We start from the raw sequence: 57,066 nt of genomic DNA, 5'->3' as shown, positions 1-57,066 counted from the left end.
GCCTGGGGTTGGAAGGGGCGGGCGTGGTTGAGGCGGTCGGCGAAGGGGTGACCCTGGTCAAGCCCGGCGATCGTGTCGCTTATGCGGGCGGTCCGCTGGGGGCCTATAGCACAGTGCGCAACCTGCCTGCGGACAGGCTGTGCCTCTTGCCCGAGGCATTAAGCTTCGAGCAGGGGGCTTCGATGATGCTGAAGGGGATGACGGTGCAATACCTCATCCGTCGCACGTATCCTGTCAAACCGGGTGACACCGTGCTGTTCCACGCAGCTTCCGGCGGAGTCGGGCTGATTGCCTGCCAATGGCTGGAAACGCTGGGCGTGACGGTGATCGGTACGGCCGGCTCTGATGAAAAGTGCGAACTGGCGAAGCAGCACGGCGCAACGCATTGCATCAACTACCGTACGGAGAATTTCGTCGAGCGGGTGCGCGAGATCACTGGTGGCAAGGGCGTTCCGGTGGTGTTCGATTCGGTGGGCAAGGATACTTTCCTGGAGTCGCTCGATTGCCTCTCGCCCCGGGGCATGATGGTGAGCTACGGCAATGCTTCCGGCCCGATCCCGCCGTTCGACATCGGCCTGCTGTCGCAGAAAGGCTCGTTGTTCCTGACCCGGCCAAGTCTGTTCCACTACGTTGCCACGCGGCAGGACCTGGAGGCGACGTCGCGGGAGTTGTTCGACATGGTCGTGGGCGGCAAGGTCAAGATCAAGGTCGAGCAGCGCTATGCCCTCGCGGATGCGGTACAAGCCCACCGCGACATGGAAGCACGCAAGACGACGGGGGCTAGCGTCCTCATCCCGTGAGAGACCTCGACGAACTCTTCAGCGGGCTGGCCAGTTCGAAATTTCGCCAGAGCTTTCGCCTCAAAGGCCGCGAACTCGCCTATTTGCGCGAGAAGGGGCTGCCGACGGTGCTTGAGCACGCGCATGACTTCATCGCCCAGCGTCTTGCGCCTGCCGTGATTCCCAACGACGGCAAGCAAACGCCGTATCGCGGCCATCCCGTATTTGTCGCCCAGCACGCTACGGCTTGTTGCTGCCGTGGCTGCCTGGAAAAATGGCATCGCATTCCCGCAGGCCGGCCGCTCGAGCCGGAGGAAGCGGAATACATCCAGCAAGTCTTGAAACGCTGGCTGATGCAAGCGTTGAAAAATCATTAACCGCTTATATATCAAGATTAGGCGCCCTGAATATCCTGATTTCTAGTCAGGGTGGTCTGGATTTGATAAAGTGCCAACCCTCGTAGAGATGTGGGCGCAGTATTTGCGGGTTTTGGACGCGCCTTGTCCTGCGAAAACATCGCAAGGCTGTTCCGACAGTCATGTTCGAAGAACAGCACGTCCTCTCATCGCGTCGTACCCCAGCGGTCCTGATGTTCTTCGCATGCCTATTCACCCTTGCCAAACGTGTTTTTGAACAAGGACTTTCTGCATGTTGAGCAACTTGAGCCTGCGTTTCAAACTTCTGCTTCTCTCCGGCCTTGGATTGGCGCTGCTGATGGTGACTGCCGCGACCGGTATCTGGGGTATCCAGAACGGCGTCGAAGGCGTCCAGGAAATCGGCCGTAATCGCTTGCCTGCCGTGCTGGCGTTGCAAAAACTCCAGGGATTGCAGGTCGCGCTGAAATCGAGCACGTTCGAGGTCGGTTTGTGGGAGAACGATCCCGAGGCGCAAGACATGTTCGTCGGGATTTCCAACGACAAGAAGCGCCTTTGGAAGAGCGTGGACGATACCTGGAAGGTCTACGAAAGCATCGCCAAGTCCAAGGAAGAAGTCGAGCTATGGAAAAAATTCTCGACGGAATGGGCGGTATGGCGCAAGACGGATGACGAGATCATCAAGCTCATCGATCAATTGGCGGCAAACCACGATCCTGCTGTGCAGAAGGATCTGTTCCAGAAATATTTCGTGCTGGGCGGCCAGCAGCGTAAATCCTATTTGCAGGCCGAAAAACTGCTGAATGAGGTCGTCGAGTTCAACGCCAAGGATGTGGAATCCGTGACGCAAGGCGCGGAGTCCGCGACATTGTCGGCCAAGAAGTTGATGATGACGGCGACGCTGGTTTCCATTGTGCTGACGCTGGTGCTGACGATTACCATGATTACCCGCATTCTTCGCCAAATGGGCGGAGAACCGGCCGACGCTGTCGCCATCACCAAGCGCATCGCCAATGGCGACCTGACCGTGCCGGTGCACATGGCTTACGGCGACGATAGCAGCCTGCTCGGGTCGCTGGCTTATATGCAAAAGCATTTGCAGGGGCTGATCCGCCAGGTACTGCAAAGCGCCGATGAATTGACGCGCAGCGCCCACGATTTGACTAACGACGTCTTCAGCGTGACGCGCAACGGCCAGGAAGAACTGGCCGCGGCCAACGAAACCGCCAGCGAAGTCCAAAGTATCGCCAGCCGCGTAAGCCAAATGGGCAGCTCCGCCGAAACGGCACGCCAGCTCTCGGAACGCGCCGGTAATCTCTCCAGTACGGGACAGACCGTCATCAGTTCGGCTGCGGGTGAGATGGAGATCATTTCAGATACGGTCAACAAGTCGTCTGACCTGATTCAGCAGCTCGGCAACTATTCCAGCCAGATTACCAGCATCGTCGGCGTAATCCAGGATATCGCCGATCAAACTAATCTTTTGGCCTTGAACGCAGCGATCGAGGCCGCACGTGCAGGCGAACAGGGGCGCGGCTTTGCGGTTGTGGCCGACGAAGTACGCAAGCTGGCAGAGCGCACCAGCCAATCCACCCAGGAAATCACCCGCATGATCGGGGATATCCAGAATGGCGTGGCCGATGCGGTTGAAAGCATGCATGGCGTCAGCACGCGTGTGGGGGACGGCGTGAAGCTGGTTCGGGAATCGGCCGTCACCATGGAAGATATCCATGCCGGGGCGCAAGACGCCAGCGGTGCCGTGAACGACATCACCCATGCCTTGCAGGAAGGCAGCAGCAGCCTGCAGGCAATCGAAGAACGGATGCGCAACATCGTGGCCATGGTCAACCACAACGGCCAAGCCGTGGAGGGTATGGCCGGCTCGGCGCGTCGTATCGACGATATGGCCTCCAAGCTGGTGGATTCGGTACGTATTTTTAAAATCTAGGGCGTGTGGACTCGCCTAATTAATTAATTAATGTGGGAAACGAAGTGAACAAAAAACGAAAGCATTGCATCGAGGCACGCAGCCTGCTGTGCGCCGCATCGTTATTGGTGGCGGCAGGGGCGCAGGCGGATACCGTCGTGGTGGTGGGCACCAAGAGCCCGGCGAGCAATATGAGCAAGGAACAGGTGGCCGATGTTTTCATGGGGCGCGCCACCAATTTCACGCCGCTGGATCTGCCCGAATCCAGCCCGGTCCGCGACGAGTTTTATTCAAAGGTCACCGGTAAATCAGCCGCGCAGGCCAAATCCTATTGGGCCAAGTTGTCTTTCACCGGCAAGGGCACGCCTCCCAAGGAAGTGCCGAACAGCGCCGAGGTCAAGAAGGAAGTCGCCGAGAATCCCTCTCTGATGGGCTATATCGAGAAATCCGCGGTAGATGGCTCCGTGAAGGTGCTATTCACCGCACCTTAAGCCAAGTCAGCGCAAGATGAAGACGAGCGATATGAAAGAGTTTATTGGAGAAATCATGAATTTAAGAAAAACGATGCAGGCGCTGGCGATGGCGGGATGGATGGCGTTCGCCGCCAGCAGCCACGCTGCTGCCACGATGGAATTGGGTGGCGTTCAACTGACCGGTTCGGGCTTCCTGACGCTGGGCGTGGGCTCCATGCTGGGCGGTACGCACCATAACGTCAACGACTACAACTGCCCGTGCTTCGCTGCTGACTATGCCCAGGCCGGCGTATACGACAACAGCGATTTCCAGTGGAAGCCCGATACCAAGCTGGGCGTTCAAGGTACTGCCCTGTTCCCCAACAAGCGTTTCTCCATCACGGCCCAGGCCGTGTCGCGCGGCGCTCGCGACGGCAACGTGAATCTCGAGTGGCTCTACGCCAGCTATAAACTCAACGACCAGTGGACGCTGCAAGGCGGCCGCAAGCGTCTCCCGATGTTCTACTACTCCGATACCCAGGATATCGGTGTCGCGCTGCCCTGGACGCACCTGCCGCCGCAGCTCTACGGTTGGGAAGCCGTCAACTACAACGGCGTCAACCTGTCATACCAAGGGCAATGGGGCGATTGGGCTGCCTCGGCCGACCTGTTGACCGGTTTCGAGAACAAGCACAACACCGGCTACTGGAAGATCTATAACGGTCGCAAGAATCGCACCGATATCATCTGGGACGATATCCTCGGGGCCGACCTGACGCTCTCCAAGGATTGGCTGGAAACGCGCTTCGTCTATATCCAATCGCGTAATAAGAGCAAGATCGTGACCGGGGTTTGGGACCAGGCGACACAAAGTTACGATTCTTCTGCCGAGACCGGTTTCAGTGAGTCTGCCAAGCAGAAAATTTACGGCGTGACGGTCAATATCGATTATGACCATTGGTTAATGCGTAACGAGGCCATCATGATCGAGCACCCCAGCCTGCAGTATCGTGATACTGCTTATATCGCTGGTGTTGGTTACCGTTATGGGAAATGGACGCCGATGGTCACATGGTCGCGTTACCACAGCATCGCAACCAATGGTGCATCGCCTACGACCCAGGAAGGTCACCGCGATATTGCCTTGACCTTACGTTACGATTTGTCGACATCCAGCGATATCAAGGTGCAAATGGATTTCCAGCGTGAACTGGGCGGCGCTGATTTTCATCCCAACTACAATCTTGACGGGACAGGTAACGCATCACCCTATGGTAATGCAAGGCTGCTGACGGTTACCTACGATATGGTGTTCTAAATTCTGCTGTAGCGCCTGGGCTGTGACGGCAAGAGGAATGCCATCATGGCCCAAGCAATCTGTTGAAACGCTCGGCATCATGTTTGCTATAGCGCCCCCAGAAGTTCAATTCCCATCCTTTAACAGTTAGTTACCTCTTGAATGCAATCGGCGTTGCTATGATCAAGTTTCAACGATCGCAGCAATGAATTGCTTCAGGAGGCGTCATGACCCATCCGCTAGAAGTGGCTCAACGGTATCTCCAAGCCTGGAATACACGTGATGCTGCAGCGATTACTGCATTGTTCGCCAAGGAGGGTTTCTATCGCGACCCCAACGGCGATTTCCCAGTCGCTACCCTCGCGGCCTATGCCCTGCAGTTGTGGCAAAGCTTCCCAGATCTGACCTTTGAAGCGCAGGGAGAGTCCATGGTAGGCGAGGCATCTATCGCCATTCCGTGGTTGATGAAAGGGACGAATACCGGGACTTTTAACCAATTGCCGCCCACTCATCGCAGCATTGCCCTGCAGGGGATCGATGTGATCCACATCGAGAACGGCAAGATCAAATCCGTGCAGGGCTATTTCGACCGCCAAGCCATTCCAGCCCAATTAGGCTTGCAGGTGCTGGTACAGCCGCATCAACTCGGGCCTTTCTCGTTCGGCTATTCCACTTTTGCGACGACGAAGAAACGAACGCGACCGGGTGCGTTCAGTATTACGACTATCTGGAATCGTCCGGACGAACTCGATGAAATCAAGCAGATGGCGCGTGAGACCGGAAACGATTTGCTTGCCATGGAAGGTTTTATCGGTCTTGCCATCGCGCGGAATGGCGACCGGGGCATGACCATCACTGCGTGGGAAACGCCGGAAGATGCCGCTCGCATTTATCATAGCCCGGCTCACGGCCGGGCCATGAAGCGGTTTCAGGAAGGTTTGTCGTACGCGGCTTTTACCAGTACCTGGGTACCGTTGCGTATTCAGGAGATGCGGGTACGGTGCGGGCAATGTCAGGCATTGAGCCGATACGAACATACCGCTGGCATGTGTGCCTGCGGTGCAACACTCCCGGAACCGCCGCCTTACTTTTGAAGACGGACGGGTTGCCGACGGCCGCGCCGCAGGAAGCGCTCCTGCCAGAGTACGTGTAATTCTTTTTCTAGCGGAATGTCCTGATTTGCTGCTGGCGGAAAGACGCGCAAGGGGTCTTTTCGCCGCTCAAGAAGTGGCGCGTGTTGCATGAGAGTTCTCCTATACCGATGCTGCATGTATTGGAGAATGTTTCACTGTAGAGCGTCTGTGGCGCAGCACACAGATTGATGCGGTAGAGGTTCGGGAAGGTATCCATCACCTGTTCATCTCATAAGTGCGCTTTTACCCAGCGCATCATGTCTTGCGTCCCCATCGCCCCGGCTTGCCGGGCAATTTCGCGGCCATCCTTGAACAAGGCCAGGGTAGGAATGCTGCGAATGGCATATTGCGCCCCCAGTCGTTGCTCGGCCTCGGTATCCACTTTAACCAGCCGTACCTGCGGCTCCAGTAGACGCGCCGCTTCCTCGAATGCAGGCGCCATCATGCGACACGGCCCGCACCAAGGCGCCCAGAAGTCGACCAGTACGGGAATATCGTTGCGTTCGATGTGCTTGGAGAAAGTGCTCGTCGTCAGCGATATCGGGTGCCCCGTGAAGATCGGCTGATGGCATTGGCCGCAGTTGGGATGCTGGTCGAGACGCTCGGGCGGCATGCGGTTGATGGCGTGACAGTGAGGGCAGACGAGGTGCGAAGAAGTGCTCATGCCAGGATTCCTGTAAGTCAATGTGATGCCTAGATGAGGCTGGGGAGGGTTGTTTCAAGTCGAAAAAATAAACGCCCGACGCGCGGGCGTTTCAGGAGGACTCCGGGCATGGCATTCCCGAAGGGTGGGGCAAAGGTTATTTGGCGCTGGTTACTGTTTCTTCAACACCAGGCTGTTCTTGACCGATTTAACGCCTTCGACGCCGGAGGCGATTTTTTCGGCCTGCTTGATCTGCTCTTCGGTATCGACGAAACCGCTCAGCTGCACCACGCCGCCGAAGGTTTTCACGCCGACCTTCATGCCTTTCATGCCTTCATCCTTGATAAGGGCGGCCTTGACCTTGGAGGTGATCCACGAGTCGCTCATGACGCGCTTGGTTTCTTTCTTCTCGTGGGCTGTGCGGTAGTTTGTGTATTCCTCTTCCGAGAGCTTGCCGTCGTGGTTGGTGTCGGCGGCCTTGAAGTGTTTGGAAAACAGCTCTTCCTTGCTTGCCTCATCGCGGGTCAAGGTGCCGTCGCTGTCGGTATCCAGGGATTTAAACGCTTTGCTGTAGCCGGTAGCGTCTACGTCGTTGGCAGTGCCGAAGGCGTGCGCCTCGATACTGGCGACGCCGATGGCCAATGCTGCGAGCATCAATACGGGGGATGCGATTTTGCTGTTGTTCATGCTTAACCTCCTATTGAGAAATATGACGAAAGGTATGGAACGAGGAAACCTCGAAAAGGCGGCCTTGTCGGCCGGTTGACATATGTTTAGATGGGCGAGGTGCGCAAAAGTTTTAACGCGTGTCCAATCTGCGCGGTTTCCAGCCCATTTCCGGACGATTGGGCAGGTCCTCCAGCAAGCGATGCAACTGCCGATCCATCTCCGCCAAAATCTGCGGGAACATGAGCCAGGATTGGTAGTGATACAGCAGCAGCGTACAGGCGACCGGCTCGTTGAGGCCGCTGCGATGGACGTCGAAATCCTGCCATCGAATCAGCGGCATATCGGATTCCGGCATGAAGTATGCCGTCCATTGCTGGCCTTCCAGTTGCAGCGTGACTTGCAGCTTGCCCATCGAGAGATGTATTGGCTCGCCCAGGCGCATCAGGGAGAGGCGCACATGGTTGTAGAACGCCGGATCAAGCGAATACGGCATGGTCTTGATAGCAGGACGCGATGCGGAACCCATTTATTTATTCTGCCGCCGGTTGGTTGAACACGCGGCTGGCGAGGATATCCTCCGCCTCGATGGTAATGAGGTCGGCGCGCGTGAGCGATTTACCGCTGCTGGCGAAAAGCCGACTGGCTTGGCGTAATCTCGCCCGGTCGAGCGCATTGCGGATGGAGCGTGCATTGGAAAAGTTGGGCATCTGCATGCGTTTTACGATGTATTCGGCAAACACGTTTTCGGCCTCCTGGCTGAAGCGGTAATTGAGGTTGGCTAGCATGAGCTTGGCAATCAACAGCAACTCGTCCGCGGTGTAATCGGGGAAGTCGATGTGGTGCGCGATGCGGGAGGACATACCCGGGTTGCTCTGGAAGAACTTGTCCATGCGGTCTTTGTAGCCCGCCAGGATCACCACCAGGTCGTCGCGCTGGTTTTCCATCACCTGCAGCAAAATCTCGATCGATTCCGCCCCGTAGTCGCGCTCGTTCTCGGGCTTGTAGAGGTAATACGCCTCGTCGATGAACAGCACGCCGCCCATGGCTTTCTTAAGTACTTCGCGCGTCTTGGGCGCGGTATGGCCGATGTATTGGCCGACCAGGTCGTCGCGCGTCACCGCCACGATGTGACCCTGCCGCACGTAGCCCAACCGATGCAGGATCTCGGCCATGCGCATGGCGACTGTGGTCTTGCCGGTGCCGGGATTGCCCGTAAAGCTCATGTGCAGGGACGGCGATTGCGCGCTCAACTGCACCTGTTCGCGCAGCTTGTCGACCAGCAGCAGCGCGGCAATCTCGCGGATGCGGCTCTTGACGGGCTTCAGCCCGATCAACTCGCGGTCGAGCTGGTCCAGCACGTCCTGGATATGCGAATCCTCGTAGACTTTTTTCAGGTCTACCGGCGTGTCGTCGGGCATTGCGCTGCCGGGCATCTGATTCTGTTGTTCTTCCATGACGGTATTCATGACTAGCGCATGAGAATAAAAACGCCATGCCCGGCATTGAAGGGGGTAGAGGCGCCGGGCACGGCACTAAAGACTGTTAACCATCAACCGTAGCGGCTGCCCTCCGGTTTTTCGGTGGCATACGAACGGAGGGTGTAATGGATGCTGCGCCCGTTGTGCTCCTGGCGCATGAGGCCGAATCCGGGCTCGTCCTTGGGCCGATTCACGATAAAGGACATGCGCGGCGTTTCCCATCCACGCGAGCTGTCGAACGCCGTGACGCGGATATAGTGGTTGGGATACGTTTTGCGGCAATCATTGACCTCCATCATGATCCCCGCTGGATCCTTGAGGTCGAACATCGGCATGCCCCACATTTCCCAATAGGTGTTGCGCGGATGCGGGTCGTCCGTGTATTCGACATTAACTGCCCAGTTGTTCTGGAGCGCATATTTGATCTGGCTGGTGATCTGCTCGTCGGTGAGATCGGGCAGGAAGGAAAACTGGCCTTGGGTGATTTTCATGCTTAATCTCCTTAAAAGTTGCGTCAAAATTGCTGCGAAAAGCGTCTGCTACGTTGCTGCGGTACTCGAAATCCTCATGTACTACAGTACATTCCGGTTTCTGCGTTCCTTGCGCCTTGCATCCATCTTTTCTCGCGAATTTTGGATAACTCCTAAATCGAAGCCGTCGCCGTGGGCACGAAGTCTGCCGTGTCGGTCGACGAATAGTTGAATGTGATGTCTTTCCATGTGTCCAGTGCCGCTTGCAACGGTTTGCACCACTTGGCCGCGTTTTCCAGGATCTGCGGGCCTTCGTTCCAGATATCCTTGCCTTCGTTGCGCGCCAGGATCATGGCTTCGAGCGCGACCCGGTTGGCCGTGGCGCCGGCCTGGATGCCCATCGGATGCCCAATAGTCCCGCCGCCGAATTGCAGTACCACGTCTTCACCCAGGTAGTGCAGCAACTGGTGCATCTGACCGGCATGGATGCCGCCCGAGGCGACCGGCATGACGCGGTTGAGCGAGGCCCAATCCTGCTCGAAGAACAGGCCGTTTTCGAGGCTGACGGGGGTATGTGCTTCACGCAGGGTGTCGTAGAAGCCCTTGATCATGAGCGGATCGCCTTCCAGCTTGCCCACGACGGTGCCGGCATGGATGTGGTCTACGCCTGCCATGCGCATCCATTTGCAGATCACGCGGAAGTTCATGCCGTGGTTCTTCTGGCGCGAATAGGTGGAGTTTCCGGCGCGATGCAGGTGCAGGATCATGTCGTTCTTGCGCGCCCACTTGGCCATGGACTGGATGGCGGTGTAGCCGATCACCAGGTCGATCATGACGATGACTGAGCCCAGCGATTTTGCAAACTCTGCCCGCTCGTACATTTCTTCCATGGTGCCTGCGGTGACGTTGAGGTAATGGCCCTTCACCTCGCCAGTAGCCGCCGAAGCCTTGTTGACGGCTTCCATGCAATAGAGAAAACGGTCGCGCCAATGCATGAAAGGCTGGGAATTGATGTTCTCGTCGTCCTTGACGAAATCCAGCCCGCCCTTGAGCGCTTCGTACACCACACGGCCGTAGTTGCGGCCGGAAAGGCCCAGTTTCGGCTTGGTCGTCGCACCCAGCAGCGGTCGGCCGAATTTATCGAGGCGCTCGCGCTCCACCACAATGCCGGTGGCCGGGCCTTGGAAGGTTTTCAGATACGCGACGGGGATGCGCATGTCTTCGAGGCGCAATGCCTTTACCGCCTTGAAGCCGAACACGTTGCCGATAATGGAGGCCGTGAGGTTGGCGATAGAGCCAGGCTCGAACAAATCGAGGTCGTAGGCGATATAGGCAAAATACTGCTGGTCGGTCTTGGTGCCGGGGCCGGTGTTGGGCACTGGGTCGACACGGTAGGCTTTGGCGCGATAGAGTTCGCAAGCGGTGAGGCGGTCGGTCCAGACGACGGTCCAGGTGGCGGTGGAGGATTCGCCTGCGACAGCCGCCGCGGCTTCGATGGCCTCCACGCCTTCCTGCGGGGTGATGCGGAACAGCGCGATGAGATCGGTTTCCTTCGGGCTGTAGTCCGGCTCCCAGTAGCCCATCTTGGCATAGGGGATGACGCCCGATTTATAGCGTTCTTTTCCTTCCTTAATCGTTCCAATGTCTGACATGACTGCCTCCAAGTGCGATCTTTGTTGGGGAAGGAAGAATGGGAGAGGTCACCGCAAGCTTCGCAGTGCATTCGTCCTTCGGAAAATAACGGCGGTCCGCCGTCCGCAGGAACCCTAGTGTGTCAAAGCTGGTCAATAAATAAAAATCAATTATTTCTATGTTTTAGATAGAATTTAATCTATGGATAAAGTCTGTGGGAGAAACAAGTCATGATGCGTCACGCCACGTTTCGTCAGCTTGAGGTGTTTGAAGCTATTGCCCGGCTAGGCAATTTCACGCGGGCTTCTGAAGAATTGCACCTGACGCAGCCGACGGTTTCCATGCAGATGAAAAAACTGTCGGAAGCTGTCGGTCTGCCCTTATTCGAGCAGACCGGGCGCAAGATTCAGCTTACGGATGCCGGTAAGGAATTGGCCGTCACCGCGCGCGAGATTCTGCAATCACTTGAAAACTACGACATGGCAGTGGCGGAAATGCGCGGGCTCAAGAAGGGCAAGCTGCGTCTTACGGTAGCCACAACGGCCAAGTATTTCGCCCCGCGCATGCTAGGCGAGTTCTCTGCCCTGCATCCTGGTATCGAAGTCTCGCTCAAGGTCACCAACCGTCAAAAGGTGTTGGACCGCGTGGCGGAGAACCTGGACGATCTATACATCCTTTGCCAGCCGGTCGGCAGCGATGAAATGGTGGCGCACCCATTCCTGGAAAACCTGCTGGTCGTGCTGGCGCACCCCGATCACCCGCTCGCCAAGGCGCGCAACATTCCTATCGAACGTCTCGCCAGCGAGCCATTCCTGATGAGGGAGGTCGGTTCCGGCACGCGCATGACGGTAGAGCAGGCTTTCGCCTCGCATGGCGTCAAGCTCAACAACATTCGGATGGAACTGGGCAGCAACGAGGCCATCAAGCAGGCAATCCTGGGGGGACTGGGCATCTCCGTACTTTCCAGCCAGACCCTGGGCGAAGGCCCGGGCGAACCCGTGGTACTCGACGTGGTGGGCTTTCCCATCGTGCGCCAATGGCATATTGCCTACCCTGCCGGCAAGCAGTTGTCCGTCGTCGCCAAGGCGTTTCTCGAATACCTGTGGGACAAGTTCATTCCGCCGGCCCAAACAACGCCGCAGTCGCTTCAGGCGGTGCAGGATAAGTAACCTGTACCCCGTGTACCTTGGCGAATCCGGTGAGGCGGTGAGGCTTCCGCTCGCTCTCGGTCATAATGTCCTCCACCCGCACGCCTCGTACCAACAAGGCATCGCCGATCAAAGAGCGATGGCAGCGCCAAGGCACGGCTTCGGCGCACATCAGAGCACAGAGGTCTGACTCGGCGTAAGTCATCACTTGCGCCACATTGTCCGAAAACGCTTGGGTTTGCATGTAATCTGCGTAACCGCGAAACGAGCGGTTGCGCCATCCGGTATTGATCGAGTCGCTATGCGTATGCCGCAATCCGCCCAGCCCTTCCATATGGGTATAGCGGATGCCGACTTGTTGCAAAGTGTCGGGCAGGGTATCGCGATTGAACTGGGGATTGCGCCGCGAGCGCGGCACAGTGCGAACATCGAGCAGATGCGTGACGCCGTTGTGCTGGAGCCACGCGATGAATTCCTCGATCGGATGGGTCGAATGGCCGATGGTCAGGATCAGCAAGGGTTTCTTTTCTACAGTAGGTGAACGATGCGCCATATTTCTTCCCTGGAAACATTGCTGGCGGAAGTGCGAGATTGCCGCGCTTGCGAAGCCCATCTCCCGCTCGGCCCGAGACCTATCTTGCAGGCGACGGAAACGGCTAAGGTACTGGTAGTGGGACAGGCGCCGGGGCGGCGCGTTCACGAAAGCGGCGTCCCGTGGGACGACCCCAGTGGGGAACGGCTGCGGCAGTGGATGGGCGTGGACAAAGCGGTCTTCTATGATTTCAATCGAATCGCCATCATTCCCATGGGTTATTGCTATCCCGGCCGAGGGAAGGGCGGAGATAATCCGCCTCGTCGCGAGTGCGCAGAGCTTTGGCTGGATAAGTTATTGGGGCAATTGCCGGATATACAGACGACCTTGCTGATCGGGCAATACGCCCAACGACATTTTCTGGGCAGCCGGCGTAAGAGCACGCTGGTTGAAACAGTTCGGGCCTGGAGCGACTATGCGCCCGCGTTTTTCCCTTTGCCCCATCCATCGCCGCGCAATACGGCATGGTTCCAGCGCAACCCTTGGCTGGAAGACGCATTGTTGCCTGCACTGCGCGAAAGGATTCAGGGAGTACTTGCATCCTAGAATATTTTTGCTATTATGTACGGAACCGTACTATCAATTTCCATACTATATGCTGCTGCTTAAAGAATTGCCGACTTCGAAAAGCCTCGAGAAATTTGTCTTGAGGTATCCGGACGCCGATATCAAAGCGATCTCGGATTTCGTCAATTTGTTGCGGGCTTTCTCTGACGTTTCCGACGCGCTCGACAAGCTCTTGGCGCGCCATGGGTTGTTGCAAGGCCGCTGGTGGGTGCTGGTGCTGCTGATGCGTCAGGACGATCTCACCTCATCGCCTTCCGATCTTGCCGCCAAAGCAGGCGTCACCAAGGCTACGATGACTGGTTTTATCGACGGGCTGGAGCGCGAAGGGCTAGTGCAGCGGCTGATGGATAACAACGACCGTCGCAAATTCATGATCCGCATGACGCCGTTGGGCCAGCAGAAGCTGGACGAAGTGATGCCGGATTACTACTCGCGAGTGAAAGCGCTGATGTCGGTTCTGGGCGATGCCCAGCGCGACGCGTTGGTCGAGAACGCCAAAACGCTGGCGGCGAATCTCGACACCATGAAATAACCCGGAATTCAGTCACCCAAAAATTTTTTAATCATTTAGTACGGAACCGAACAAGATGTCCGCCGCGCTTAATCAGCAACCTTCCAGCTGTAACCCGTTGTCAGCCCTCGTCTGTGGAGCGGCATTGGCGCTGGCCGGCTGTATGAGCGTGCCCGATATCCATCCCAAGGCTCAAAGCCGCGAACCCAACAAGCTGGAAGCAGGTAAGGCTATTTCATCCGCCCAAACCATCGAATGGCCACACGAAGACTGGTGGACCGCCTACCGCGATCCGCAGCTCGACGCCTTGATGACAACAGCACTGAAGGACAGTCCGACCTTGCACATGGCCGAGGCTCGCGTTGAGTTGGCCAAGTCGTATGCTGCCGCCATGCATGCCGAGACGTTGCCTAATATCAGCGGAGACGCCAGCATTTCACGCGAGCGGTTTACCGCGTTGCAATTCATTCCGCCCCCATGGGCGGGGAACGTGGATTGGAACAACAGGACGGCTATTTCCATGGCCTACGATCTGGATTTGTGGGGGCGTCAGGAGCATGTCTGGAAAGGCTCGGTGAACGAAACCCAGGCGACGGCGGCTGAAGCGCAGCAGGTCAAGCTGGAGATCGTCACCGCCATCGTCCGGAGCTATGTGCGGCTATCGATGGAATACGCATTGCGAGATATTGCCGAGGAGCGTCTGGCAGAAGTCGAAAAACGTGTATCGATTGCCAAACGGGGTTTAAAAGCCGGGTTGGGCACCGGCATGCAGGTGAGCGAGGCGGAGACGGCTGTGCCGATGGCACGTGCCCATATCGAGAGCATCGATGCCCATATTGCGCTCACAAAAAATCAATTGGCTGCCTTGGCTGGGCAGGGGCCGGGCGCGGGTGAAAAACTGCTGCGACCGAGTATTAAGCTGGAGGCTGCCATCGGCCTGCCGGATACCTTGCCTGCGAACCTGGTGGGTCGCCGTCCCGACATCCTCGCCCATCGCTGGCACGTGGAGGCCGCCGGGGAGAACATCGAAAGCGCCAAGGCCGCGTTTTACCCCAACATCAACCTGCTCGCGTTCATCGGCTTCCAGGCGTTGGGCTTCGGCCAGTTGATCAGCAATGCCGCTGCCATCGGCGGTGTGGGGCCGGCCATTTCGCTCCCGCTCTTCGACGGTGGGCGCCGCAAGAGCCAGCTCACGGGTAGAACTGCTGCATACGATATGGCCGTGGAGCAATACAACGCGGTAGTGGTACAGGCGCTGCAAGACGTATCCGACCAGTTGGTGATTCTGCAATCCAACGAAAAGCAGCGAGCGGAAGTCCGCCAATCGGTGGCGCTAGCGGAAAAGGCACATCATCTGGCCGAGCAAAGCTATCGCGCCGGCCTGGATAACTTCCAGCATGTGCTAGATACCGAATCGACCGTGCTGCGGCAGCAGGAAGTCATGGTTCAACTCGAGGCCGAACGTCAGGAAGCACATGCTGGCTTAATGCGGGCTTTGGGCGGTGGTGTCACCGATCATCTGGCACAGGTGGAAGCGAAACAGGAAGCCAAGCGATGATATCCGCGCTAGACCTGATCTTGCCTAAAAGCCGCTTGAAACGCGCATTGGTGCCGTGGCAATCGTTGTTGCGCGATTGGTGGCGTGAAGATGCGCAAGTATTGATCTATATCGCAAAAGTCGTGGGCGCGTGTTTACTTGCCTTGTGGATTTCGCTGAAGTTCGAGCTGGAGCAGCCTAGAACCGCGATGCTGACGGTTGCCATCGTCATGCAGTCGCGCACCGGCATGGTGTTCGCCAAGAGCTTTTATCGCCTGATCGGCACCATCGTCGGCATTACCGCTTCATTTGTGCTGGTGGCCTTATTTGCTCAGGAAAGGGTATTGTTCCTGAGCGCCATGGCAATCTGGATCGGCTTCTGCACGGCGGGTTCGATGGTGTTTCGCAATCATCAATCCTATGGGTTTGTGCTGGCGGGATACACCATTTGCATCGTAGGTCTGCCGGCGACCATTACGCCGGAGCTGACCTTCGATATCGGCATGACGCGGATATCCGAAATTATGGTGGGCCTGGTGGCCGCCACGATCGTGAGCGACTTGATATTTCCGCAGCGCATGTGGAATATGCTGCTGGCGACGGTACGGCGTCGGTTCAAGGATTTCTCGGACTTGCTGGCTTCCATGCCGGATAGCATGAGTCGACAGGATCATGGCGCAGGTGCGGCAGCGCTTCGTTTCGCAGGGGATGTGTTCGACGTGGAGAATTTCCGTGCCTCGACAGCGCTGGAAAACGACGCCTCACGTGCTCACCGTCAACGCCTCAGCTTGCTGAACGCAGAGTTCATGGCTGTGTCGACCAGCTTTCATGCGCTAGAACAATTGCTGAGACGACAGCAGCGCAGCAGTCATCCCGCCGTAGTGCATGCAATAGCGCTGGCCTACAAGCCCCTTGCCGCAGCCTTGCAATACGATGGTCGGAGTGTGAGAACGGAAGTCGAGGCAGGTGCCGTGCTGCAAGGGGTGCGCAACGCCAAGGCCTCGCTGCCTCAACGCTTGGCAGCACTGCGCCTGGAATTGCAGGAAGCGCTGAGCGAGGATGAGCGGCTCGATTTCGAAACGGGTGCCGAGTTGCTCCAGCGTTTTGCCGATGAACTGGTTGCTTATGCCGGCACTTACGCCGCGTTGACCCAGCAGGGGCATGCGTTGGATATCAAGGAAGCCGAAGAGCCGCCGCCCAGCTTGGGATTGCATATCGATTCGTGGGCCGTATCGTTGGCAGGGCTGCGCGGGGCCCTCGCGCTGGGCGCAATGACGTGCCTTTGGATTTTTGCCGATTGGCGCTCAGGGATCGAGGCAATTACCTTGGGCGTCATCACCAGCACCTTGTTTGCGACGTCGCCGAGCCCGGAGCGCACCATCCGCCAGTTCAGCCTGGGCGCACTGATCGGTACGGTCTTGCTGTATATCGCCAATTTCAAGCTGCTGCCTTATGCGCAGGGTTTTACCATGCTGAGCCTGGCGTTGATTCCAGGGCTGGCTATCGCTGCATGGCTGACGACGCGTCCGGCGACCGCGCTGGTGGGCGCTGGCACGTTCATTATCTTCCTGCTGCATATCGGCTTCAACAGTGCCTATAGCGCTAGTCCGGTGGCGTTCCTCAACGATGCCATTGCCGACTTTATCGCCATCGGCCTGGCTGCATCAATGTATGCGCTGATCGACTTGAGCAACGGTCGCTGGTCTCATCAACGCTTGGCCGCCGCCTTGCGCAAGCAGGTGGTGTCGGCTTGCCGCGATGCCTTGCCGCAACACCGTGTGCGTTTCGAAAGCCGGGCGCGTGCCTTAATGCAACGAGCCAAGGGCGGACGCCGCATTGCCGATGCGCAGGACAAGGAACTGGTCGATTGGCTGCTTTCCACCCTGGAAACCGGCTGCGCAGTGATCGAACTGCGGGAAGAAATGCAGTCGATGAAGGACGAGGAGGCGTTGGATGCATTGGAGCGGAGCCTCGACCGGATTGCAGGCTTATACGCCAAGCCGGATAGCGCATCTCGCGTTGCCGCGCTTATTTCAATCAAGGAAACCAGCGCCTTGTTGAATACCATCGACATGATGTTCCGCATTGCCCCGACGCAGCGCCGCACGATACTGACGATCCTGCATGCCTTGCGCAGCGCCCTGCTGGACGACGATAGCGTGTTGGCACGCAAGGCACCGTTGCCGGAGGTGGTCCATGCCGCGTGAAATCGCGTTTTTCGACGCGCTGATTCCGACGATTTTGCTGGCGCTGATCGGCGCCGCAGTGGTGTCGTGGACGCTGGACTGGGTGTTTGCGCGCTACCGACTGTATCGCCTGATCTGGTATCCGGCGCTGTTCAGGCTCTCCCTGTTCGCTTGCTTGTTTGCGGCGTTGGGCTTGGCGATTTATTGATGTCGAACGATTGATTCGAGGTTGTGATGAACGAACTGACCAAAAAGAGTATCCGCATATTGATCACCCTGGGCTTGTTAGGGCTCGCTATCGTCATGGGCCGCAAGTTATGGGTGCATTACATGGATTCGCCGTGGACCCGCGACGGCCGCGTGCGCGCTGATGTGGCGAATATCGCTGCCGACGTTTCGGGGTTGGTGACGGAAGTGGCGGTCAAGGACAACCAGTACGTGAAGCGCGGCGAGGTGTTGTTCCGCATCGATGCCGAACGATATAAACATGCACTGGCCCAGGCCCAGGCCGTGGTGGAGCAGCGCCGCGTCATGTTGGAGATGAAGCGCGGCCAGGCCGCACGACGTGCCCAATTGGATGACGAAGTGGTGTCGCGCGAGAACCGCGAGGATACCGATTTGATCGCCGCCAGTGCCAGGGCCGATTACGACGATGCCGTAGCGCAGCGCGATCTGGCCAGGCTCAACCTGGAGCGGACAGCCGTGCGTGCGCCGGTGGACGGTTGGGTTTCCAACCTGCTGGTGCGTCCCGGCGATTTTGCCCAGGCTGGTGCGCCGAAACTGGCGCTGATCGACCGCAATTCCTACTGGGTATACGGCTACTTTGAAGAGCACAAGCTGGCGCTGATGCATGTGGGCGACCCGGCGGAGGTGCGCATGCTAGGTACGAAAACAATCCTGCACGGCCATATCGAGAGCATCGCGCGTGGCATTACCGACCGCGATAATCCGACCGACGTGCGCTTGCTGGCTAACGTGAATCCGAGTTTCAACTGGGTGCGCCTGGCGCAGCGTGTGCCGGTCCGGATTCACCTGGACAATGTTCCGCCCGACTTTATCCTGGTGGCGGGCATGACCTGCTCGGTGGTGATTCACCCGGAACTGGCTGGAAGTACCAAGGCACAGCCCGCAAAGCCCGCGCTGAAATCAGCAGCGTCGGGCGCGGGTGACGTTCCTTACCTTGCCTACCAGCGCAAGCACGCGGCTTAGCTGGTCGAGGTCCGCGACTTCGATGGAGAAGCGCATCCGGGCTTGATGGTGCTTGCTGAGCGTGTTCGTTTTGGTGACATTGACGTGCTCCTGGGCGAGCAAGTCGGTGATGTCCCGCAGCAGTCCCTGGCGGTCGATAGCCTCCACCTCGATATCCACCGAGGTACGCTGCTGGACGGCGGCCGTTCCCCATTGGGCATCCAGCAGCCGAGCGCGCCGATCTTCGGGCAAGCGGGCGATGAAGGCGCAATTCTGGCGGTGTACCGTCACGCCGCGATCGCGAGTGACGTAGCCGACAATAGGCTCGGGCGCGACCGGCTTGCAGCATTTGGCAGTGTTGGAGAGCACATTGCCCACGCCTTCGAGCAGGATACCGGAGGTGTTTTCCGACAGGGCCGGGCGCGATACGGGTTTGGGTTGTAGCGGTTTGGCCGGTTCGTGATCCTGAACAGCCTGAGCGATTTGGTGTGCCGTAACGTCGCCCCGCCCGATCGCGGCAAGGCAGTCTTCCAGCTTGTTAAAGTGCAGCTTCTGCGCCAGCGCTTCCTGGTTGATCGTGCCGACGCCGAGGCGGTGCAATTCCTTATCCAGCTTGGCGCGGCCTTGCGAAACGTTTTCCTCGAAGTTCTGGTACTTGAACCAGTGCCGAACCTTGCTACGTGCACGGGCGCTCTGCAAATACCCCAATGAAGGGCTGAGCCAGTCGCGGCTGGGCGAGCCGGTCTTGGCGGCGAGGATTTCCACGCGCTGACCGTTCTGCAGCTTGTAATTGAGCGGCACGATGCTGCCATCTACCTTGGCGCCGCGCGTGCGGTGCCCGAGATCGGTATGCAAGGTGTAGGCGAAATCGACCGGTGTGGCGCCTTGCGGCAGGTCGATGACCTTGCCCTGCGGCGTGAGCACGTAGACCTTGTCCTGGAACAGCTCGTTTTTGAACTGCTCCATCATGTCGCCGCTGTCGGCAAGTTCTTCCTTCCACTCCAGGATACGCCGCAACCAGGCGATTTTCTCGTCGAACTTGGCGTCCGACTTAGCCCCTTCCTTGTAGCGCCAGTGTGCTGCAACGCCAAGCTCCGAATGCTGGTGCATCTCGTGGGTGCGAATCTGCACTTCCAGCGCCAATCCGCGCGGGCCAATCACGGCGGTATGCAGCGAGCGGTAGCCGTTGCTCTTGGGATGCGAGATGTAGTCGTCGAACTCGCCGGGAATGGGCTGCCACAGCTGATGGACGAGCCCCAGCACCGTGTAGCAATCCTTGATGTCGTCCACCAGGATGCGCACTGCGCGTACATCATAAAGCTCGGTGAAATCGAGGTTCTTGCGCCGCATCTTGTTGATGATGCTATGAATGTGCTTGGGGCGGCCCATGACTTCGCCCTGGATCTCTGCGCCCTGCAACTCTTTACTGAGTTGGGCGACGACATCGACGATGTATTGCTCGCGGTCGATACGGCGCTCGTCCAGCTTGCGGGCGATTTCTTTATATAACTCCGGCTCCAGATGCCGCAGTGACAAGTCTTCCAGTTCCCATTTCATCTGCCAGATACCGAGCCGGTTTGCCAGCGGTGCGAAAATACCGCGCGTTTCGCGGGCAATCTTCTTGCGTTGTTCTTCGGAGGCGCCGGTGAGGCTGCGCATGGTCTGGGTGCGTTCGGCGAGCTTGATCAGTACGACGCGGATGTCTTCCACCATCGCCAGCAGCATCTGCCGCAGGCTTTCGATCTGCTGCCCCTGGTCGCCTTTCTTGGGGTCGGGCGCATGCAGGCTTTCCATCTCGCTGAATTCCTGGATCTGCTCCATGCGCGAGATGCCGTCCACCAGGCTTGCGACGGCGGGCCCGAACCGTTCGGCAATGGTGAGGCTGGCGTCTTCCAGCTCATCCGGGACGGCGTGCAGGATCGCGGCGGCGATGGTGTCCACGTCCATGTTCATGGCGAGCAGGATGGAGGCGGCACCCAGGGCGTGCTGCATGAGCGGCATGCCGGTGATCTCGCGCCGGGGGGCATACAATGGCTCGGCTAACTCGCAAGCACGGCGCAGTAGCTCAAGCTCTTCGGGCGAAAATTTATCTGATAATGCCGCGAGCCAATCGGAGACGGTCCAATCGTTGCGATTGGCGAGGACGCTTAATTCGTGCTGAACGGAAACCATGACGCATTATGGCGCAAGTGCGGTGTCGATGCAGGAACTGCGGGGAATATGGACGAGTCCGACATGAGGATAAGTACGATCAATAATGAGAACCGTGGATGATGGGGGCTTGGATTATGGGTGCTTGGGCGACCTTTCGCTTTTATCAAGAGCTCAACGATTTTCTGCCGCGAGGGCAGCGGTATCGGGACATCGTTTGCCAATGTGCGCGTGCCGCAACCACCAAGCATATGATCGAAGCCCTGGGCGTGCCTCATACCGAGGTGGAACTGATCCTGGTCAACGGCGAGTCGGTGGGCTTCGACCGCATGCTTGAAGATGGTGATCGCGTGGCCGTATATCCCACTTTCGAGGCTTTAGATGTCACGCCGCTTGTACGACTGCGCGAAGCACCGTTACGGCAGAGCCGATTCATCGCCGATGCGCACCTGGGAGGATTGGCCAGATTTCTCCGGTTGGCAGGGTTTGACACCCTCTACGACAACAACTTTCACGATGCTGAAATTGAGGCGATTGCTGCCCGCGAACACCGCATCGTGCTCACCCGAGACCGGGATTTGCTCAAACGGCGCACGATTACGCATGGCTGTTATGTGCGGGCCTTGAAGGCGGAGCAGCAGTTGGCCGAGATTATCGAGCGGCTGGATTTAAGGCGCAGCGCCAAACCGTTCAGCCTGTGCCTGCAATGCAACGCGCCGCTGCATCCCGTGCCCAAGGCGGAGATCGAAGACTTCCTACCGCCCAGCGTGCGGGAACATCAACAGCGGTTCAGCACTTGCGAGGTATGCCACGGCATTTTCTGGGAAGGCTCCCATTGGCGACGCATGGCCGTTTTATTGGCCAAGCTGGGAATTACCGTTTGATGGACGACTTAGTGGGCCGCGTGCTTGCGCTCAGGCAAATGACGGGCGCATAGATAAGCCCCGAGCGAGACTAATCCCAGTGCCGCGATGAGCCACGCGTTGAGAGGCTCGCCTAGCAGAGGTACGGCGGCGATGCCCGACAGCACCGGCACCAGCGCGATCATTGCCCCGGTTCGTTCCGCGCCGAGGATGGAAACCGCCTTGAGGAACAACAGCATGGCGACGATGGTCGGCCCGATGCCTTGGTACAACGCCTGGATAATGATTTGCGACATGGGGGCGGCGCCGATTTGCTTGGGCAGCCACAGGAGATAAATCGGCAGGTAGATGGCCGTCGAGCCGAACGCGACAAAACGCGTCAGAACCCATGGGTTGTAATGCCAGCGCCGGGCCAGGATGGTGTAGAACGCCCAGATGGTGGAAGCAACCAGGAATAACCCATCACCGACCAACGTGGTGCCGGTCCAATGCCCGCCGGAAGCCAGGATATAAGGCGCCGCGGCACAAAGAACCCCAGCCCCGATGATGAACAGCCCCAAATGCCGTTCCCGTGGCGGCTTGACGCTGAACAGCAGCCAGGTACAAGCCATGATGAGGAAGGGCTGAAGGCCCGGCAGGAGGATGGCGGCATGTGCAGCCGGGGCGAACTTAAAAGCGCTATAAGCAAAGACCCCATAGAGCACGCCTGCCAGCACGGTCAGCAGCCAAAGCTTGCGATCACGCCTGGCGCTCTTGGGGATGCCCTTGGCAAACGGCAACAGCAGCAAACTCGCCGCCGCCAGACGCAAGGCCAGGATGTCGTAAGCCGTGAGCGGACTCTTGCCACCCATACGCGAGATCAGGATAAAGCCGGTCCAGATGGCAACAGTGCCGAGGGCGGCGAGGTAGCCTTGCAGGGGGCGTGGTTGTGCGGTCATGGCAGATAATCAACCATCAATGGGATACACCATCGCTGCGCAATACCTTGATGAAAGTCAGCCAAAGCACATAGATGTCGAAAAAGAACGAGCGGCGATGCATGTATTCCGTATCGAGTTTGACTTTGTCCGGGATGGCCAACTCGTCTCTTCCATTGATTTGGGCCCAACCTGTCAGCCCCGGCGTTAAGGTATGTACACCGTTCTCGGTACGCAAGGCGATTAAATCGTCTTGATTGAACAGTGCCGGCCGTGGTCCGACGAAGCTCATGTCGCCCTTGAGAATACTCCACAGCTGAGGCAATTCGTCCAGACTGCTTTTGCGCAAAAATGAACCGATGGGAGTCAGGTAAGCAGCGGGATTCCCAAGTAGGTGAGTCGCGACAGCCGGCGTGTCCATGCGCATGCTTCGAAACTTCGGCATCTTGAAAATACGATTGTTTTTGCCAACGCGATCGCTCCAGTAAAGCACGGGGCCGGGAGACGTCACTCGCACGGCAAGGGCGACGATGACGATAGGAAGCAGCAGAAGCAGGCCTGCAAGGCTGGCAAGGGCAAGATCGAAAATTCGCTTCATGATTTATGCATCAATCTGGTTGAACCATTTTGCCGTTTCGGCGAATCCTTCCTGGGCGTTCCATGGTGCTTTCCAGCCAAGGTCTTGTTGAATAGACGAGGTGTCGACCACCAGAGAGTCGAGCAACCGGTCAAGCTCGTCTGATTTACCCGTAATTTTTGCCGCCACGCGCAACCAGCTCGAGGGCATCGACGGCAAATAGATTCGGGTTCCCATGGCCACAGCCAGATTTCGCATGAGGTCTGGAGTGGAAAACGTTTCCCGGTCTGCTACTAGATAGGTATTGCCAGCTGCAGCAGGGTGACTGAGGGCCAAGGTAATGGCGTCGATTAAGTTACCGATGTAGATCAAACTTCGTTTATTACGGATGCCTCCCAGCGGCATGGGAAGCCCTTTTTTGACGATCCGCATCAGTCGCAAAAAATTGGCGCCGACGCCGGGGCCATACACCAGGGGGGGACGGATGACGACGATTTCCATGCCAGTTTGCTTGCCTATCTCATGAAGCCCTTGTTCCGCTTCCCATTTTGAAAGGCCGTAGGCATCTTGAGGTGCTGGAGTGTCTTGGCTTTTGAAATGTCCTGATTCGCCGTTGACCTTAATGCTGCTAATGAAGACGAAACGACGCACTCCGCTACTGGCGGCTTGCCGGGCCAAATTGAGCGTGCCGGCCGTGTTGGTTTTCCGAAACTCTGCAAGCGGATCTGCAGCCTGGTCTTCCATCATATGAACGCGGGCTGCCGTATGAATGACTGCATGACAATCCTTCAAAGCTGAGTGCCAATCCGTTGAGTCATGAATATCGCCCACGCTGACCTGATTGGCAGTGGCCGCATCACGAACTGCCCTCGTGATGACTCGACCGGAGGATTCAAGGTGCCGGCATAAGGCTTGTCCGACAAAACCATTGGCGCCGGTGATCAATATGGATGACATGGATAAGATGGTTCTCGACCCGAATGGCCGCTAATCATTAGCGGGCTAGCCATTATAGCGAAGGGCATTCAGCTTTCTTGCAGAATTATTGTTACTTCGACGATTCAGGGCGGATTATTCGGAGACGATTTTCATCGCAAAGATATGGCGAGCCGGTGCAAGAACAATGAATAAATTCTTTCGCAATCTCAGACTGAAATTCTGGCGTGACGTGACGTATTACAACACTGGGTTAGACACGCTGAGTTTGAGAAATACCGATGCTGATTGCAACATTCGCTGCTCCCCTGGCGCGTTGTCTGCTGGGGTTCCTGATCCTTATTCGCTTATCTATTCCGCTGGCTGCACAAGCCGCTGATGCCGGCGATGAACCGCTCGACCCCCAGTTGAACGAGCGCATTATCTACGTCCCTATCCAACAAACGCCCTTGGTGCGGCTGCAAGTCACGGTGTTCACGCCACCAGGTGCTGGCCCGTTCCCGCTTGCCGTACTCAACCACGGCAAAAATCCCGGCATGCCGGAAAACGAAAAGCGTTACCGCTCGGTGTATGCCGCTCGTTACTTTTTGTCGAGAGGGTATGCCGTAGTGATCCCGATGATGCGCGGTTTTGCAGGGTCCGACGGGGATACCTGGGTGACGGGATGCAATCTGGAGGCGATGGCGGTGCATCACGGGCAGGACCTTGCCAGGGTCATTGAATATCTAGTTAACCATCCCGATGCTGGGGTGCCTGTTGAATCCGGTAAGGTTGTTATTTTCGGCCAGAGCATGGGCGGTTGGAATACGTTGGGTGCCGGCAGTTTGAATATCCCCGGCGTTAAAGGCCTCGTCAATTTTGCCGGTGGATTGAACGCACCCGATTGCCTTGGATGGCAAGGCTCGCTTGCGGCCGCTTCCGGGCATTTCGGCCAAAATACACAAGTGCCGTCGCTCTGGTTTTATGGCGACAACGACTCCAAATTTGCGGTTCCAGTCTGGCGCAACATGCTGAAGCAATACAACCAAGGCGGCGAAAAAGCGGAAATCGTTGCCTACGGCAATTTCATGCGCGATTCGCATGGATTTCTCGGTAGTCTAGAAGCTTTGCCGGTGTGGATGCCGAAAATGGATGCATTCTTGGCCAAAATCGGACTCCCCGCTGAGCCTTTGCATGCCGAACTGTTACCTGCACCGTATCCCGCAGCGACAAACTTCGCCGATATCGGCAATATCGATGCGCTACCGCTCGTCAACGAACCTGGACGCGAAGCCTACAAGACATTCCTCAAGAAAAGCCTGCCTAAAGCATTTGTGATTGCAGATGATGGAGCGACTTATACAACGGTGGGGGGGTACGACCCGCTGCAACAGGCGATGAGTGCTTGTAAGCGGCAGCATCAAGGGTGTGAGGTGTATGCGGTGAATGATAAGGTGGTTTGGGAACAGTCGCAAAATTGGAGGGCTAAATCCGCAGTAGCGGAATCATTCCGAGCTTGGAGGAAGCCCTAGTTCTGGTAACTATTTCATATTGATGCCTTTGATATGGTCCAATGATGATTTTTCATCAGGTCCGATTCGATAATATCAACTGATAAAGAGATATTGTTTGTCTCGTTACTATCTCAGTCGAGAATTCTTGCACTACACGAGCACGACCACGTTGTCCCATCTGGATTCTTAGTTTCTCATCCAGTAACAACCGTTCAAGTGCATCCGACAAACTTTCGGCATTTTGAGGCGGAACCAAGATTCCATTATCACCATTTCGTACAGCCTCTCTACAACCGGGAACATCCGTTGTAACGCAAGGCAATCCGGCAGCCATTGCTTCTAATAGAGATTTAGGAAGTCCCTCTCGATATGAGGGTAGACACGCGATGTCTACTTCGGAGAGTAACTTGGGGATATCATCACGATAACCTGGAAGTTCCACAACTCCTTCTGCACGCCATTCGGAAAGGGTTTTTTCATCGATGGATGCGTGGTTATCCAAATCAGCTTTTCCAATAATCAAAAAACGACAAATTAAGCCCTTGTTTTTAATGATTCGTGCGGCATTAACGAATTCCGCTATTCCTTTATCCCATAATAGCCTTGCTACAAGAGCCACAACTGGTGGATGATGTGGTTGCCCACCCAACTTGAAATTTTCCGGGTTTACGCCCGCCCCTTTGATGAGAACCGCGTCAGCCTCGCGGACAATTTTCGCAGCAACGAAAGACGTAAGATCGTCCGAATTTTCAAAAATAACTTTGCTCCCAGATGGATTAAGGAGAAGTTTTAGGGAGAGGCCCAGTAGTGGACGTATTATTTTTACAACTAAACGTTGTGAAATATATAAATACCCCATACCCACAATTGCGTTGACAATGCCTTTTTGCCTCGAAAGTAGACTCGCAACACCTCCAAGCAGTATAGGTTTTAAAGCGATGTGATGAACAATATCTGGCTTTTCTTCGAGGTATATCTTCGTTATTGAATAGATGTTTTTTACTGAGGTAAACGGATTTAAACTACGGCGCTCAATTTTTAGATGTATTAAGCGAAGTCCGGCATTTTTAATTCTGTCGCCATGCTGATCTACATTGGTTATTACGAGTACATCATAGCCACAATTTTTAGCAGCAATTGCGCGCTCTAAAAAATGGGAACAGAAAAACCAATCAACGGAGGTGAAGTATATGAGTTTGGGTCGTTTAACCGAGCTCATTTAACGCGATACATACTTATTCATTTTTTTAAAGGATCTTATATTCTTGCAATTCGGAAATAATTTTTGGCGGAATGTTTTCTCCCATACGGCGATTGAAAATAAACTCTCCCCCTGGAATAGCTGCCAGTAAGTCAACTGCAACTTTTGCAGTTGTCATTAATAAAGTAGACATTACGTTTCGCCATTCTCTATTTGAGTAAAAAAAACTAATTTGGGCGGCACAGAGGGAGCGGCGAGCGAGCCAAGTACGTTTAAAGTCGAATGAATGAATGCGATATGCCAGTAATACCTCGGGGAGGCATGCAAACTGGCTGTCACGATAACTCCTTAGCAATAAGTCTTGATCTTCTGCCCTTCGCACTTCTGGAATGCGATATCGGTGCCGACGGAACCATTCTGTCCTACCCATCCAGGTGGGGTGGGCTAAATAAAATCCTCGTGACGGATTCGCACATATTTCCTCATGCGTTTTGGCAAGGGGAAATAGACCAATAGGCCGCCCATTGTCATGAAAGGTTACGGGACGACAGCCGACAAGATCAATTTCAGGGTGAGACTCAAGGAATCTAAGTTGTTTTTCCAAACGTTGTGGAAAGGAAAAATCATCTGCATCCATGCGAGCGATGAATTTGCCTCGAGCGGCATCGATGCCTTGATTTAGTCGAAATGCTAGTCCACGATTCTTAGTTTCGCTTAGTACATATACCCGAGGATCACCAATACTAGTTGCCAAATCACCTGAACCATCAGTGGATCCATCATCAATCACTAAAAGCTCCAAGTCGGCTAGAGATTGATGAAGGATAGATTGAATAGCAAACTTTAGAGTGTCGGAGCCATTTCTAACTGGCAGCAAAACAGACACTAGTGGCTGAGTAATAGCAGTATTCAACGATTAAAAAGGCTTACGTGCCATCATATTTAATGAGAAAAAAACACCGAACGGCTCTTTAGCTTGAGAAGCATCAACAGCGCCGGGAACAAAATGCGGTTCGTGAGGATACTCTTGGCAATCAGCATATCCGCATTGCTCAAGAAGATAAGATAACCAGCATGCATTGTAACCAGTTTTGTGGAAATCGTAGGGGGTGGATTGACCGCCATAAATCAGGCCAATCCAAGGAGAGTGTCCTTTCGTATGAAAGTGCGTGAGATTTTCTTTATAAATAGTCACAATACGATCAATGTCGGGAACTGAGATACGTAATATTCCTCCTGGTTCAAGTATTTCAAACCAGCGCTTAAGAATAGGCTGCACCTCATCATGGCCAAAATGCTCTAGCACATGACAAGCGTAAATTTCACTTACGGAATTGTTCGGAAAGCGTCTCAATTCTCGAATGTCATCTATAACGTCTACTGCAATGGTCGCTAATGCATCAACATTGCAAAAGCCTTCCAGCTTAATGTTGCCACACCCTAGATGAAGACGATAAGGCGGAGTAAATTCAGCAAAGCGGTCGATCTTGGGAAATATTTTTTTTAGAGATTTTAATATATCCAGAATTTTTGCTCGTTGTTCTGGGGTTGTCATTCTGCGAATTTGAGAGCGAAGCATTTAATTGGCCTAAGCGATAGATTTGTCGTACGTTTACTCTATTCGGAGATGAGCTTATTCCACATCTCTTCTATACCCTTTTCGAATGACACATTAGGATGCCATCCAGAACATTCACGAAGACTTTTAGAATCAAGGATATTGGCAGGAACGTCAAAGCGCCTGGTAGCTTCTGTTCTAATATAAACTGAATAGCCAGACTTAGTTACAAGTGGCGAAAGTGTTTCTAGTACTTCTTGGTTATCGCGGCCAATGCCGGTACCTATATTGTAGGCTGTACCACAAGAGCCTTTCTCCAGTGCGGCAACAATGCCACTAGCTATATCTTTCACATGGATATAATCACGGATAGTGCCACGGGTACCGAATATAACAACTTCTTCACCGCGAAGTATGTATCCCATTGCTGTTGCAATAAAACCTTGTCCCATAAAAGGCTTTTGTCCAACTCCATAGGCGTTGGCTGGTCGGACAATCGTGACTGGGAGGCCATGTAATCGATGGAACATCATAGCGTAACGTTCGATAGTGAGCTTGGTAATTCCATATGGAGAAACAGGAGCAAGCGCTGTCTCTTCTGAGATAGGTAAATCCTCGACCAGTCCATACACTGTGCCACCCGAGGATACAATTAACAATTTACGTAACTTAGTACCCAGAGCGCATGCCTCTTCAAGGAGTCCTACGCTTGGATATAAATTTGCTTGGATATCATTTATCGGATCGGCAAAGCTAGTTTGTGGAACGGTTGCATATGCAAGATCAACAATTTCGTCACATGTGTGAAGTATTTGGCGCAACAAAGGTCGGTTGGCATAATCGCACGACACATACTCACAGCCTGATGGTAAGAACTCAGGGTTGGAGCGCCGACCAATTGCTATTACATCTCTCCCTGTCTCAACTAGCGCTTGGGCCAAGTATCGACCGATAAAACCGGATCCGCCAATAATGCACGTGCGCACAACTAATCCTTATCTGGAAACTACACCACTCAAAATTTCTTCGTAATCTTTCGCAATAGTCAACCAATTAAAGCGTTCGCGCCATGCAGCATGGCCATTTTCTCCAAGTTTGCGAAGATCCTCCGGATGATCCATCAATTCAAGGATCATTTTAGAAAGCAATTCAGGGTCGACGCGAGTATAACCACGTTCATCTTTAAGCGCAGGGCAAATACACCCGCCGCCCGTCCACTCTGCAATTTCTTCTGCATTACCTACTGGGACCGAGAGGAAAGGTAAGCCTGCTGCTGTGGACTCGAAAAGAACCAACGGAGAGTATTCAATGTTCGAAGCAAATACGAAAAGGTCTGAAGCTTTGTAGGCTTGAATTAGTTCGGTTCGCGGCAAATCTAACTGCAAGATTTTTTTATTTCTAACCTGATGATTTATATCATTAATCCAATAGTCCAACGTTTTTTTCTTTTGCCCCAACAAAGTTGCTATACGTTGCCAAACCCCTTTCCACCCCTCTTTCTGGTAAACCCTAAATGCCCTACAAGCTTTTCCTGCTAATTTGGATGTACGTTTACCGAGATGTCTAAACCTAATTAATAAGTTCTCTATGCCGCTGCATTTGCTGGGAGTGGCTAAATTCACTCTAATGTCGGAAATGCTTGGAAGCCTGTTGCCATTTAAAATAAGGGTTACATGTCGTCCCTTGGAATTGAGCCGAGCGACGGCTTCAGCAACTTCTCTGTGTCCTTTCATGCCAGTCATGCTGCCGACAGTTAGCAACAGAAAGCTAGACTCAGGAATTCCATGTCGTTCTCTGAAAGATGAGTCTTTGATAGCAGAAAACTCTTCTTCACAGGCACCATTAGGAACTATCGAGAAATGCTGCATGCCATGATTTTTGACGAAATCGATGTCTCGGTAGCGTTCTGCATAAAAGATGAGGTGATCAAACTTACGAAGAATATTAGGTAGATTACAGAAGTACTGTGCATATTCAGGTTCATAGAGTCCAGAAAAGCCACAAGGAATAAAAACTTTGCGCGCTTTTATTAAATCTAGAACTGGCCATGACGCATCAAAAGTCCATTGCTGGGCAGCTTTAATCATGATGGCATCTGCATTAAAATTGGCGAGAAAGCTTTGGTATCGCTCAATTTCCCCTTCTAAGCCACGAGTTAAGTTGCCCGTGACAGCGAACTCGACGATTCTTACACCATTATGAGAATCAAAGTTTCGGTTGTTCAATTGAGACGTAGCGATGGTAACTTCGTGGCCATTTTTAACCATTCGTTCGGCTATCTGACGCATTACCTCCTGCACGCCACCTACACTTGGATAGTAAAACTCACAACAAAATAGAAGCTTCATAAGTCAGAGTTATTTTAAATTGGGCCGATGTAATTTACTGTTGATTGTACGGATAACACTTAAAAGTGGTCTTGCCCAATTTGTATTACTGCGCTGGAGGAAATGTTGATAACGCAAGATTTTTACACGATGTTGTGCGCGATTTATCACTTCTGGACAATTATAAGTATTAGCGATTAATTCACCTGCGTGGATTACCAGATTGCTCATGTCCCTAATGTTGAGAGAAGTCGAAAATCTGTGACTAGCAGAATGAGTCAAGGCGGCAACATTTATGCATGTTTGATTGGATAATTCCAAGTTATTAGTGTATGCCAGATTCTCAGCACAAATCGTCACTACCCTGTCGAGAAACGGATTAGGGCCTGCTCGGGACATGCTGTTAGGTACTTCGCGGTAAACAACGAGTCTCTCTGCTAAATTTGCGACATGAAAATGCCGCGCAATCCTAGACCATAATTCGAAATCTTCAGGCGGTTGGCGAAGAGGGTCTGTTGAGTACCCACCTATGTGCAAAATCGAATGTCTGTTCAGCATTACAGAGCTGTGAACGAATGGATTATTAAACAGCAGTTCGAAACAAAGAATTCCATGTTCTGTTGGATGATCATGGCCGCGGGACGTGGGGTAATCTCCAACCCATATATCTGCGGCAGTTCCGAGTAATGCACATTCAGGGTGGCTTTCCATGTAGGCAACCTGCTTAGCCAATCTGTCTGTTAGGGATATGTCATCTTGGTCCTGGCGAGCTATGTAACGACCTCTCGCCAATGAGATGCCCCTATTAAGGGTGGCGGCAAGGCCCATGTTATCTTGGCGAATAAGGGTGATGCGTGAATCTGTAAAGGATTTAAGAAGGCTATAAGAATCATCCTTCGAGCCGTCATCAATTATGATCAACTCAAAATTTTTATACGTCTGAGATAGGATCGAATCAACAGCCTTTGCAACATCGGCGGCACCGTTATAAACAGGGAGTACAACACTAACCTGAGGAAATGTCATAGCTTGAACCACTTTGCTGGAAGCAGGTCACTGGTGTCGTGGGTCGATTGGTTAAACCAACGTTGTGGAGCAACAACAATTTTATGGGGCGAAGGGTTGAGCCATGCGCCCCACCAACTGAAGGAGCTATTCGCAATAATGTTATGCTGACATTGTTTCATAAGCGCAATATCTGCAGCACCACTGCTCGGTCCGTTTATATCTACGAGGGTTGATGGATGACTAAGATTTAGATTTTTGGATACCCAATCCAAATCATCTGAAAAAATGAAAAAATGTGGATGTTGAACTCGACTTGCAACAAAGCGTATGGCTGAGTAGTAGTAGTCTAAGGAACAGGTGCCGTGGAATTTTGCTGTAGTGGAGTTGGTAACATAATCACCTCGACGTACATGCAGTGATATCGATACGGTTTGTTGAATTTTATTAAGTATTTTTTTGTTTTCAACGTCTAAAGGTTCTTTCAGCTCGAAGTCGCGACGGATAATATCTGAGGAATTATTAAAATAACGTTCACTCTGCCAATAGCCTGACATATAGAGAGGGAGAGGTTGCTTTTGCAACTCTGGCATAAAAGAAAAAGTAGATTCGTTAAAAACCTGAGCCTTTTTTTTGGAGAGTAGAATTTTAGAAAAATTATTTAATACCTTCCCCATTTCCCATCTGAATGGTACGGAGGATCGGAAGAATTCAATATCCGATTGGCTGGCAATTTCCGCACGGATATTTAGTGTTTCTAGCTCATAACGACGTAAGGAGTAATTTTCGAATCCACTTAGATCAAGTAAGAGTTTTGCATTATGGCGATCAGCAAGGGCTCGGCCTGCTGCATATTGGAACATTTGGTTACCAAGGCCGCCAATAAGGTTGGTTATTACAACTGAAGATGATGGCATTTAGAAAATACTTCTTTTTTACATACGCATTTTAAGAATACGCTGAGAGGCACCTACGATAACAGCAAATGGTGCTACATCTTTAGTAATAACTGTGCCAGCACCAATAACTGCTCCACGGCCAATACGGACACCATCAGTAACAACGCAATTAGCTCCCACCCAAACATCATCCTCAATAATTATTGGGCCCTCGATTAAGTTTCCGGCATGGCGCATTGGCCTTTCAATTTGCTGATAATCATGATTACCAGAGGAAATAGTGCAATGAGGTCCGATCATTACATTGTTTCCGATAACAATTGGGGCGCCTCCATAAATCACTGTAAATGGATTGATTTGGGAGTAATCGCCTATTGTTATTAGTTCATGAAAGGCTCTAATAATTACGTAATCTTTTATTTCCGCCGTTGGAGCGACAATAACCATGTCGCGCTTATCGACGTTGGCAGTTGGCCAGATAGGATCTTTTTTTGAGTTGAGTCGAATTAAAGACACCCTACCAATTATTCTCTCTGAATAGTGCCGTAAGCGATTTTTAATGCGCTGAAGGATTGATATTGGGGCTGATTGGAATTTTAAGAACATTGGCATTAATGCTCTCCGATCCTAATTCGCTGGAGCATAACCAATATCGGAGTAAAGCTCGGAGAATTCATTATCAACATATTTTATGATTGAAGCAGGTATGGCACTCTGCCACTCGTCTATACGGCCAGCTCTGAATGTCCAAGCATTTCTTCCAAAAATTGCTGTGGCGATAGTGTATGAATCAATCTCAACTCCCAAGAACGCAGCAATTTTCGCTACTGTTTCTTGTTGCAATTCGACATCACCTCCACCATGTGGTCCAATTAAATGCTCGAATTTAATCCATAAAGCTATCGATGAATTTTTCCAAGGCAAGAATCTGCGGTATCTATCAGCTAATGAAGCTAAGACAATGTCTGATGATTTTCGGCGACCAAGTATTGGAATCATCAATTTTTGCTCTAATGAAAGAGATGGATCATTCATCTCTTCATGAAATTGATAATCGGCGTGCTTGAGCATATGGTGATACCAAGACCATAAAACTGCTCTTGGGTCCCGGATAATGCAAATGAGTCGAACATTATGTCGCATCAAAGTTTGTTCTAAAGCTTTAGAGTAAGGTAGATGCTCCACTGCAAACTCATTGTTTTCTATAAGCTCCAATTGAGGCACGCAGCGCAATGTTGAAGTGGACTTGGATGACTCATCTAAGTCGAGGTTGACTTTGCGAGGCCAGATAAAATCTAATGCTGCATCCTTAATGCTGCGGCGGCGTTGAATTCCTGTTAGGCCTACGTCATCCCGTTTAGTTAGTCCCATTTCACTCAAAACTGACGCTGCTAGATGAGTTCCTGCTTTAGGAACAGAATTAATTATGATGCGCATATTTCTTCATTTCTAATTGACCAACTACATTCAGGCATGTAAATCGCTCGTGTCGTTAAACATCCCTTTCCGCTACCGTAAAAATCTCCATCCGCAACTGTTATAGATAGTCCGCTATATATTTGACACACAACACCATCTGAAGAATTTACTGTAAACGTTATGTAGTAATTGCCGGGTAATAATCCAATCCTGCCTAATTGAAATACAATTTCTCCCGCCGATGGTAATGGAGCGAGTGTTGCTCCAGTCATTATTGAATTCACATTAATTACATCAATTCCAATTTCGTTGGTCACTAATATTCCAATGACAAGCCCGTGTGGAGCAGATGAAAGTTTGTTTTCAAAATGAAAGTGAAGCGCAGATTCTTCGCCGTGACGCATCACCGGTGTATCGTGATTGTTAGAATCTCTTATTTTGACCGTGATAATTTTAAACCCATCTATGCTGCGTTGACTAAAGCCATCCGTACCCTTCTCCAAGGGGAATATTCCTTTCAGATAATGTGTAACCGCCTTATCTATATCTCCATCGAAGGACACTTTCCCATGATCGAGAACAATCCCGCGAGTACAGAAGGTGTTTAAGCTTGCCAAATTGTGACTAACATACAAAACAGTTCTTCCTTCCCCTGCTGCATCACGCATTTTTCCAAGGCATTTTTTCTGAAAAGCGGCATCACCAACAGCTAAGACTTCATCTACAATTAATATCTCTGGCTCTAAATGGGCTGCAACTGCAAAACCAAGACGAGCTTGCATGCCGCTAGAGTAATGTTTTACCGGAGTGTCAATAAATTCTTCAACACCTGAGAAATCCAATATCGCATCAAATTTCTTGTTGATTTCATTGCGTGTAAGACCAAGAATGGCGCCATTAAGATATACATTTTCTTTTCCCGTTAATTCTGGGTGAAATCCTGTACCTACCTCCAGCAGTGAACCTACGCGACCATGCATTCTGATCTGCCCCTCAGTCGGCATGGAGATGCGAGAAAGAATTTTGAGTAAAGTGCTTTTCCCAGCCCCATTTCTGCCAATCAAGCCAACTACTTCCCCTTCCCTTACTTGAAAATTGATTTCACGTAAAGCCCAGAATGAGTCCTCTTGTGTGTGTGTGGCGGGGCGATTGGTCAATTTCTTCAACCAGTTGTGCCATTTGTAAGCAATCGCGTCACGAAGAGTATTTGCTTGGAGGGCGACTGGACGCTTAAATTGTTTACCGATATCCGCAACTTCAATAACGATTTTTGTCAATGCTTTTACCCTTATAATGAAGCTTATAGCCGATCTACAAACTCAGCTTCCAACCGTTTGAACAAGCGAACTCCGGCCCATATTAAGAGAATTATCCAAGCCATTGATATCCACAAGGCAGTACTATCGAGTCTGCCAATCCCCAGTACTGCCCAGCGAATGCTTGTGATTATGCCGGTCATCGGGTTTAGTTTGATAAGCCACTGCCAATGAGGTGGAATAAAGCCAACTGAGTAAATAATGGGAGTTGAATACATCAATACTTGCATTACAAAAGGTAGCACAAGGCTGATGTCTCGATAGATTGCGTTTAGCCCGGCGAGAGTTACGGCAAGGCCAAAAGCCAGAAGCACTACCATGACAAGCAACACGGGAAGTACTAGAAGATGCAAGGATAACGGCAAGCCGTACCACAGCATCAAGCAAAGTAGAAGTGTAAGACCTATTGCTAAATCAGCCAATCCAGCAAGCACCCCGCTCAAAGGAAGAATGAGTCGTGGAAAGTAGGTCTTGGTTAGAATTCCTTTGTTCGCAACTAAACTGTTGCTGCCTGTTAGTACAGACTTGGAGAAATATTGCCAAGGGAGTAGTCCCGTCAAGGCAAATATTGGATATGGCAAGCCGTCAGAAGGTATGCCGGCTAAGCGTCCGAAAAGGAGCGTGAATATGCCGACAGTGATGAGGGGTTGGAAAATCATCCATCCAACTCCTATGACAGCTTGTTTATATAAAATGGAAATTTCTCGCCAAGCAAATACAACAATCAGTTCTCTAAACCGCCATATTTCAGACCATTCTGGTGCATTCCAGCCTTTGCGTGGTTTGATGGTTACTGTAAAGGGCTGCCGGTTCGCCGAGTCGGCCGTGACATCAATAATTTTTTTCATGGTGAAACAAATGAATTAAGTCGATTGATGCTTGGCATTACTCATGGTAATCCATAGCTTTGAACCCGTGCTTTTTAACAAGCTCGTCCCGCTCGGCACTTTTTAGGTCTTCTCGGATCATTTCCTTCACAAGCTCTGCAAAACTGGTCCTGGGAGTCCATCCCAGCTGTTCTTTGGCCTTGGAAGGATCGCCCAGCAATGTTTCCACTTCTGTAGGACGGAAATATTTGGGGTCGACGGCCACAATACACTTGCCAGTTTCGTCATAGCCTTTCTCGTCAACGCCAGTACCTTCCCAGTAAATTTTCAGTGAAAGTTCTTCGGCTGCGGCATTAATAAAGTCGCGTACGCTGTACTGAACGCCTGTTGCAATAACAAAGTCTTCTGGCTTTTCTTGCTGCAACATCAACCATTGCATTTCGACATAATCTTTTGCATGTCCCCAATCACGTTTGGCATCGAGGTTACCCAAATACAGGCAATCCTGTAGACCTAGTTTGATGCGAGCCAGGGCGCGGGTGATTTTCCTGGTGACAAAGGTTTCGCCGCGAATCGGACTTTCATGATTAAACAATATGCCGTTACAGGCATAGATACCATACGCTTCGCGATAATTGATCGTGATCCAGTACGCGTAAAGCTTGGCGACTGCATAAGGGCTGCGCGGGTAGAAAGGGGTAGTTTCCTTCTGAGGAATTTCCTGCACTAAACCGTAAAGTTCGGATGTACTGGCTTGATAAAAGCGCGTCTTTTTTTCCAGTCCGAGAATACGAATGGCCTCCAGAATGCGGAGAGCGCCTAGTGCATCGGAATTGGCGGTGTATTCCGGTTCTTCGAAAGACACAGCGACATGGCTTTGCGCGGCGAGATTGTAGATCTCGTCCGGTTGGGTTTGCTGGATGATTCGAATGAGGCTGGAGCTGTCGGTCAGGTCTCCGTGATGCAGGAAAAAGCGCACGTCTTTTTCGTGGGGGTCTTGATAGAGATGGTCGATACGATCAGTATTAAAAAGGCTGCTGCGTCGCTTAATACCATGGACGATATAACCCTTGTTTAGCAGAAGTTCGGCAAGGTAAGCGCCGTCCTGGCCGGTTACCCCGGTAATCAGTGCTACTTTTTTTTGATCAGACATGTTTTTAATCCTTATTTTCGGAGCGTTTCCGCTTGTAGAAAGTCTTTATAGGCCATCGCTAAACCGCTTTCCAGATCGACCTTGGCTTGCCATCCCAGTGCGTTGATGCGCGAACTATCCATGAGCTTGCGGGGAGTGCCGTCAGGCTTGGATTCGTCATAAGTGATGGTGCCTTTGTAACCCACCGTTTTGCTGATCGTTTCAGCCAATTCGCGAATTGTAATGTCATCACCATAGCCTACGTTAATGTGACTGAGCATGGGCTGCGTAAACTGGAGATACTCGGCTTTGTCGAGATTCATGACATGCAAGCATGCAGTTGCCATGTCGTCCACATAAAGAAACTCACGTTTTGGTGTTCCTGAACCCCATATGCTGACACTGGGTTGATGGCTGATTTTGGCTTCATGAAAGCGCCGAATCAAAGCTGGAATGACGTGCGAGTTTTCAGGGTGATAATTATCGCCAGGGCCGTAGAGATTGGTCGGCATCACGCTACGATAATCAATGCCATGGCTCTCACCATATTGTCGATTATAGCTTTCACACAATTTGATTCCGGCAATTTTTGCGATTGCATAGGGCTCGTTGGTGGGTTCTAGCGTTCCGGTGAGCAAGCTATCTTCGCGCATCGGCTGAGCCGCAAGCCTCGGATAAATGCAGCTTGAACCCAAGAAGAGCAGTTTCTTAACACCAGTCCTAAACGCCGAATCGATGATATTGGCTTCAATCATCAGATTTTCATAGATGAATTCGGCTGGATAATTGTTATTGGCGAGAATGCCGCCAACTTTGGCCGCAGCTAGATAAACCTGATCCGGTTTTTCTGTTTCGAAGAAAGTACGAACGGCTGCCTGATTGGTGAGATCTAGCTCAGCGTGAGTGTGTGTAAGGATGTGAGTGTTACTTTGTTGTTGAAGCGCTCTGACGATAGCCGAACCTACCATGCCTCGATGGCCCGCTACATAAATTTTGGGAATGGTACTCATCGATTGCTGCGTCCGTAATGATCCTCAAATCTTACAATATCATCCTCGCCAAGATAGCTGCCCGATTGCACCTCGATAATCTCTAATGGAGTTACGCCAGGGTTGCATAGACGATGTTTTTCACCCAAGGGGATATAGGTCGATTGGTTTTCGCTGAGAAGGATGGTTTTGTCCCCGCAAGTAATTTCCGCCGTACCCTTGACGACCACCCAATGCTCGGCCCGATGGTGATGCATTTGTAGGCTCAAGCTGGCTTTAGGATTGACTTGTATCCGCTTGACCTTGAACCCTTGGCCTTGGTCGATACTGTCGTACCATCCCCAGGGGCGGTGGACTTTGCGATGAAGCGTCTGTTCTTGACGGTGATTCTGCTGAAGTTCGTTGACGATGTACTTTACGTCCTGACATCGCGACTTATCCACAATCAGTACCGCATCGGGTGTTTCAATGACTACCAAGTCGTCGACACCAACCAAAGATACCAGCCTTCCAGTCGCGTAGACCAATGTGTTGCGACTATCTTGGGCTAGCACGTCCCCTTGATGTACATTGCCGGCTTCGTCTTTTTCCTGTGTGTTCCAGACAGCATCCCACGCGCCCAGATCGCTCCATCCGGCATCGAGCGGGACCATGGCTAATGGAAATTGACTTCCTGGGCAATACTCCATCACAGCGTAGTCGACAGATTCGCTGGTAATGGATGAGAACTCAGCTTTGCCGGGCCGAATGAAGGCGGCATCGGAGGTTCTTGCATCCCAAGCGTCACGAGATGATTTCGCAATATCTGGGCGAAAATATTCCAAGGCTTGCATCCAGACGGATGCCTTTACAACGAATATGCCCGCGTTCCAGTAATACCCGCCTTCACTTAGATAGCGTTGCGCGGTCGTGAGATCGGGTTTTTCAACAAAGCGTTCGACGTTAAGAACAGAGTTGCTATCTTGGGCGGATTGGGTTTTGATATAACCATAGCCAGTTTCTGGTCGGTCTGGCGTAATTCCCAGAACGACGATTGCCCCTTGAGATGCATTGACGATGGCTTCTTGCATTGCCGAAATAAATGCAGCTTCGTTGCGCACAATTTGGTCGGCAGGGGTGACAGCTAGAATCGGATCTTGACCGGTTTCAAGCGCTGCTAGTGCTGCTAGCGTTAAAGCTGGTGCAGTATTTCGCCCAATGGGTTCGAGCAGGGCGGCACCTAAGTCGATTTGGGCTTCTCGTAGTTGCTCCAACGCTAGGAAGCGATGTTCCTCATTACTGACGATGTAAGGTGCAGCGACAGAAATGCTTTCATTTCGAAGGGCACTTAATCTTCTTGCCGCCTGTTGAAACAAGCTTTCCGTGCCAGATAGGCAGAGAAATTGTTTCGGGAACCCTGCGCGGGACAGAGGCCATAACCGTGTACCGGAGCCTCCGCAAAGAATAACGGGTTGAACCTGTAGTGTATCGGTTTCAGATTTCATAGGTTTCGCTGACGGCTTGCTGGAACTTCCAGGTGCTTGAACACATGTCATCTAGGGTACGATGTGCCTTCCATCCAAGCAGTTGAAATGCCTTATTCGGATTTGCATAGCATTCGGCTACATCCCCTTGGCGACGAACTGTGAATTTGTAAGGGATAGGTCGGGAGCTTGCGTGCTCAAACGACTTTATCATCTCTAACACACTGTATCCGACACCTGTGCCCAGGTTTATTGCCTGAAATCCGGGGTGTGTCTCCAGGTACTGAAGTGCCGCCGCATGCCCCTCAGCCAAGTCCATGACGTGAATGTAATCTCTGATGCCTGTGCCATCTGCGGTTAAATAGTCGCTGCCAAAAACGGATAGCTCATTTCTTTGACCTGAAGCTACTTGAGCGATAAATGGCATTAGATTGTTTGGTGTACCTTGTGGGTTTTCTCCAATCAAACCGCTTTCATGTGCACCAACTGGATTGAAATAACGCAGGCAAGCAATGCGCCAATCTGAGCTGGAATCGACTAAATCCTGCAAGATGCCTTCGATGTAAAGCTTGCTTCGACCATAAGGATTGGTCGCGCTGGTCGGATGGTCTTCGTCGAGCGGAAGATATTGCGGTTGGCCGTAAACAGTCGCACTGCTACTGAATACCAAGGTGGTTACACCGGTTGCTTGCATTGCCTGCAGCAAACTGATGGTTCCCTGTACATTGTTGGCGTAATAATTCACGGGCTGCGTGACAGACTCGCCTACAGCTTTGAGCCCGGCGAAGTGGATTACGGCATGAATGTCATGTTTGATCAAAGTATTCCGGAGCAGGTCTTGATCTCGAATGTCTCCCTGGATGAACGCAGAGCGTTTGCCTGTAATCCGGGCAATCCGGTTTACCACTGAACGGCTGCTGTTAGAGAGGTTGTCGAACAGAACCACCTGATGACCCGATTGTTCGAGCACAACTGCCGTGTGGCTTCCTATGTAGCCCGTTCCCCCTGTCAACAAGATATTCATTTATTGAAAATTGGAGTTCAAAATTCGTAAGACTTAAGTCAAGGTTCACATGAGGTGATGACGTGGAGAGCAGTAGTATTGGCTGCCAAAAACTCATTGTAGTTTAGCATACCCCTTACAGTCAGGATGGTGGACCGAAGGAGGATCGAACTCCCGACCTCCGCATTGCGAACGCGGCGCTCTCCCAGCTGAGCTATCGGCCCATGGTGTGAACAACTAAAGCGGTGCAGTGAATTATACTTGCAAATGATAGTGGATCAACTTGGAAAATAAAGACAAGCCTATGAATCATTTGTTCAAAAAGCTGCCGTGGATTGGCGTTGCCATCCTGGGGGCGGCAGCAGTGGGAGGCATTGCACTCAACCGTGGGGAATCGGTCAATGCGCTTTGGTTTGTGACGGCGGCGGTGTGTGTTTACGCGATTGCCTATCGGTTTTATGCAGCCTGGATCGCCGCGAAAGTGCTGGTACTGGATGAGACGCGCGCAACGCCGGCGGAGCGGTTCGACAACGGGCGCGACTTCGTGCCGACCAATAAATGGATCGTTTTCGGACACCATTTTGCTGCGATTGCAGGCCCCGGGCCGTTGGTCGGTCCCACGCTTGCGGCGCAGTTCGGCTATTTACCGGGGACGCTGTGGATTCTGGTCGGTGCAGTGCTGGGCGGTTGCGTACAGGACATGGTGACCTTGTTTTTTTCTACCCGTCGCGACGGCCGTAGCCTGGGTCAAATGGCCCGGGACGAGTTGGGGCCTATCGGTGGCGCGGCAGCGTTAACAGCCACGCTGGTCATCATGGTGATTCTGATCGCCGTGCTCGGCTTGGTCGTGGTCAATGCGATGAAGCACAGTCCATGGGCGACTTCGACCGTGGCTGCGACGATTCCAATTGCCATGATCGTTGGCCTTTATATGCGGAGCATTCGGCCTGGCCGAGTGCTGGAGGGTTCATTGCTAGGCGTGGTTCTGCTGTTGCTCGCTGTTGTCGGAGGCGGTTGGGTAGATCACAACGAGGCGCTACGGGGATTCTTCGACCATGATGGGTTGCCGCTTGCCTGGGCCATCATCGCCTATGGTTTTCTCGCTGCCGTGTTGCCTGTCTGGCTGCTGCTGGCGCCGCGTGACTACCTCTCGACCTTTATGAAGATGGGCACCATTCTGCTGCTTGCCTTGGCCATCGTACTGTTGCGGCCTGAGGTAAAAATGCCGGCGTTGACGCAATTCATCGACGGCAGCGGTCCGATTTTTGGCGGTGCTTTGTTCCCCTTTGTATTCATTACCATCGCCTGCGGCGCGATTTCGGGGTTCCACGCGCTGATCTCTTCCGGCACCACGCCCAAGCTGCTGGCCAACGAGCGCGATATCCGCATGATCGGCTACGGTGGCATGGCGCTTGAGTCCTTCGTTGCCATCATGGCGCTCATTGCCGCGACCGTGTTGGAGCCCGGCATCTTCTTTGCCATCAACAGCCCGGCGGGAGTGGTAGGTAAAGAGGCCGCCGATGCTGTCGCCAAGATATCTTCGTGGGGATTCCCGGTGACGGTCGAGCAGATGCAAATGCTGGCAAACGAGATGGGCGAGAAGACTTTGTTCGCCCGCACTGGAGGCGCGCCTTCCTTGGCGGTCGGTATGGCGAGTATCTTCGGGAGCGCTTTCGGCAAGGGCTTGCTCGCCTTGTGGTATCACTTCGCTATCATGTTCGAGGCGCTCTTCATCCTGACAACGCTGGACGCCGGGACGCGTGTCGGCCGTTTCATGCTGCAGGATATGCTGGGTAATATTTGGCCCAAGTTGGGGCAGACCTCCTGGACGCCGTCGGTCATGCTGACGAGTGGAACCATCGTCGCTGCATGGGGTTATTTTCTTTACATCGGTGTGATCGACCCGAACGGTGGGGTAAATATCCTATGGCCGCTGTTCGGCATCGCCAACCAGATGCTCGCAGCAATCGCTTTGTGCGTTGCCACCGGCATCCTGGTCAAGAGCGGGAAACTCAAACACGCATGGATCGCAGCCTTGCCGCTGGCTTGGCTGGTGACGATTACTACCACGGCGGCCTATCAGAAGATCATGAGTGAAGACGTTCGCGTCGGTTTCTTTGCTGCCGCACACGACATGGCTGCGAAATTGGCTTCCGGAACGCTCCCGCCGGAAAAGGCAACGGTCGCCCCCCAGCTGATTTTCAATCAGCAACTGGATGCCTGGCTGACCTTGTTTTTCGTGACGTTGCTATGGGTGATCGTGCTCGATATGTTGCGGGTATGCTATCGCCAGGTGGTGGGGCTTCCTGTTCCGCCGATCTCGGAGTCTCCCCATATGCCGAGCAGATTGGTCGAGGATTACGTCCGTGATTGATGGGCTTAAACGATGGGGAAGTGCATGGTGGAAAACTCTACGGCAACTGTCGGGTGACGACGCTTACGAGCGTTACCTGAAACACCACGCCGACCATCACTCCGAACTGACGCCTTTGACGAGAGAAGTCTTCTTTCGTCAATGGCAGGAGCGAAAGTGGAATGGCGTAAAGCGCTGTTGCTGAAGTAAAAAGAAAAAAGGGGCCGTGAGGCCCCTTTTTTATGCCCGTTGTTTAGCAGGTGGCACGTACTCGTGCGATATCGGTATCACCCATCAGGACTTTTTGAATGCCGTCCTGCTTGAGCGTTAGCATCCCGGCGTCCAGTGCTGCTGCCAGGATATCGGCGACTGGTGCGCGGTTCTGGATTAGGCGGCGGATTTCCGGGGTGCCGAAGAGCAGTTCGTGTAGACCTAGACGCCCCTTGTAGCCTGTCTGGTCGCAGTTGGGGCAGCCCACCGCCGTGTAGAGCGTGATGCCGCCGTTCTTGTCCCCGAAACGGCTGCGCCAGTTAGAGAGAATGGCTGCATGTGGAGGTGACTCGCAATGCGCTTGCTCGTAGGTCTCGCAGTATTCTGATACCAAGGCGTCGAGTTCTTCCTGAGTCGCCAGGTGGGGACGTTTGCACTCCGGGCAAAGACGGCGGGCCAGGCGTTGCGCCAGCACTCCCAGCAGGGCATCGGCAAAGTTGAACGAATCCACGCCCATGTCCAGCAGGCGCACTACCGATTCCGGCGCGCTATTGGTATGCAACGTGGATAGCACCATGTGGCCGGTCAACGAGGCCTCGACGCCAATCTGCGCGGTTTCGCGATCCCGCATTTCGCCCACCATGATGACGTCCGGGTCGGCGCGCAGGAAGCTGCGTAGGGCGGTAGCGAAGGTCCAGCCGATCTTGGGATTGACCTGTACCTGGCGCAGGCCCTCCTGCGTGATTTCGATCGGGTCTTCCGCCGTCCATATCTTGCGCTCGGCATTGTTGATGAAGCCCAATACGGAGTGCAGGGTGGTCGTTTTACCGGAGCCTGTCGGGCCGCACACTAGGAACATGCCATGAGGGCGTTGCGCCAAGGACGAGACGCGCGTCAGGTTGTCTTCGCTGAGCCCGATCTTGGCGAGAGGCAATGGTTTGCCGCCTGCCAGCAAACGGAGGACGACGTCTTCCAGGCCGTTCGTGGTCGGAATGGTCGCAACACGCAGTTCGATGCGTGCCGGGCCGTACTGCGAAAAGTCGATCTTGCCGTCCTGGCCTTTCCGCTTCTCAGAAATGTCCAGATTGGCCATGATCTTAAGGCGCGAAACAATGGCGCCGCGATAATTGGCCGGCAGGTTGAAGTAATGCATCATCACGCCATCCTTACGGAAGCGGATGATGCTGTTGCGCTTGCCCGGATAGGTTTCGATGTGGATGTCGGAAACGCCCTGCTGATGGGCGTCCAGAATGATCTTGTTAACCAGACGTGTCAGCGTGTTGTCTGACTCGCTCGGTTCATTGAACTGTTCGGCTTCGTCATCGCCTTTGTCCATGGCCTCGGAAAGCTCCGACGCCAGGTCATCAATCTTTGCGCCACCGTAAAACGTCCGGATTACCTTGCGGATTTCGTCGCCGGAAGCCATGACGGGCTCTGCTGTTTTCTTGGCATGGAAGCGGACCTCGTTCATTGCCTCATGCAACAACGGGTTTTCCATCGCCACAAAAATACGCTGATCCACCATGCCCAGCGGAATCAGGTTGTACTTGGTGGCGACTGCTTCGGGGACGAGTTTGATGGCGTTGGGGTCGATGTTGAAGCGGGCCAGGCTGATATAGGGGATACCCAGCTTGCGGGCCAGAATGCGGGTGATGGTGATCTCATCCACTACGCCCATGTCGATCAGGATGCTGCCCAAAGAGCGTCGGCGGTTCAGCTTTTGCTCGGCCAGTGCGGCTTCGAGCTGGGATTGCGTAATCAAGCCCGCTTCCATCAGGGCCTCGCCCAGCCTTTTCATTGGCAGATGGCGCAGTTCGTTGAGCGCTTTGACTAGCTGGTCGGGCGAAATGATATCGTCTTCCGTCAGGTATTCTCCCAACGGACGATTACGCAACTCTTGTTGTTTTTGTAGGCCGACGTTCACGTGATCCTCAGTCGCAATGTTTTCCTCTATCAGAATTTTACCTAACGGTTCGCCGATGAAGTGATTTTTTATCGCCGAAGAGGGAATGAAATTCCTCAAAAAATGACCGGCGTTGTCAGCGGCCGGTTCGTAAAGATAAAGGCCGCTCGCGGTTTCCAGTATGCCGAAAGAATCGATTTCCCGCATTTCGCCGTCCTTGAACTCCAGAGAGCAATGGCGAACCTGGGGGGCGGTGAAAATGCCTTGGGTTTCAGTGACGACGGTCGAGCTATTCAGCCTGATCGGTTGCGTCAGGCGGACCGCCTTGATGGAGTCAATCGGTATGTTCTGGGCGGATGTGCTGTCAGGGGGGATGAGCGCGACCGTGCCATGATCCGGATCGAAAATGGCAAGCGTTCCATGCATTTCGGTCGCATCTCGCAACACAATGGTGCATGGCGGATGCGGTTGCTCCGGCTCCCCCAAAATGGCATATGCAGCCAAGGGCCAATTGAGATTATTTGTGCTCATTATCCAACGGTCGTTGATGCAAGGTGGTTATCCTAGAGCAAGCATCATACCATTCAGCTTTTGCGCCTAAAAGAAAATTAGGGATTTCCCCTAGCGCTGTATAGGAACATCCATAGACCCAGGGCAATCATGGGCAAGCTGAGCCATTGTCCCATGGTCAGCCCCAAGGACAGGAATCCAAGGAAGCTATCAGGCTCGCGGGTGAACTCCACCAGGAATCGGAAACTGCCGTAGCCCAGCAGAAATAGCCCCGAAACGGTGCCGACTGGTCGCGGTTTGCTCGAATACAGCCACAGTATAAGGAATAGGACGATCCCTTCCAGCGTAAATTCGTAAAGCTGGGAAGGGTGGCGCGGCAATGCATCTACTTGCGGGAACACCATACCCCAGGGCAAGTCGGTGGGGCGTCCCCACAGCTCACCATTGATGAAGTTGCCAAGCCGGCCTGCTGCCAAGCCCGGAGGTACGAGCGGGGCGATGAAGTCCATCATGGCAAGCCAGCGCTTGCCTTCCTTTCGTGCGAATAAGGCAACGGCGACCAGGACACCCAGGAATCCTCCGTGAAAGGACATGCCGCCTTGCCAGACCGCAAAAATCTCTGCGGGATGCGAGAAAAAATAGACTGGCTGGTAAAACACCACATACCCTAGCCGTCCGCCCAGAATGACACCGAGCGCGCCGTAGAACAGTACGTCGTCGAGTTGCTTCTCCGTCCAGCCGTATTCCGGATGTTTGCGAATGCGCGATTTACCCAGCCACAGCAGCATCATGAAACCCAGCAGGTACATAAGACCATACCAGTGGATGCCGAACGGGCCGAGGTGGATGGCAATGGGATCGAAGTGCGGGTGAACCAGCATAAGAGGCGATGGTCGGAATGAGTTAGAATTGCGAGATTATACGTTAGGAATTTTCGAGGTTCGTCATGCCCAAGTATCGTTCCCACACTACTACCCAAGGCCGCAACATGGCCGGTGCCCGTGCCCTATGGCGTGCCACGGGGATGAAGGAGGAGGATTTTTCCAAGCCCATCATCGCCATCGCCAACTCGTTCACGCAGTTCGTGCCCGGTCACGTGCACCTGAAAGACTTGGGGCAACTGGTGGCGCGCGAGATTGAAAAAGCAGGCGGCGTCGCCAAGGAATTCAATACCATCGCGGTCGACGACGGCATCGCCATGGGCCACGGCGGCATGCTGTATTCGCTGCCCAGCCGCGACCTCATCGCCGACAGCGTGGAATACATGGTCAACGCACACTGCGCCGACGCCATCGTGTGCATTTCCAACTGTGACAAGATCACCCCAGGCATGTTGATGGCCGCGCTGCGTTTGAATATTCCTGTGATCTTCGTGTCCGGCGGCCCGATGGAGGCCGGCAAGGTCAATTGGCAGGGCGAGGTACGCAAATTGGACTTGGTCGATGCCATGGTCGAAGCCGCCGACAGCCACGTGAGCGATGCGCAAGTGGCAGAAGTCGAGCGCTCCGCATGCCCCACCTGCGGCTCATGCTCCGGTATGTTCACCGCCAACTCAATGAACTGCCTGACAGAAGCTCTCGGTCTTTCCCTGCCGGGCAATGGTTCTACATTGGCCACGCACGGCGATCGCAAGCAATTGTTCTTGCGTGCAGGCCGTCTGATCGTCGAACTCGCCAAGCGATATTACGAGCAGGACGACGCTTCCGTGCTGCCGCGCAATATTGCGACCTTCCAGGCCTTCGAGAACGCCATGAGCCTGGACGTGGCCATGGGCGGCTCCACCAACACAGTGCTGCACCTTCTGGCTGCTGCATACGAGGCCGGTGTCGATTTCACCATGGCCGACATCGACCAGGTGTCGCGTCGCGTGCCCTGCCTTTCCAAGGTGGCCCCGGCGACCCAGAAGTACCACATGGAAGACGTTCACCGCGCTGGCGGCGTGATGGGTATCTTGGGCGAACTCGATCGTGCCGGTCTGATTCATCGCGACGTGCATACCGTGCATGCCCCGACCATGGGGGCTGCATTGGAGCATTGGGATATCCGTCGCACGCAAGACCCGGCAGTGCAGGAGTTTTTCCGCGCCGCGCCCGGAGGCATCTCTACTACGATTGCTTTCTCGCAAAGCATGCGCTACCCGACGCTGGACGATGACCGCGCCGAAGGCTGCATCCGCGACAAGGCCCATGCCTATTCGCAGGACGGCGGCTTGGCCGTGCTGTACGGCAACATTGCGTTGGACGGCTGCATCGTTAAAACCGCCGGTGTGGACGATAGCATCCTCAAGTTCACCGGTCGCGCCCGTATTTTCGAAAGCCAGGACGCTGCCGTGGCCGGTATTCTCAACGACCAGATCGTCGCTGGGGATGTGGTTGTTATTCGTTACGAAGGCCCCAAGGGCGGGCCAGGCATGCAAGAAATGCTGTACCCGACTAGCTACCTCAAGTCCAAGGGCTTGGGCAAAGCCTGTGCATTGCTGACTGATGGCCGCTTCTCGGGTGGCACCTCTGGCCTCAGTATCGGCCACGCCTCGCCGGAAGCGGCAGAAGGCGGCGCCATTGGCTTGGTGGAAGAGGGCGACACCATCGAAATCGACATCCCCAACCGCCGCATTCATCTCGCTGTTTCCGATGAAGAGCTGGCGCACCGCCGGTCCAAGATGGAAGCCAAGGGTGCAGACGCGTGGAAGCCTGTGGATCGCGAGCGTCATGTTTCCGTGGCACTTCGTGCCTATGCCGCCATGGCGACCAGTGCCGCCAAGGGGGCAGTGCGCGATGTTACGCAGGTGGAGAAGCGATAGGTTTTAAATAAATACTGCGGTATAGAAAAAGGCGCTTTCGATGTAAAGCGCCTTTTTTATTTTGGCCCGAAGAGTTTTATCGTCTTCTTCTAAAGTGCTGGGTTACGATAAAGACATCGGGTGGAGATTCTTCTATTGTTGAAGGAGGTTCGACCTGATTGGGAACGGGCTGTCCTGGCGAACTGGAAGTCGGTTGTTGGCTAGCCATCACTAGTGCAGGACCTTTCGAAACACTTGTGGGCGCATGGAACTTTAGAATTTCAGTATGGCTAATGCCATGAGGCATGGGACGCATGTTGCTGTAATGGAGTTGTCCCAGTTCATCGGTCCATTTGTACACATCGACGCTATGCGCGGATGATGTAAATAAAGTCAGCAAGGCAGGGATCACGGTTCTTATTAGCATTATTGTCCATGTTCTAATTATTGTTTGGACAACTATATCATTGTTTCAAATTGTTTCCCTTCCACGCTTTACCGCTAAAAACCGTCCTGACGGTCAAGTCGTAACTTCCGCCTCCCGTTGTCGCGCTCGTGCTAGTGCCGGCCGTGCAGACATTCGATCGGCATAAGCGTCCAGTGCTGGAGATTCCAGATTGGTGCCTGTGTTTCGAGCCCAGTTGAGGACGCCGCTCATCAATATATCGGCGCAGGTAAATTGATTGCCGGCTACGAATTCACGATCCTTGAGGTGTTGGGCCAGGATTGCAGCGTGACGATGAAACTCCCACAGGCAAGTCGGTGCAACTTCAGGCACGCGGCGTTCTTCCGGCAGAAACCTTTGGTGCTTGCCCAAGGTCCAGATGGCGGCTTCCAGTTCCGACACCGCGAAAAAGCACCATTGAAAGTAGTGCGCGCGGTCTATCGGCTGGGAGAACGGCGGCACTAGCCCGGACTGCGGGAATTTTTCACCGATGTAGGTACAGATGGCTGCAGATTCGGTCATGACCAAATCACCGTCTTCCAGCACTGGAACTTTACCTCCCGGACTGAGATGGAGGAATTCGGGCGAGCGATGCTCGCCTTTGCCGAGATTAACCGGAATGAGTTCGTATTCGGCCCCGGCTTCTTCCAAAGCCCAAGTGACGCGGGTAGTGCGCGTGTTCTGAAAACCATAGACCTTGATCATGCTGCAATCTCCCCGATCAAACGCCTTATCTACCCCAACGCAAAGCGGCGGTATGTACGGGAGCATCCCAATGCTTGCGGATTTCGTCGTCCAGCAGGCAAACGGTGATGGAGGCTCCGGCCATTTCCAGCGAAGTCGTATAGTCGCCGACCAAGGAGCGCACGACCTTGAGTTCTTGTTGTTCCAGCAGCTTGGCTGCGGCGTTGAAGAGCACATAGAGCTCCATGAGTGGCGTGCCGGTAAAGCCGTTGACCATGAGCAGCACTTCGCTGCCGGGCGCGGGCTTGAGGTCGTGCAGGATGGCCGTCACCAGATCGGCCACGATCTCGTCCGCCGGGCGCAATTTCTCGCGGCGGCGACCAGGTTCGCCGTGAATGCCGACGCCCATTTCCAGTTCGTCTTCGGCGAGTTCGAAGGTGGGGCGGCCGGCAGCAGGCACGGTGCAGCTGGTGAGCGCCACACCCATCGACGCCGTGCGGCTGTTGACCTTGTCACCCAGCGCCTTGCACTCGGCCAGGCTGGCGCCGGTTTCGGCCAAGCTGCCCACAACTTTCTCGACGATCACCGTGCCAGCAACACCGCGGCGACCGGTGGTGTAGGTGGAGTTTTCCACTGCAACGTCGTCGCTGGTGATCACGGTCGCGTGTTCGAACGGTAGCATCTCTGCCGCCATCTCGAAGTTCATCACATCGCCGGCATAGTTCTTGACGATGAACAGCACGCCCTGGCCGCTTTCCACAGCCTCAGCTGCGGCAAGCATCTGGTCGGGCGTGGGCGATGTGAAAACATGGCCGGGGCAGGCGGCGTCCAGCATGCCGTAGCCGACGAAGCCGGTGTGCAGGGGCTCATGGCCAGAACCGCCGCCGGAAATCAGTGCGACCTTGTTTTTCGGCTTTTCGGCACGGGTGACGAAGTTGGGATCGAGATGCACCTTGACCAGGTCGCGATGTGCGGCCTGGAACCCTGAAAGGCTTTCTGCCAAAAGATTGTCGACATCGTTGATGAATTTTTTCATGGGTTGTTCCTCCTGTAGCGCAGGCAGCCTCGCCTGCATTGTTCTTTAATTTTCAGCGACGACTGCTGACGGGGCTACGGCCTGCTGCTGGCTAGATCGCATATGGTATGGATAATGACCTGGCTGGTCTTGGCACCTGGGTCGATGTGTCCGATGGCGCGCTCGCCGAGAAAGGCAGCACGCCCCTTGGTGGCGATCATGTCGCGGGTGGAGAGCATGCCTTGCTCTGCCGTCTCTTTCAGCGCCGCGAAAACCTCTGCCGGCGCAGCGCCAGCGTTCGCCATTTCGGTAAATTTTCGGGCGACCGGGATCAGCACATCCAGCATGGTTTTTTCGCCCACGTCGGCCTTGCCGCGCATCTTGATCGCTTCCACCCCGGCCGCGAACGCAGCAGCGATTTGCGGCAGTGCATCGGCTTGCTGTTCTTTTTCCGCCTTGGCCATGGCCATGAAAAAGCTGGCGATGAGCGGGCCCGAAGCGCCGCCGATGGTGGATAGGAGCTTCATGCCGATTTTCTGCAAGGTGGCGTCAGCGCTAAGCGGCGCCAACTCGTCGTGCATGCCGAGGATGGTGGCGCAGCCGCGTTTCATGTTGACGAAATGATCGCCGTCACCGATCTCGCGGTCGAGCGATTCGATTTCCGGTTCGTGCGCCAGGATGGCGTCGTTGACGGCTTGTGCCGCGGTCAAGATAAATTCGGTTTTCATAATGCGCTTTTGTTACAAGTTATTTGATGCAGACGGTCCGCACCTGCTTCATGTCCGTCACGCCTTGCAGTACTTTCTCGATGCCGTCCTGCTTGAGGGTGCGCATGCCGTCCTCTAAGGCCGTAGCGAACATTTCCGCGACTCGGGCGTGTTCCTGGATGTTTTTCTTGATAGCGTCTGTGCCTTCCAGCAGTTCGTGCAGGCCGACGCGGCCCTTGTAGCCCGAGTTGCCGCACTTGTCGCAGCCCTTGGCGCGATACAGGGTGAGTTGGCCCTTGTCGTTGCCGTAGGTTTTCACCCACTCTTGATAGATAGCTTTGTAGGCGGCATCTGGATCTTGCTTCCATGCGCTGGTGTTCTTGAGCTCGACGCAATACTCGGTGAGCATGGCCTTGATCTCGTTGGCGTCCGGCGTGTAGGCCTCCTTGCAGTCGCAGAGCCGCTTGGCGAGACGCTGTGCAAGGATACCCAGCAAGGCGTCGGCGAAGTTGAACGGGTCCATGCCCATGTCCAGCAGGCGCACTATGGATTCCGGCGCGCTGTTGGTATGCAGGGTGGCAAACACCAGGTGACCGGTCAACGATGCCTCGATGCCGGTGGAGACGGTTTCCTGGTCGCGCATTTCGCCCACCATGATGACGTCCGGGTCGGCCCGCAGAAACGCTTTCATGACGGTGGCGAAATCCAGCCCGGCCTTCTTGTTGACCTGCACTTGGCGCAGACCCTTCTGCGTGATTTCCACAGGGTCTTCCGCCGTCCAGATCTTGGTCTCGGGCGTGTTGATGTAGCCCAGTGCCGAGTGCAGCGTGGTGGTCTTGCCCGAACCCGTCGGACCGCAAACGAAGAACAAGCCGTAAGGCTTGGCAACCAGCTCCTTGAGCTTGGCGTTGTTGCGTGCTGAAAGCCCGAGTTTGTCGAGCGGAATCGGCTTGCCTGCCGCCAGGATACGCATCACGATGTCTTCCAGCCCGCCGGCGGTCGGGATGGTGGCCACACGCAGTTCGATATCCAGCGGGCCGAATTTCTTGAACTTGATCTTGCCGTCCTGCGGCTTGCGCTTCTCGGCGATGTCAAGGTCGCACATGATCTTGATGCGTGCCGCCAAGGCGTTACGGTAACCCGGCGGAATCTCGATGTAATTGATTAGCGTGCCGTCTCTTCTAAACCGGACTTCCGTCTTGCCTTTTTCCGGGTAGGGTTCGATATGGATATCGGACGCCCCTTGATTGTAGGCATCGATGATGATCTTGTTGACCAGCTTGACCAGCTCGTTATCCTGCGCAGCGGAGATATCCTCCTGAATCATACCGCCTTCGTCTTCGTCCTCGCCCAGCGTGGAGAGCAGGTCGTCGATGGAGCCGGAAATCGCGCCCATGCCGTAGAACTGCCCCAGCGTCTGGATGAAATCGCGGTTGAGGCAGACCTTGTAGGTCACCTTGGCATGCTTGGGGAAGATGTTGCTCACCACGCGGGAGCCGCGGACGCGCTCCGGGTCCGGCGTGAGGATGACAAGCCCTTCGTCCTTGTTGTCATCGATGGGAATCCAGCCGCTCGACTGTACGTACTCCTGCTTGAGGTTGCGCAAGAGGTCCATCGGCTTGATGCGGTCCTGCTTGGCTGCTTCGTATGGTACCCCGAAGAAAGATGAAAGCGCCTTGCCGATATCGGCCGGCTTGACCTGGAACTCTTCGATCAGCACGTCTTCCAGGTCCTTGCTCTTGCTTCGCGCCGAGCGTTTTGCGAGTTCCATCTCAGGGCCGGCCAGCACCCCTTCGGCGATCAGGTGGTCGTACTTGGTCTTGATGATCTGACCCAGCGGCACCTTGCGCTGATTGAGCGCGATGGCAAGCGTCTTGCCGATTTCCAGCGCGCCTTCTTCCGCGGTTTCGGGGAAGGGCAACCCGTTTAGTGTGTTGATCACCTGGACCACACCCATCAGGCTGGCGTCTTCCATGCTGAGGATGGGGAACGCCAGCATCTGCTTGGTGCGGAAGCCGGTTTTCTTGTCGACTTCCTTGAGAAAACGAATGTCCGGGCTGATCTTTGCCAATTCTGCATCGTCGTATACGTCGGCGATGTTGAGCATGGTTTTCTGGTGAGCCACATAGCCGGCAATGCTCTGCGGATTGATCGGCAGACGCAATTCCTTGAACGCGTTAAGCCCGGTCTTGACCTTGGAGACGATGGCGGTCTTATCCTCGCTCACCACATAGAGCGTAATTCGTTCCGCTTCAAACAGCGTGCGGATGTCTTCGCTGACTTCGAGGATGATTTCGTCGATGTGACGTGTGGCGTGGATCTTGTTGGTGACGGCTTGCAGCTTTTTGGTAAAGGCTAGCTTGGTCCCCATCTCTGCCAGGGTGGGGTCTTGTTGCGGAGCGGCAGTGCTCATCGTACGCATTCCCGGACGCTGTTCGAAGTGGCAAACACTATCACAAGGTATTCGAAAGTCAATTCGGATGCGGGAATACGGTAAAATCTACCGCTATCTCGATTGTTTACGGAAGTTCATCAATATGCCTGTTAACCTGACTGCTCCCGATCCCGCCAGCCTGCTGCCCGTCAAGGGCGTCGAACTCGGTTTTGCCGAAGCTAATATCCGCAAGACTAACCGCAAAGACTTGCTGGTGATGCGGCTTGCTCCGGAAAGCCGTGTCGCAGGCGTATTCACGCAAAATCGTTTCTGCGCCGCGCCGGTGCTGGTTTGCAAGGATCATCTTGCTGCAGGCAAGGGCATTCGCGCGCTGGTGGTCAATACCGGCAACGCCAACGCCGGGACGGGTGAGGAAGGCTTGATGCGTGCGCGCCGCACCTGCGAAGCCTTGGCCGGATTGCTCAACATCGCCGATCATCAGGTGTTGCCTTTTTCTACCGGCGTCATCATGGAGCCGTTGCCGATCGACCGCGTCGTCGCCGGTTTGCCGAGCTGCGTGGACAATCTGCGCGAGGATAACTGGGCCCATGCGGCCGAAGCCATCATGACGACGGATATCGTCGCCAAGGCGGCCTCCAGGAAAATCCAGCTGGGCGGCAAGACGATCACGATTACCGGCATCGCCAAGGGTTCCGGCATGATTCATCCCAACATGGCGACCATGCTGGGCTATGTGGCAACCGACGCTGTCGTCGCCCAACCCGCATTGGAGGCGATGATCCGGCATGCGGTCAATCGTTCCTTCAACTGCATTACGGTGGACGGCGATACCTCTACCAACGACTCGCTGATCTTCATTGCCAGCGGCCAGGCAGGCAATGCCGAAATTACCGAGCAAAGTGCCGACTACGTTGCTTTGCGCGATGCATTAACCGAGATCGCTGCCGTACTGGCCCAAGCCATTGTGCGTGACGGCGAGGGCGCCACCAAATTCATGACGATCGAGGTGGAAGGCGGCAAGGACGAGGCCGAATGCCGCAAGGTGGGTTACGCTATCGCGCGTTCGCCGCTGGTGAAAACCGCGTTCTTCGCTTCCGATCCCAACCTTGGCCGTATTCTCGCCGCGGTAGGATATGCCGGCATCGACGACCTCGACGTCAGCTTGATGCAGCTCTACCTAGACGACGTGTTGGTGGCCGAGAACGGCGGCCGCGCGTCAAGCTACCAGGAGGCCGACGGCCAGCGCGTGATGAAGCAAGCCGAAATAACCGTGCGCGTACACCTCGGCCGCGGCGTGGCCGAAGCTACGGTGTGGACCTGCGACTTCTCTTACGATTATGTGAAGATCAACGCCGATTACCGGTCATAACAGGTAGCACAGTGGCCTCGATATGAATGAACTCACCCCTCTGCTCCAGCGAGCGGAACAATTGATCGCCCGGCTGGAGAACCTGCTTCCCACCGCTACGCCAGAGATCGATTGGTCTGCCCATGCGTGGCGTTGGCGCAAGCAAGGCCATCAAGGCTATCTGCAAGCCGTGGCACATCCCCGGCACATTCGCTTGGCCGACTTGCAAGGCATCGATCGCCAGAAAAACGTGCTGGCACGCAATACCTTGCAATTCGTGCGTGGCTTGCCGGCCAACAATGTCTTGCTGACCGGCTCACGCGGCACCGGCAAATCCTCGTTGATCAAGGCCTTGCTGGCGGAGTATGCGAGCGAAGGCTTGCGCCTCGTGGAGGTGGAAAAGAACGATCTCGTCGATCTGCCCGATATCGCCGAATTGCTGTCCAAACGCGAAGAGCGTTTCCTGTTGTTCTGCGACGATCTCTCCTTTGAATCGGACGACCCCAGTTACAAGGCGCTCAAGGTCGCGCTCGACGGCAGCATCGCCGGCGCTGCCGATAACATGCTGATCTACGCTACCTCCAATCGTCGCCATCTAATGCCGGAATTCATGTCCGAGAACATGGAATCGGATGAAATTCGCCCAGGTGACACCGTTGAGGAAAAAATCGCACTTTCCGAGCGCTTCGGCGTCTGGCTGTCGTTCTACCCTTTCGATCAGGACGAGTATCTCGCCATTGTCAAACATTGGCTTGTGCATTTCGGCATTACCCGCATGACGCCGCAAGTCCGGCAAGCTGCTTTGCAGTGGGCCCTGGGGCGCGGTTCGCGTAGCGGCCGTGTGGCTTGGCAGTTCGCACGCGATTGGGCGGGGCAGAAAGCGCTCAATGGCTGAAATTGTGGAAGCTGCTGTCGCCGTTATCTTGCGTGAGGACGGCAAGGTGCTGCTGGGTCAGCGTCCCGAGGGCAAGCCATGGAGCGGCTGGTGGGAGTTCCCAGGCGGAAAGATCGAGGCGGGCGAAACGCCTTTTCACGCATTGCAGCGCGAACTGCAGGAAGAAATCGGTATCGAGGCCGAGGTTGCTCATCCTTGGATAACACGGGTGTTCAGCTACCCGGACCGTACCGTCAAACTGCGATTTTTTACTGTCCGCCGCTGGCATCGCGAACCGCACGGCAAGGAAAACCAGCAGCTATCGTGGGAGCTGCCGGCCGCCGTCAACGTCTCACCCATGCTGCCTGCCAATACGCCAGTGCTGGACGCGCTACAGTTACCGACAGCTTATGCCATCACTAATCTCGCCGAAATGGGCGAGGCCGCCTTTTTTGCTGCCTTGGATCACGCTTTGGAGCAAGGGCTTCGCCTGGTTCAGGTACGTGAAAAGCAATTGTCGTCGGACGAATTGGAACGTTTCAGCCGCGAGGTGGTACGCCGCTGTGCCGTCGTTGGGGCGAGGGTGGTGATTAACGGCGATATCGAACTGGCACGCAAGATCGGCGCAGCTGGAGTACATTTGCCTACAGCGCAATTGATGTCACTTGAGGCCAAGCCGGAGGGAATGCTCTGCGGCGCTTCCTGCCACAATCGGGAGGAATTGGAACGTGCCAGTGAGCTTGGCCTGGACTATGCGCTGCTGGCATCTGTGAACGCGACAAAAACACATCCTGATACGCAGCCGTTGGGCTGGGATCGTTTCGCCGAATTGATTCGCGAATTACCCATGCCGGTCTATGCCTTGGGCGGGTTGGCGAAGAGCGATATGGATACGGCGTGGGAACACGGCGCGCATGGAGTTGCCATGTTGAGAGGCATATGGCGGTGAAAAGAGGCATTGCTCTCGCCATGTTAGGGCTGGTAGCTTGCGTTAAAGAAGCTCCACCTCAACCTGTAGCATGTCAAAACCCTGTGGCGGGCTGTGCCGTTAGCCGGGAAATTTCGGTCAAGTTTTCTTCACAGCCAGCCGTGATGCAGAAATTCAGCCTGGACGTACAGGCACTGCAAAAGGCCGACTTGTATGTCAGTTTCCAGATGCAGGGTATGGATATGGGGCCGAATCG

Annotated in this window: 54 protein-coding genes and 1 tRNA gene (2 of these 55 cut by a window edge); 22 read left to right on the top strand and 33 right to left on the bottom strand. The window is 54.1% G+C overall.

Translation table 11 applies throughout. The features are described 5' to 3' along the window. The 6 genes from NMK_RS04355 to NMK_RS04330 form a co-directional block, all read left to right on the top strand. Nucleotides 1–800: the 3' portion of a quinone oxidoreductase family protein gene (locus NMK_RS04355; RefSeq protein ID WP_109014546.1), read on the top strand. It extends 172 nt beyond the left edge of the window; the window shows 800 of its 972 coding nt (coding positions 173–972); its start codon lies off the left edge, out of view; its stop codon occupies nt 798–800. After that, nucleotides 797–1,156, top strand: a complete 360-nt coding sequence (locus NMK_RS04350) for a DUF4186 domain-containing protein (RefSeq protein ID WP_109014545.1) — start codon at nt 797–799, stop codon at nt 1,154–1,156. Before NMK_RS04355 ends, NMK_RS04350 begins: the two co-directional genes overlap by 4 nt. A 271-nt stretch (nt 1,157–1,427) precedes the next feature. Next, entirely contained in the window at nt 1,428–3,101 is a 1,674-nt protein-coding gene (locus tag NMK_RS04345; RefSeq protein ID WP_109014544.1) for a methyl-accepting chemotaxis protein, read from the top strand. Between the two features lie 44 nt (nt 3,102–3,145). After that, entirely contained in the window at nt 3,146–3,571 is a 426-nt protein-coding gene (locus tag NMK_RS04340; RefSeq protein WP_227871359.1) for a type 2 periplasmic-binding domain-containing protein, read from the top strand. A 55-nt stretch (nt 3,572–3,626) separates the two neighbouring features. Further along, nucleotides 3,627–4,850, top strand: a complete 1,224-nt coding sequence (locus NMK_RS04335) for a hypothetical protein (RefSeq protein ID WP_146187127.1) — start codon at nt 3,627–3,629, stop codon at nt 4,848–4,850. A 206-nt stretch (nt 4,851–5,056) separates the two neighbouring features. Continuing rightward, a complete protein-coding gene (locus NMK_RS04330) occupies nt 5,057–5,923 on the top strand; it encodes an ester cyclase (RefSeq protein ID WP_109014542.1) in 867 nt (288 codons plus the stop codon). A gap of 268 nt (nt 5,924–6,191) precedes the next feature. Here NMK_RS04330 and trxC read toward each other — a convergent pair whose 3' ends face one another. The 6 genes from trxC to NMK_RS04300 form a co-directional block, all read right to left on the bottom strand. Beyond that, entirely contained in the window at nt 6,192–6,626 is a 435-nt protein-coding gene (trxC, locus tag NMK_RS04325) for a thioredoxin TrxC (protein WP_109014541.1), read from the bottom strand. Nucleotides 6,627–6,776: 150 nt separating this feature from the next. Beyond that, the gene (locus NMK_RS04320) at nt 6,777–7,292 is read right to left on the bottom strand and encodes a BON domain-containing protein (protein ID WP_227871358.1); all 516 of its coding nucleotides are present in this window, start codon (nt 7,290–7,292) and stop codon (nt 6,777–6,779) included. A gap of 112 nt (nt 7,293–7,404) precedes the next feature. Beyond that, the gene (locus tag NMK_RS04315) at nt 7,405–7,800 is read right to left on the bottom strand and encodes a hypothetical protein (protein ID WP_109014540.1); all 396 of its coding nucleotides are present in this window, start codon (nt 7,798–7,800) and stop codon (nt 7,405–7,407) included. A gap of 4 nt (nt 7,801–7,804) precedes the next feature. Further along, entirely contained in the window at nt 7,805–8,692 is an 888-nt protein-coding gene (gene cbbX, locus NMK_RS04310; RefSeq protein ID WP_370848452.1) for a CbbX protein, read from the bottom strand. A 131-nt stretch (nt 8,693–8,823) separates the two neighbouring features. Beyond that, complete coding sequence (locus NMK_RS04305) at nt 8,824–9,243, bottom strand: ribulose bisphosphate carboxylase small subunit (protein ID WP_109014538.1); 420 nt, start codon at nt 9,241–9,243, stop codon at nt 8,824–8,826. Nucleotides 9,244–9,395: 152 nt separating this feature from the next. Beyond that, entirely contained in the window at nt 9,396–10,874 is a 1,479-nt protein-coding gene (locus NMK_RS04300; RefSeq protein WP_109014537.1) for a ribulose-bisphosphate carboxylase large subunit, read from the bottom strand. A 210-nt stretch (nt 10,875–11,084) separates the two neighbouring features. Here NMK_RS04300 and NMK_RS04295 point away from each other — a divergent pair, with 210 nt between their 5' ends. Continuing rightward, a complete protein-coding gene (locus NMK_RS04295; RefSeq protein ID WP_306419335.1) occupies nt 11,085–12,023 on the top strand; it encodes a LysR family transcriptional regulator in 939 nt (312 codons plus the stop codon). Here NMK_RS04295 and NMK_RS04290 read toward each other — a convergent pair. Beyond that, nucleotides 11,968–12,555, bottom strand: a complete 588-nt coding sequence (locus NMK_RS04290; RefSeq protein WP_109014536.1) for a DUF488 domain-containing protein — start codon at nt 12,553–12,555, stop codon at nt 11,968–11,970. The two genes, NMK_RS04295 and NMK_RS04290, sit on opposite strands and share 56 nt — an antisense overlap. Between NMK_RS04290 and NMK_RS04285 the strand changes: the two genes are divergently transcribed. Genes NMK_RS04285 through NMK_RS04260 form a run of 6 tightly spaced genes read left to right on the top strand, consistent with a single transcriptional unit; the run spans nt 12,547 to nt 18,604 of the window. After that, entirely contained in the window at nt 12,547–13,140 is a 594-nt protein-coding gene (locus NMK_RS04285; protein ID WP_109014535.1) for a uracil-DNA glycosylase family protein, read from the top strand. The genes NMK_RS04290 and NMK_RS04285 overlap by 9 nt on opposite strands. 49 nt (nt 13,141–13,189) lie before the next feature. Then, entirely contained in the window at nt 13,190–13,693 is a 504-nt protein-coding gene (locus NMK_RS04280) for a MarR family winged helix-turn-helix transcriptional regulator (RefSeq protein WP_109014534.1), read from the top strand. A 55-nt stretch (nt 13,694–13,748) separates the two neighbouring features. Continuing rightward, nucleotides 13,749–15,230, top strand: a complete 1,482-nt coding sequence (locus NMK_RS04275; protein WP_109014533.1) for an efflux transporter outer membrane subunit — start codon at nt 13,749–13,751, stop codon at nt 15,228–15,230. Next, on the top strand, nt 15,227–17,416 hold the full coding sequence (locus NMK_RS04270) for an FUSC family protein (RefSeq protein ID WP_109014532.1): 2,190 nt from the start codon (nt 15,227–15,229) through the stop codon (nt 17,414–17,416). Before NMK_RS04275 ends, NMK_RS04270 begins: the two co-directional genes overlap by 4 nt. Beyond that, a complete protein-coding gene (locus NMK_RS04265) occupies nt 17,406–17,603 on the top strand; it encodes a DUF1656 domain-containing protein (protein ID WP_109014531.1) in 198 nt (65 codons plus the stop codon). Before NMK_RS04270 ends, NMK_RS04265 begins: the two co-directional genes overlap by 11 nt. Nucleotides 17,604–17,629: 26 nt before the next feature. Continuing rightward, nucleotides 17,630–18,604 carry an efflux RND transporter periplasmic adaptor subunit gene (locus NMK_RS04260; protein ID WP_109014530.1) on the top strand — a complete coding sequence of 325 codons (975 nt, stop codon included), beginning with the start codon at nt 17,630–17,632 and terminating at the stop codon, nt 18,602–18,604. Here the strand turns inward: NMK_RS04260 and NMK_RS04255 are convergent. Then, nucleotides 18,542–20,755 carry a RelA/SpoT family protein gene (locus NMK_RS04255; RefSeq protein ID WP_109014529.1) on the bottom strand — a complete coding sequence of 738 codons (2,214 nt, stop codon included), beginning with the start codon at nt 20,753–20,755 and terminating at the stop codon, nt 18,542–18,544. The two genes, NMK_RS04260 and NMK_RS04255, sit on opposite strands and share 63 nt — an antisense overlap. Nucleotides 20,756–20,853: 98 nt before the next feature. On the opposite strand from NMK_RS04255, the gene NMK_RS04250 reads away from it, so the two are divergent. Further along, the gene (locus tag NMK_RS04250; protein WP_109014528.1) at nt 20,854–21,618 is read left to right on the top strand and encodes a Mut7-C RNAse domain-containing protein; all 765 of its coding nucleotides are present in this window, start codon (nt 20,854–20,856) and stop codon (nt 21,616–21,618) included. Between the two features lie 8 nt (nt 21,619–21,626). On the opposite strand, the gene NMK_RS04245 is transcribed toward NMK_RS04250, so the two are convergent. The 3 genes from NMK_RS04245 to NMK_RS04235 are packed head-to-tail and all read right to left on the bottom strand — an operon-like array spanning nt 21,627 to nt 24,048. Next, on the bottom strand, nt 21,627–22,535 hold the full coding sequence (locus NMK_RS04245) for a DMT family transporter (protein ID WP_109014527.1): 909 nt from the start codon (nt 22,533–22,535) through the stop codon (nt 21,627–21,629). Between the two features lie 16 nt (nt 22,536–22,551). Next, nucleotides 22,552–23,112 carry a sugar transferase gene (locus tag NMK_RS04240; protein ID WP_109014526.1) on the bottom strand — a complete coding sequence of 187 codons (561 nt, stop codon included), beginning with the start codon at nt 23,110–23,112 and terminating at the stop codon, nt 22,552–22,554. 3 nt (nt 23,113–23,115) lie between these two features. Then, entirely contained in the window at nt 23,116–24,048 is a 933-nt protein-coding gene (locus NMK_RS04235; RefSeq protein ID WP_109014525.1) for a UDP-glucose 4-epimerase family protein, read from the bottom strand. 260 nt (nt 24,049–24,308) lie between these two features. Between NMK_RS04235 and NMK_RS04230 the strand changes: the two genes are divergently transcribed. Next, entirely contained in the window at nt 24,309–25,538 is a 1,230-nt protein-coding gene (locus NMK_RS04230) for a dienelactone hydrolase family protein (RefSeq protein WP_109014524.1), read from the top strand. Nucleotides 25,539–25,593: 55 nt separating this feature from the next. On the opposite strand, the gene NMK_RS04225 is transcribed toward NMK_RS04230, so the two are convergent. The 16 genes from NMK_RS04225 to NMK_RS04150 form a co-directional block, all read right to left on the bottom strand. Next, complete coding sequence (locus NMK_RS04225) at nt 25,594–26,739, bottom strand: glycosyltransferase family 4 protein (protein ID WP_109014523.1); 1,146 nt, start codon at nt 26,737–26,739, stop codon at nt 25,594–25,596. 28 nt (nt 26,740–26,767) lie between these two features. Beyond that, nucleotides 26,768–27,634 carry a glycosyltransferase family 2 protein gene (locus tag NMK_RS04220; protein WP_109014522.1) on the bottom strand — a complete coding sequence of 289 codons (867 nt, stop codon included), beginning with the start codon at nt 27,632–27,634 and terminating at the stop codon, nt 26,768–26,770. 3 nt (nt 27,635–27,637) lie between these two features. After that, the gene (locus NMK_RS04215; protein ID WP_109014521.1) at nt 27,638–28,300 is read right to left on the bottom strand and encodes a class I SAM-dependent methyltransferase; all 663 of its coding nucleotides are present in this window, start codon (nt 28,298–28,300) and stop codon (nt 27,638–27,640) included. A gap of 38 nt (nt 28,301–28,338) precedes the next feature. Further along, on the bottom strand, nt 28,339–29,265 hold the full coding sequence (locus NMK_RS04210; protein ID WP_109014520.1) for an NAD-dependent epimerase/dehydratase family protein: 927 nt from the start codon (nt 29,263–29,265) through the stop codon (nt 28,339–28,341). A 9-nt stretch (nt 29,266–29,274) separates the two neighbouring features. Continuing rightward, on the bottom strand, nt 29,275–30,567 hold the full coding sequence (locus tag NMK_RS04205; RefSeq protein ID WP_227871357.1) for a glycosyltransferase family 4 protein: 1,293 nt from the start codon (nt 30,565–30,567) through the stop codon (nt 29,275–29,277). A gap of 69 nt (nt 30,568–30,636) precedes the next feature. Next, nucleotides 30,637–31,632: a glycosyltransferase family 2 protein gene (locus NMK_RS04200; RefSeq protein ID WP_109014518.1), complete on the bottom strand. Its 996-nt coding sequence runs from the start codon at nt 31,630–31,632 to the stop codon at nt 30,637–30,639. Then, nucleotides 31,629–32,528: an alpha-1,2-fucosyltransferase gene (locus NMK_RS04195; RefSeq protein WP_109014517.1), complete on the bottom strand. Its 900-nt coding sequence runs from the start codon at nt 32,526–32,528 to the stop codon at nt 31,629–31,631. The genes NMK_RS04200 and NMK_RS04195 overlap by 4 nt, the downstream gene beginning before the upstream one ends. Nucleotides 32,529–32,546: 18 nt before the next feature. Further along, the gene (locus NMK_RS04190) at nt 32,547–33,122 is read right to left on the bottom strand and encodes an acyltransferase (protein WP_109014516.1); all 576 of its coding nucleotides are present in this window, start codon (nt 33,120–33,122) and stop codon (nt 32,547–32,549) included. A gap of 15 nt (nt 33,123–33,137) precedes the next feature. After that, nucleotides 33,138–33,947, bottom strand: a complete 810-nt coding sequence (locus NMK_RS04185) for a sulfotransferase domain-containing protein (protein ID WP_109014515.1) — start codon at nt 33,945–33,947, stop codon at nt 33,138–33,140. Continuing rightward, the gene (locus tag NMK_RS18405; protein WP_181376163.1) at nt 33,935–35,206 is read right to left on the bottom strand and encodes an ABC transporter ATP-binding protein; all 1,272 of its coding nucleotides are present in this window, start codon (nt 35,204–35,206) and stop codon (nt 33,935–33,937) included. The genes NMK_RS04185 and NMK_RS18405 overlap by 13 nt, the downstream gene beginning before the upstream one ends. Nucleotides 35,207–35,229: 23 nt before the next feature. Continuing rightward, a complete protein-coding gene (locus tag NMK_RS04175; protein ID WP_109014514.1) occupies nt 35,230–36,093 on the bottom strand; it encodes an ABC transporter permease in 864 nt (287 codons plus the stop codon). Between the two features lie 37 nt (nt 36,094–36,130). Continuing rightward, the gene (gene gmd, locus NMK_RS04170; protein WP_109014513.1) at nt 36,131–37,225 is read right to left on the bottom strand and encodes a GDP-mannose 4,6-dehydratase; all 1,095 of its coding nucleotides are present in this window, start codon (nt 37,223–37,225) and stop codon (nt 36,131–36,133) included. Nucleotides 37,226–37,236: 11 nt separating this feature from the next. Continuing rightward, a complete protein-coding gene (gene fcl / locus NMK_RS04165; RefSeq protein ID WP_109014512.1) occupies nt 37,237–38,214 on the bottom strand; it encodes a GDP-L-fucose synthase in 978 nt (325 codons plus the stop codon). Beyond that, complete coding sequence (locus tag NMK_RS04160; RefSeq protein ID WP_109014511.1) at nt 38,211–39,677, bottom strand: mannose-1-phosphate guanylyltransferase/mannose-6-phosphate isomerase; 1,467 nt, start codon at nt 39,675–39,677, stop codon at nt 38,211–38,213. Before NMK_RS04160 ends, fcl begins: the two co-directional genes overlap by 4 nt. Next, nucleotides 39,667–40,680 carry a UDP-glucose 4-epimerase GalE gene (galE, locus tag NMK_RS04155; RefSeq protein ID WP_109014510.1) on the bottom strand — a complete coding sequence of 338 codons (1,014 nt, stop codon included), beginning with the start codon at nt 40,678–40,680 and terminating at the stop codon, nt 39,667–39,669. Before galE ends, NMK_RS04160 begins: the two co-directional genes overlap by 11 nt. 127 nt (nt 40,681–40,807) lie before the next feature. Continuing rightward, nucleotides 40,808–40,883: transfer RNA gene (locus tag NMK_RS04150), tRNA-Ala, on the bottom strand. Between the two features lie 80 nt (nt 40,884–40,963). Here NMK_RS04150 and NMK_RS04145 point away from each other — a divergent pair. Together NMK_RS04145 and NMK_RS04140 are read left to right on the top strand one after the other, a co-directional pair. Further along, nucleotides 40,964–43,033 carry a carbon starvation CstA family protein gene (locus tag NMK_RS04145; protein ID WP_109014509.1) on the top strand — a complete coding sequence of 690 codons (2,070 nt, stop codon included), beginning with the start codon at nt 40,964–40,966 and terminating at the stop codon, nt 43,031–43,033. Beyond that, a complete protein-coding gene (locus NMK_RS04140; RefSeq protein ID WP_109014508.1) occupies nt 43,026–43,217 on the top strand; it encodes a YbdD/YjiX family protein in 192 nt (63 codons plus the stop codon). The genes NMK_RS04145 and NMK_RS04140 overlap by 8 nt, the downstream gene beginning before the upstream one ends. A 48-nt stretch (nt 43,218–43,265) precedes the next feature. Here NMK_RS04140 and NMK_RS04135 read toward each other — a convergent pair whose 3' ends face one another. Both NMK_RS04135 and lgt read right to left on the bottom strand, forming a co-directional pair. Then, entirely contained in the window at nt 43,266–45,656 is a 2,391-nt protein-coding gene (locus NMK_RS04135; protein WP_227871356.1) for a GspE/PulE family protein, read from the bottom strand. A gap of 77 nt (nt 45,657–45,733) precedes the next feature. Beyond that, a complete protein-coding gene (gene lgt, locus NMK_RS04130; protein WP_109014507.1) occupies nt 45,734–46,516 on the bottom strand; it encodes a prolipoprotein diacylglyceryl transferase in 783 nt (260 codons plus the stop codon). Between the two features lie 65 nt (nt 46,517–46,581). Here lgt and ilvD point away from each other — a divergent pair, with 65 nt between their 5' ends. After that, nucleotides 46,582–48,435 carry a dihydroxy-acid dehydratase gene (gene ilvD, locus NMK_RS04125; RefSeq protein WP_109014506.1) on the top strand — a complete coding sequence of 618 codons (1,854 nt, stop codon included), beginning with the start codon at nt 46,582–46,584 and terminating at the stop codon, nt 48,433–48,435. A gap of 499 nt (nt 48,436–48,934) precedes the next feature. Here the strand turns inward: ilvD and NMK_RS04115 are convergent, their stop codons facing one another. The 4 genes from NMK_RS04115 to NMK_RS04100 form a co-directional block, all read right to left on the bottom strand. After that, nucleotides 48,935–49,564 (bottom strand): glutathione S-transferase family protein, encoded by a 630-nt coding sequence (locus NMK_RS04115; protein WP_181376162.1) that lies wholly within the window; start codon nt 49,562–49,564, stop codon nt 48,935–48,937. A 25-nt stretch (nt 49,565–49,589) separates the two neighbouring features. After that, nucleotides 49,590–50,579, bottom strand: coding sequence for a dihydroxyacetone kinase subunit DhaK (gene dhaK, locus NMK_RS04110; RefSeq protein ID WP_109014503.1), 990 nt, complete (start codon nt 50,577–50,579; stop codon nt 49,590–49,592). Between the two features lie 74 nt (nt 50,580–50,653). Continuing rightward, complete coding sequence (gene dhaL / locus NMK_RS04105) at nt 50,654–51,286, bottom strand: dihydroxyacetone kinase subunit DhaL (protein ID WP_109014502.1); 633 nt, start codon at nt 51,284–51,286, stop codon at nt 50,654–50,656. A 19-nt stretch (nt 51,287–51,305) separates the two neighbouring features. Beyond that, nucleotides 51,306–53,678 carry a GspE/PulE family protein gene (locus NMK_RS04100; RefSeq protein ID WP_109014501.1) on the bottom strand — a complete coding sequence of 791 codons (2,373 nt, stop codon included), beginning with the start codon at nt 53,676–53,678 and terminating at the stop codon, nt 51,306–51,308. A gap of 124 nt (nt 53,679–53,802) precedes the next feature. Between NMK_RS04100 and argJ the strand changes: the two genes are divergently transcribed. The 4 genes from argJ to NMK_RS04080 all read left to right on the top strand — a co-directional run. After that, entirely contained in the window at nt 53,803–55,029 is a 1,227-nt protein-coding gene (gene argJ, locus NMK_RS04095) for a bifunctional glutamate N-acetyltransferase/amino-acid acetyltransferase ArgJ (protein WP_109015050.1), read from the top strand. A gap of 22 nt (nt 55,030–55,051) precedes the next feature. Next, on the top strand, nt 55,052–55,903 hold the full coding sequence (locus NMK_RS04090; RefSeq protein ID WP_109014500.1) for an ATP-binding protein: 852 nt from the start codon (nt 55,052–55,054) through the stop codon (nt 55,901–55,903). Beyond that, the gene (locus NMK_RS04085) at nt 55,896–56,831 is read left to right on the top strand and encodes a Nudix family hydrolase (protein ID WP_109014499.1); all 936 of its coding nucleotides are present in this window, start codon (nt 55,896–55,898) and stop codon (nt 56,829–56,831) included. Before NMK_RS04090 ends, NMK_RS04085 begins: the two co-directional genes overlap by 8 nt. Nucleotides 56,832–56,974: 143 nt before the next feature. Beyond that, nucleotides 56,975–57,066, top strand: partial view of a hypothetical protein gene (locus NMK_RS04080; protein ID WP_109014498.1) — the 5' end (the start) only. The gene runs 136 nt beyond the window's last position; the window shows 92 of its 228 coding nt (coding positions 1–92); the start codon lies at nt 56,975–56,977; the stop codon falls past the right edge of the window.

Origin of the sequence: Novimethylophilus kurashikiensis, assembly GCF_003112435.1 — a bacterium.
GTDB classification, from domain to species: domain Bacteria; phylum Pseudomonadota; class Gammaproteobacteria; order Burkholderiales; family Methylophilaceae; genus Novimethylophilus; species Novimethylophilus kurashikiensis.
This window is presented reverse-complemented; position numbering and strand designations above follow the sequence as displayed.

What these genes read in the sequence shown, in the direction of transcription:
- NMK_RS04345 (WP_109014544.1), top strand. Translation starts at nt 1,428, where the DNA reads ATGTTGAGCAACTTGAGCCTGCGTTTCAAACTTCTGCTTCTCTCCGGC.
- NMK_RS04335 (WP_146187127.1), top strand. Translation starts at nt 3,627, where the DNA reads ATGAATTTAAGAAAAACGATGCAGGCGCTGGCGATGGCGGGATGGATG.
- NMK_RS04330 (WP_109014542.1), top strand. Translation starts at nt 5,057, where the DNA reads ATGACCCATCCGCTAGAAGTGGCTCAACGGTATCTCCAAGCCTGGAAT.
- trxC (WP_109014541.1), bottom strand. Translation starts at nt 6,626, where the DNA reads ATGAGCACTTCTTCGCACCTCGTCTGCCCTCACTGTCACGCCATCAAC.
- NMK_RS04320 (WP_227871358.1), bottom strand. Translation starts at nt 7,292, where the DNA reads ATGAACAACAGCAAAATCGCATCCCCCGTATTGATGCTCGCAGCATTG.
- NMK_RS04315 (WP_109014540.1), bottom strand. Translation starts at nt 7,800, where the DNA reads ATGGGTTCCGCATCGCGTCCTGCTATCAAGACCATGCCGTATTCGCTT.
- cbbX (WP_370848452.1), bottom strand. Translation starts at nt 8,692, where the DNA reads ATGCCCGACGACACGCCGGTAGACCTGAAAAAAGTCTACGAGGATTCG.
- NMK_RS04305 (WP_109014538.1), bottom strand. Translation starts at nt 9,243, where the DNA reads ATGAAAATCACCCAAGGCCAGTTTTCCTTCCTGCCCGATCTCACCGAC.
- NMK_RS04300 (WP_109014537.1), bottom strand. Translation starts at nt 10,874, where the DNA reads ATGTCAGACATTGGAACGATTAAGGAAGGAAAAGAACGCTATAAATCG.
- NMK_RS04295 (WP_306419335.1), top strand. Translation starts at nt 11,085, where the DNA reads ATGATGCGTCACGCCACGTTTCGTCAGCTTGAGGTGTTTGAAGCTATT.
- NMK_RS04285 (WP_109014535.1), top strand. Translation starts at nt 12,547, where the DNA reads ATGCGCCATATTTCTTCCCTGGAAACATTGCTGGCGGAAGTGCGAGAT.
- NMK_RS04290 (WP_109014536.1), bottom strand. Translation starts at nt 12,555, where the DNA reads ATGGCGCATCGTTCACCTACTGTAGAAAAGAAACCCTTGCTGATCCTG.
- NMK_RS04280 (WP_109014534.1), top strand. Translation starts at nt 13,190, where the DNA reads ATGCTGCTGCTTAAAGAATTGCCGACTTCGAAAAGCCTCGAGAAATTT.
- NMK_RS04275 (WP_109014533.1), top strand. Translation starts at nt 13,749, where the DNA reads ATGTCCGCCGCGCTTAATCAGCAACCTTCCAGCTGTAACCCGTTGTCA.
- NMK_RS04270 (WP_109014532.1), top strand. Translation starts at nt 15,227, where the DNA reads ATGATATCCGCGCTAGACCTGATCTTGCCTAAAAGCCGCTTGAAACGC.
- NMK_RS04265 (WP_109014531.1), top strand. Translation starts at nt 17,406, where the DNA reads ATGCCGCGTGAAATCGCGTTTTTCGACGCGCTGATTCCGACGATTTTG.
- NMK_RS04260 (WP_109014530.1), top strand. Translation starts at nt 17,630, where the DNA reads ATGAACGAACTGACCAAAAAGAGTATCCGCATATTGATCACCCTGGGC.
- NMK_RS04255 (WP_109014529.1), bottom strand. Translation starts at nt 20,755, where the DNA reads ATGGTTTCCGTTCAGCACGAATTAAGCGTCCTCGCCAATCGCAACGAT.
- NMK_RS04250 (WP_109014528.1), top strand. Translation starts at nt 20,854, where the DNA reads ATGATGGGGGCTTGGATTATGGGTGCTTGGGCGACCTTTCGCTTTTAT.
- NMK_RS04245 (WP_109014527.1), bottom strand. Translation starts at nt 22,535, where the DNA reads ATGACCGCACAACCACGCCCCCTGCAAGGCTACCTCGCCGCCCTCGGC.
- NMK_RS04240 (WP_109014526.1), bottom strand. Translation starts at nt 23,112, where the DNA reads ATGAAGCGAATTTTCGATCTTGCCCTTGCCAGCCTTGCAGGCCTGCTT.
- NMK_RS04235 (WP_109014525.1), bottom strand. Translation starts at nt 24,048, where the DNA reads ATGTCATCCATATTGATCACCGGCGCCAATGGTTTTGTCGGACAAGCC.
- NMK_RS04230 (WP_109014524.1), top strand. Translation starts at nt 24,309, where the DNA reads ATGCTGATTGCAACATTCGCTGCTCCCCTGGCGCGTTGTCTGCTGGGG.
- NMK_RS04225 (WP_109014523.1), bottom strand. Translation starts at nt 26,739, where the DNA reads ATGAGCTCGGTTAAACGACCCAAACTCATATACTTCACCTCCGTTGAT.
- NMK_RS04215 (WP_109014521.1), bottom strand. Translation starts at nt 28,300, where the DNA reads ATGCTTCGCTCTCAAATTCGCAGAATGACAACCCCAGAACAACGAGCA.
- NMK_RS04205 (WP_227871357.1), bottom strand. Translation starts at nt 30,567, where the DNA reads ATGCGTCAGATAGCCGAACGAATGGTTAAAAATGGCCACGAAGTTACC.
- NMK_RS04200 (WP_109014518.1), bottom strand. Translation starts at nt 31,632, where the DNA reads ATGACATTTCCTCAGGTTAGTGTTGTACTCCCTGTTTATAACGGTGCC.
- NMK_RS04195 (WP_109014517.1), bottom strand. Translation starts at nt 32,528, where the DNA reads ATGCCATCATCTTCAGTTGTAATAACCAACCTTATTGGCGGCCTTGGT.
- NMK_RS04190 (WP_109014516.1), bottom strand. Translation starts at nt 33,122, where the DNA reads ATGCCAATGTTCTTAAAATTCCAATCAGCCCCAATATCAATCCTTCAG.
- NMK_RS04185 (WP_109014515.1), bottom strand. Translation starts at nt 33,947, where the DNA reads ATGCGCATCATAATTAATTCTGTTCCTAAAGCAGGAACTCATCTAGCA.
- NMK_RS04175 (WP_109014514.1), bottom strand. Translation starts at nt 36,093, where the DNA reads ATGAAAAAAATTATTGATGTCACGGCCGACTCGGCGAACCGGCAGCCC.
- gmd (WP_109014513.1), bottom strand. Translation starts at nt 37,225, where the DNA reads ATGTCTGATCAAAAAAAAGTAGCACTGATTACCGGGGTAACCGGCCAG.
- fcl (WP_109014512.1), bottom strand. Translation starts at nt 38,214, where the DNA reads ATGAGTACCATTCCCAAAATTTATGTAGCGGGCCATCGAGGCATGGTA.
- NMK_RS04160 (WP_109014511.1), bottom strand. Translation starts at nt 39,677, where the DNA reads ATGAAATCTGAAACCGATACACTACAGGTTCAACCCGTTATTCTTTGC.
- galE (WP_109014510.1), bottom strand. Translation starts at nt 40,680, where the DNA reads ATGAATATCTTGTTGACAGGGGGAACGGGCTACATAGGAAGCCACACG.
- NMK_RS04145 (WP_109014509.1), top strand. Translation starts at nt 40,964, where the DNA reads ATGAATCATTTGTTCAAAAAGCTGCCGTGGATTGGCGTTGCCATCCTG.
- NMK_RS04135 (WP_227871356.1), bottom strand. Translation starts at nt 45,656, where the DNA reads ATGAGCACAAATAATCTCAATTGGCCCTTGGCTGCATATGCCATTTTG.
- lgt (WP_109014507.1), bottom strand. Translation starts at nt 46,516, where the DNA reads ATGCTGGTTCACCCGCACTTCGATCCCATTGCCATCCACCTCGGCCCG.
- ilvD (WP_109014506.1), top strand. Translation starts at nt 46,582, where the DNA reads ATGCCCAAGTATCGTTCCCACACTACTACCCAAGGCCGCAACATGGCC.
- NMK_RS04115 (WP_181376162.1), bottom strand. Translation starts at nt 49,564, where the DNA reads ATGATCAAGGTCTATGGTTTTCAGAACACGCGCACTACCCGCGTCACT.
- dhaK (WP_109014503.1), bottom strand. Translation starts at nt 50,579, where the DNA reads ATGAAAAAATTCATCAACGATGTCGACAATCTTTTGGCAGAAAGCCTT.
- dhaL (WP_109014502.1), bottom strand. Translation starts at nt 51,286, where the DNA reads ATGAAAACCGAATTTATCTTGACCGCGGCACAAGCCGTCAACGACGCC.
- NMK_RS04100 (WP_109014501.1), bottom strand. Translation starts at nt 53,678, where the DNA reads ATGAGCACTGCCGCTCCGCAACAAGACCCCACCCTGGCAGAGATGGGG.
- argJ (WP_109015050.1), top strand. Translation starts at nt 53,803, where the DNA reads ATGCCTGTTAACCTGACTGCTCCCGATCCCGCCAGCCTGCTGCCCGTC.
- NMK_RS04090 (WP_109014500.1), top strand. Translation starts at nt 55,052, where the DNA reads ATGAATGAACTCACCCCTCTGCTCCAGCGAGCGGAACAATTGATCGCC.
- NMK_RS04085 (WP_109014499.1), top strand. Translation starts at nt 55,896, where the DNA reads ATGGCTGAAATTGTGGAAGCTGCTGTCGCCGTTATCTTGCGTGAGGAC.